The 57,408-nt window shown below is 72.5% G+C and carries 48 protein-coding genes (2 of these 48 cut by a window edge); 18 read left to right on the top strand and 30 right to left on the bottom strand.

Annotation, left to right across the window (positions count from 1 at the left end):
* On the bottom strand, nucleotides 1-91 hold the 5' portion of the coding sequence (locus tag AB0I15_RS32605; RefSeq protein ID WP_358103658.1) for a hypothetical protein. 818 nt of this gene lie to the left of the window's left edge; 91 of the gene's 909 nt are visible here — the first part of the coding sequence; its start codon is at nucleotides 89-91; its stop codon lies off the left edge, out of view.
* The gene (locus AB0I15_RS32600; RefSeq protein WP_358103656.1) at nucleotides 88-453 is read right to left on the bottom strand and encodes a YbaB/EbfC family nucleoid-associated protein; all 366 of its coding nucleotides are present in this window, start codon (nucleotides 451-453) and stop codon (nucleotides 88-90) included. Before AB0I15_RS32600 ends, AB0I15_RS32605 begins: the two co-directional genes overlap by 4 nt.
* Nucleotides 454-699: 246 nt before the next feature.
* Between AB0I15_RS32600 and AB0I15_RS32595 the strand changes: the two genes are divergently transcribed.
* Nucleotides 700-963, top strand: a complete 264-nt coding sequence (locus AB0I15_RS32595; RefSeq protein ID WP_358103654.1) for a hypothetical protein — start codon at nucleotides 700-702, stop codon at nucleotides 961-963.
* A gap of 1 nt (nucleotide 964) precedes the next feature.
* Here AB0I15_RS32595 and AB0I15_RS32590 read toward each other — a convergent pair whose 3' ends face one another.
* Nucleotides 965-3,937, bottom strand: coding sequence for a BTAD domain-containing putative transcriptional regulator (locus AB0I15_RS32590; RefSeq protein ID WP_358103652.1), 2,973 nt, complete (start codon nucleotides 3,935-3,937; stop codon nucleotides 965-967).
* 135 nt (nucleotides 3,938-4,072) lie between these two features.
* Nucleotides 4,073-7,420, bottom strand: coding sequence for a glycoside hydrolase N-terminal domain-containing protein (locus AB0I15_RS32585; protein WP_358103649.1), 3,348 nt, complete (start codon nucleotides 7,418-7,420; stop codon nucleotides 4,073-4,075).
* A gap of 124 nt (nucleotides 7,421-7,544) precedes the next feature.
* Between AB0I15_RS32585 and AB0I15_RS32580 the strand changes: the two genes are divergently transcribed.
* Nucleotides 7,545-8,948: a rhodanese-like domain-containing protein gene (locus tag AB0I15_RS32580; RefSeq protein ID WP_358103646.1), complete on the top strand. Its 1,404-nt coding sequence runs from the start codon at nucleotides 7,545-7,547 to the stop codon at nucleotides 8,946-8,948.
* Nucleotides 8,949-9,080: 132 nt separating this feature from the next.
* Nucleotides 9,081-10,010: an NlpC/P60 family protein gene (locus tag AB0I15_RS32575; protein ID WP_358103643.1), complete on the top strand. Its 930-nt coding sequence runs from the start codon at nucleotides 9,081-9,083 to the stop codon at nucleotides 10,008-10,010.
* 9 nt (nucleotides 10,011-10,019) lie between these two features.
* Here the strand turns inward: AB0I15_RS32575 and AB0I15_RS32570 are convergent, their stop codons facing one another.
* The 6 genes from AB0I15_RS32570 to AB0I15_RS32545 are packed head-to-tail and all read right to left on the bottom strand — an operon-like array spanning nucleotide 10,020 to nucleotide 16,388.
* Nucleotides 10,020-11,018, bottom strand: coding sequence for an oligopeptide/dipeptide ABC transporter ATP-binding protein (locus AB0I15_RS32570; protein WP_358103640.1), 999 nt, complete (start codon nucleotides 11,016-11,018; stop codon nucleotides 10,020-10,022).
* The gene (locus AB0I15_RS32565; RefSeq protein ID WP_358103637.1) at nucleotides 11,011-11,988 is read right to left on the bottom strand and encodes an ABC transporter ATP-binding protein; all 978 of its coding nucleotides are present in this window, start codon (nucleotides 11,986-11,988) and stop codon (nucleotides 11,011-11,013) included. The genes AB0I15_RS32570 and AB0I15_RS32565 overlap by 8 nt, the downstream gene beginning before the upstream one ends.
* Nucleotides 11,985-12,911, bottom strand: coding sequence for an ABC transporter permease (locus AB0I15_RS32560; RefSeq protein WP_358103634.1), 927 nt, complete (start codon nucleotides 12,909-12,911; stop codon nucleotides 11,985-11,987). Before AB0I15_RS32560 ends, AB0I15_RS32565 begins: the two co-directional genes overlap by 4 nt.
* Nucleotides 12,908-13,834 (bottom strand): ABC transporter permease, encoded by a 927-nt coding sequence (locus tag AB0I15_RS32555; protein WP_358103631.1) that lies wholly within the window; start codon nucleotides 13,832-13,834, stop codon nucleotides 12,908-12,910. The genes AB0I15_RS32560 and AB0I15_RS32555 overlap by 4 nt, the downstream gene beginning before the upstream one ends.
* A gap of 11 nt (nucleotides 13,835-13,845) precedes the next feature.
* Nucleotides 13,846-15,408 (bottom strand): ABC transporter substrate-binding protein, encoded by a 1,563-nt coding sequence (locus AB0I15_RS32550; protein ID WP_358103628.1) that lies wholly within the window; start codon nucleotides 15,406-15,408, stop codon nucleotides 13,846-13,848.
* Nucleotides 15,409-15,452: 44 nt separating this feature from the next.
* Complete coding sequence (locus AB0I15_RS32545) at nucleotides 15,453-16,388, bottom strand: 5-dehydro-4-deoxyglucarate dehydratase (protein WP_358103626.1); 936 nt, start codon at nucleotides 16,386-16,388, stop codon at nucleotides 15,453-15,455.
* 93 nt (nucleotides 16,389-16,481) lie between these two features.
* On the opposite strand from AB0I15_RS32545, the gene AB0I15_RS32540 reads away from it, so the two are divergent.
* Nucleotides 16,482-17,267, top strand: a complete 786-nt coding sequence (locus tag AB0I15_RS32540; RefSeq protein ID WP_358103623.1) for an IclR family transcriptional regulator — start codon at nucleotides 16,482-16,484, stop codon at nucleotides 17,265-17,267.
* A 166-nt stretch (nucleotides 17,268-17,433) separates the two neighbouring features.
* Here the strand turns inward: AB0I15_RS32540 and AB0I15_RS32535 are convergent, their stop codons facing one another.
* A complete protein-coding gene (locus AB0I15_RS32535; protein ID WP_358103620.1) occupies nucleotides 17,434-18,345 on the bottom strand; it encodes an AraC family transcriptional regulator in 912 nt (303 codons plus the stop codon).
* Nucleotides 18,346-18,501: 156 nt separating this feature from the next.
* Between AB0I15_RS32535 and AB0I15_RS32530 the strand changes: the two genes are divergently transcribed.
* Complete coding sequence (locus tag AB0I15_RS32530) at nucleotides 18,502-19,584, top strand: aldo/keto reductase (RefSeq protein WP_358103617.1); 1,083 nt, start codon at nucleotides 18,502-18,504, stop codon at nucleotides 19,582-19,584.
* A gap of 42 nt (nucleotides 19,585-19,626) precedes the next feature.
* Here the strand turns inward: AB0I15_RS32530 and AB0I15_RS32525 are convergent, their stop codons facing one another.
* Both AB0I15_RS32525 and AB0I15_RS32520 read right to left on the bottom strand, forming a co-directional pair.
* On the bottom strand, nucleotides 19,627-20,496 hold the full coding sequence (locus AB0I15_RS32525; RefSeq protein ID WP_358103614.1) for an SAM-dependent methyltransferase: 870 nt from the start codon (nucleotides 20,494-20,496) through the stop codon (nucleotides 19,627-19,629).
* Between the two features lie 178 nt (nucleotides 20,497-20,674).
* Nucleotides 20,675-22,105, bottom strand: coding sequence for an aminotransferase class V-fold PLP-dependent enzyme (locus tag AB0I15_RS32520; RefSeq protein ID WP_358103611.1), 1,431 nt, complete (start codon nucleotides 22,103-22,105; stop codon nucleotides 20,675-20,677).
* 112 nt (nucleotides 22,106-22,217) lie between these two features.
* Here AB0I15_RS32520 and AB0I15_RS32515 point away from each other — a divergent pair, with 112 nt between their 5' ends.
* From AB0I15_RS32515 to AB0I15_RS32505, 3 genes are read left to right on the top strand one after another with little or no spacing between them, the layout of a single operon-like run.
* Nucleotides 22,218-23,765: an ABC transporter substrate-binding protein gene (locus tag AB0I15_RS32515; RefSeq protein WP_358103608.1), complete on the top strand. Its 1,548-nt coding sequence runs from the start codon at nucleotides 22,218-22,220 to the stop codon at nucleotides 23,763-23,765.
* Nucleotides 23,762-24,691, top strand: coding sequence for an ABC transporter permease (locus AB0I15_RS32510; protein WP_358103605.1), 930 nt, complete (start codon nucleotides 23,762-23,764; stop codon nucleotides 24,689-24,691). Before AB0I15_RS32515 ends, AB0I15_RS32510 begins: the two co-directional genes overlap by 4 nt.
* Nucleotides 24,688-25,464, top strand: a complete 777-nt coding sequence (locus AB0I15_RS32505) for an ABC transporter permease (RefSeq protein ID WP_358103602.1) — start codon at nucleotides 24,688-24,690, stop codon at nucleotides 25,462-25,464. Before AB0I15_RS32510 ends, AB0I15_RS32505 begins: the two co-directional genes overlap by 4 nt.
* Here AB0I15_RS32505 and AB0I15_RS32500 read toward each other — a convergent pair.
* The 6 genes from AB0I15_RS32500 to AB0I15_RS32475 form a co-directional block, all read right to left on the bottom strand.
* Entirely contained in the window at nucleotides 25,448-26,800 is a 1,353-nt protein-coding gene (locus AB0I15_RS32500; protein WP_358103599.1) for a PepSY-associated TM helix domain-containing protein, read from the bottom strand. The two genes, AB0I15_RS32505 and AB0I15_RS32500, sit on opposite strands and share 17 nt — an antisense overlap.
* A 150-nt stretch (nucleotides 26,801-26,950) precedes the next feature.
* Nucleotides 26,951-27,523 carry a hypothetical protein gene (locus AB0I15_RS32495; RefSeq protein ID WP_358103597.1) on the bottom strand — a complete coding sequence of 191 codons (573 nt, stop codon included), beginning with the start codon at nucleotides 27,521-27,523 and terminating at the stop codon, nucleotides 26,951-26,953.
* Between the two features lie 50 nt (nucleotides 27,524-27,573).
* Entirely contained in the window at nucleotides 27,574-30,849 is a 3,276-nt protein-coding gene (locus AB0I15_RS32490; protein WP_358103594.1) for a tetratricopeptide repeat protein, read from the bottom strand.
* An 87-nt stretch (nucleotides 30,850-30,936) separates the two neighbouring features.
* On the bottom strand, nucleotides 30,937-31,764 hold the full coding sequence (locus AB0I15_RS32485; RefSeq protein WP_358103591.1) for a carbohydrate ABC transporter permease: 828 nt from the start codon (nucleotides 31,762-31,764) through the stop codon (nucleotides 30,937-30,939).
* The gene (locus tag AB0I15_RS32480) at nucleotides 31,761-32,711 is read right to left on the bottom strand and encodes a sugar ABC transporter permease (RefSeq protein WP_358103588.1); all 951 of its coding nucleotides are present in this window, start codon (nucleotides 32,709-32,711) and stop codon (nucleotides 31,761-31,763) included. The genes AB0I15_RS32485 and AB0I15_RS32480 overlap by 4 nt, the downstream gene beginning before the upstream one ends.
* Nucleotides 32,712-33,983, bottom strand: coding sequence for an ABC transporter substrate-binding protein (locus AB0I15_RS32475; RefSeq protein WP_358103585.1), 1,272 nt, complete (start codon nucleotides 33,981-33,983; stop codon nucleotides 32,712-32,714). It abuts the gene before it with no gap.
* Nucleotides 33,984-34,219: 236 nt separating this feature from the next.
* Between AB0I15_RS32475 and AB0I15_RS32470 the strand changes: the two genes are divergently transcribed.
* Nucleotides 34,220-35,254 (top strand): LacI family DNA-binding transcriptional regulator, encoded by a 1,035-nt coding sequence (locus tag AB0I15_RS32470; protein ID WP_358103582.1) that lies wholly within the window; start codon nucleotides 34,220-34,222, stop codon nucleotides 35,252-35,254.
* A gap of 86 nt (nucleotides 35,255-35,340) precedes the next feature.
* On the opposite strand, the gene AB0I15_RS32465 is transcribed toward AB0I15_RS32470, so the two are convergent.
* On the bottom strand, nucleotides 35,341-35,745 hold the full coding sequence (locus tag AB0I15_RS32465; protein WP_358103579.1) for a hypothetical protein: 405 nt from the start codon (nucleotides 35,743-35,745) through the stop codon (nucleotides 35,341-35,343).
* A gap of 482 nt (nucleotides 35,746-36,227) precedes the next feature.
* Entirely contained in the window at nucleotides 36,228-37,550 is a 1,323-nt protein-coding gene (locus tag AB0I15_RS32460) for an MFS transporter (RefSeq protein WP_358103576.1), read from the bottom strand.
* Nucleotides 37,551-37,709: 159 nt separating this feature from the next.
* On the opposite strand from AB0I15_RS32460, the gene AB0I15_RS32455 reads away from it, so the two are divergent.
* Nucleotides 37,710-37,868 (top strand): hypothetical protein, encoded by a 159-nt coding sequence (locus tag AB0I15_RS32455; RefSeq protein ID WP_358103573.1) that lies wholly within the window; start codon nucleotides 37,710-37,712, stop codon nucleotides 37,866-37,868.
* A gap of 8 nt (nucleotides 37,869-37,876) precedes the next feature.
* Nucleotides 37,877-38,212, top strand: a complete 336-nt coding sequence (locus AB0I15_RS32450; RefSeq protein ID WP_358103570.1) for an FAD-dependent oxidoreductase — start codon at nucleotides 37,877-37,879, stop codon at nucleotides 38,210-38,212.
* Here AB0I15_RS32450 and AB0I15_RS32445 read toward each other — a convergent pair.
* Nucleotides 38,105-38,500 carry a RidA family protein gene (locus AB0I15_RS32445; RefSeq protein WP_358103723.1) on the bottom strand — a complete coding sequence of 132 codons (396 nt, stop codon included), beginning with the start codon at nucleotides 38,498-38,500 and terminating at the stop codon, nucleotides 38,105-38,107. The two genes, AB0I15_RS32450 and AB0I15_RS32445, sit on opposite strands and share 108 nt — an antisense overlap.
* Before the next feature lie 138 nt (nucleotides 38,501-38,638).
* Here AB0I15_RS32445 and AB0I15_RS32440 point away from each other — a divergent pair, with 138 nt between their 5' ends.
* Nucleotides 38,639-39,613, top strand: coding sequence for a WYL domain-containing protein (locus AB0I15_RS32440; RefSeq protein ID WP_358103567.1), 975 nt, complete (start codon nucleotides 38,639-38,641; stop codon nucleotides 39,611-39,613).
* 159 nt (nucleotides 39,614-39,772) lie between these two features.
* Here the strand turns inward: AB0I15_RS32440 and AB0I15_RS32435 are convergent, their stop codons facing one another.
* Nucleotides 39,773-40,333, bottom strand: a complete 561-nt coding sequence (locus tag AB0I15_RS32435; protein ID WP_358103564.1) for a helix-turn-helix domain-containing protein — start codon at nucleotides 40,331-40,333, stop codon at nucleotides 39,773-39,775.
* A 73-nt stretch (nucleotides 40,334-40,406) separates the two neighbouring features.
* On the opposite strand from AB0I15_RS32435, the gene AB0I15_RS32430 reads away from it, so the two are divergent.
* Both AB0I15_RS32430 and AB0I15_RS32425 read left to right on the top strand, forming a co-directional pair.
* The gene (locus AB0I15_RS32430) at nucleotides 40,407-41,036 is read left to right on the top strand and encodes an NAD(P)H-dependent oxidoreductase (protein WP_358103560.1); all 630 of its coding nucleotides are present in this window, start codon (nucleotides 40,407-40,409) and stop codon (nucleotides 41,034-41,036) included.
* Entirely contained in the window at nucleotides 41,033-41,347 is a 315-nt protein-coding gene (locus AB0I15_RS32425) for a multidrug efflux SMR transporter (RefSeq protein WP_358103557.1), read from the top strand. Before AB0I15_RS32430 ends, AB0I15_RS32425 begins: the two co-directional genes overlap by 4 nt.
* A 300-nt stretch (nucleotides 41,348-41,647) precedes the next feature.
* On the opposite strand, the gene AB0I15_RS32420 is transcribed toward AB0I15_RS32425, so the two are convergent.
* The 5 genes from AB0I15_RS32420 to AB0I15_RS32400 form a co-directional block, all read right to left on the bottom strand.
* Nucleotides 41,648-41,950 carry a hypothetical protein gene (locus AB0I15_RS32420; protein WP_358103554.1) on the bottom strand — a complete coding sequence of 101 codons (303 nt, stop codon included), beginning with the start codon at nucleotides 41,948-41,950 and terminating at the stop codon, nucleotides 41,648-41,650.
* Between the two features lie 85 nt (nucleotides 41,951-42,035).
* Entirely contained in the window at nucleotides 42,036-43,034 is a 999-nt protein-coding gene (locus AB0I15_RS32415) for a serine hydrolase domain-containing protein (RefSeq protein WP_358103720.1), read from the bottom strand.
* A gap of 52 nt (nucleotides 43,035-43,086) precedes the next feature.
* On the bottom strand, nucleotides 43,087-44,457 hold the full coding sequence (locus AB0I15_RS32410; RefSeq protein WP_358103551.1) for a hypothetical protein: 1,371 nt from the start codon (nucleotides 44,455-44,457) through the stop codon (nucleotides 43,087-43,089).
* 67 nt (nucleotides 44,458-44,524) lie between these two features.
* Nucleotides 44,525-44,731, bottom strand: a complete 207-nt coding sequence (locus AB0I15_RS32405; RefSeq protein WP_139637865.1) for a cold-shock protein — start codon at nucleotides 44,729-44,731, stop codon at nucleotides 44,525-44,527.
* Nucleotides 44,732-45,108: 377 nt separating this feature from the next.
* Complete coding sequence (locus AB0I15_RS32400; protein ID WP_358103548.1) at nucleotides 45,109-45,714, bottom strand: TetR/AcrR family transcriptional regulator; 606 nt, start codon at nucleotides 45,712-45,714, stop codon at nucleotides 45,109-45,111.
* A gap of 114 nt (nucleotides 45,715-45,828) precedes the next feature.
* Between AB0I15_RS32400 and AB0I15_RS32395 the strand changes: the two genes are divergently transcribed.
* Nucleotides 45,829-46,854: a hypothetical protein gene (locus AB0I15_RS32395; RefSeq protein ID WP_358103544.1), complete on the top strand. Its 1,026-nt coding sequence runs from the start codon at nucleotides 45,829-45,831 to the stop codon at nucleotides 46,852-46,854.
* Between the two features lie 30 nt (nucleotides 46,855-46,884).
* Here the strand turns inward: AB0I15_RS32395 and AB0I15_RS32390 are convergent, their stop codons facing one another.
* Entirely contained in the window at nucleotides 46,885-47,487 is a 603-nt protein-coding gene (locus AB0I15_RS32390; RefSeq protein ID WP_358103541.1) for a TetR/AcrR family transcriptional regulator, read from the bottom strand.
* A 74-nt stretch (nucleotides 47,488-47,561) separates the two neighbouring features.
* Between AB0I15_RS32390 and AB0I15_RS32385 the strand changes: the two genes are divergently transcribed.
* A complete protein-coding gene (locus tag AB0I15_RS32385) occupies nucleotides 47,562-48,344 on the top strand; it encodes an NAD-dependent epimerase/dehydratase family protein (RefSeq protein ID WP_358103536.1) in 783 nt (260 codons plus the stop codon).
* A 17-nt stretch (nucleotides 48,345-48,361) separates the two neighbouring features.
* On the opposite strand, the gene AB0I15_RS32380 is transcribed toward AB0I15_RS32385, so the two are convergent.
* Nucleotides 48,362-49,228, bottom strand: a complete 867-nt coding sequence (locus tag AB0I15_RS32380) for an SDR family oxidoreductase (protein ID WP_358103533.1) — start codon at nucleotides 49,226-49,228, stop codon at nucleotides 48,362-48,364.
* Nucleotides 49,229-49,553: 325 nt separating this feature from the next.
* Between AB0I15_RS32380 and AB0I15_RS32375 the strand changes: the two genes are divergently transcribed.
* On the top strand, nucleotides 49,554-53,501 hold the full coding sequence (locus tag AB0I15_RS32375; RefSeq protein WP_358103530.1) for a hypothetical protein: 3,948 nt from the start codon (nucleotides 49,554-49,556) through the stop codon (nucleotides 53,499-53,501).
* Between the two features lie 2 nt (nucleotides 53,502-53,503).
* On the top strand, nucleotides 53,504-57,408 hold the 5' portion of the coding sequence (locus AB0I15_RS32370) for a toxin TcdB middle/N-terminal domain-containing protein (protein WP_358103528.1). Its footprint extends 2,038 nt past the window's final position; only the first 3,905 of its 5,943 coding nucleotides appear in the window; its start codon is at nucleotides 53,504-53,506; its stop codon lies beyond the right edge, outside the window.

Raw genomic sequence — 57,408 nt, 5'->3', positions numbered from 1 at the left:
GGAAGTCGACCGCCAGCATCTCGAACACGAAGGCGGCGATGCCGAGGGTGCCGAAGCCGTAGATGCTCGCGCGGCCGGGACTGATCCTCAAGGCCGCCGTGCCTCGCCGGAGCGGTCGCCGTCCAGGAGGGTGCCGGCGATGAACGGCGCCACCAGGTCGCTCGCCTCCTGCTCGGCGTCGCGCGCCGCCCGTGCGGCGGCCTCCATGATCGCCTCCGCGAGCCGCTCGGAGCCGAGCCGCATGGCGCGCGGGTCGATGGTGATCCCGGCGAGCGCGCCGGTCTGCGTCACGTTCACCACGACGCGCCCTTCGGCCGCCTCGCCCCGGCCCTTGACGGAGGCGATCGAGTCGCGCAGCTCCTCCAGCGCCGCCAGATCCTGCTGAAAGCCCTTGAGCAGCCTGCCCAGCTCCGGGTCGCCACCGGTGCTGAAGGGATCTGTCGGTGGTGTCATCCCGCCTCCTGGATCTTCATGCGAAGTCCCCAATATACATAAAACAGGGAGGAAAATGGGGTTATGAAGGGGCGCCGACCGGCCCCCTGTGCGGTCAAGGTGGCCAGAAGCGCGCGCATCCATGCACACTGCCACACATGCCCCCCGGGTCACCTTCCGGGCCGACGCGGTGAGCGTGCGGAATGCACGCCACGAGGTGACAAATCGCATCTACGCCGCGGCGACGGCCGGGCCTACCGTCGAGGCATGTCCATCAAGCGCCTGGCCGCCGTGGCCGCCCTCGCCCTGCCGGCGACGTTCGCGCTCGCCGTCCCCGCGCACGCCGACGGGTCGCACTCCTGCTTCTTCGGATCCCTGAGCGGGGAGACGCTGAACGCGAACGGCTGCAGCGGGGCGGGATACGTGAACGTGACCGTCACCGTGTTCTCGGGCGATCCCGGCAGCTACCTCTGCCGCAGCGCCTTCTCCTGGAACGGGACCATGTCGGCCTCCGGCTGCCGGCTCCAGTGACCTACGTCTCCGGCTTGGCCATGTGCTCCGCCTCGGCGGCGCCGACCTCGGTGAACAGCGCGCGGGCCCGGTCCCAGGCCGCCCGCGCGGCGGGCCGGTCACCGCGCGCCTCGTGCACGTCGCCGAGCGCCCGGTACGCCCGCGCCTGCCACAGCGGCGTGTCGATGGCGCTGAAGATCCGCGCCGCCTCGGTGAGGTAGCCGATCGCCCGGTTGAACTCCCGGTGCCGCAGGTGCAGGATGCCCAGCGCCGTCCTGATCCGGCCGTCGGTCAACGGCTCTCCCAGCGGCCGGTTCAGCGCCAGAGCCTGCCTGAACAGCCCGGCGGCGGCGCCGTACGCGCCGGTGTGCAGGCGGACCAGGCCGAGGGCGTAGCGGGCCTCGGCCTCCTCGCGGGGGTCGGCGAGCTCCTCCGCGATCACCAGCATCTCCTTGAAGGCCGCCTCTGCCTGGTCGGTCTCGCCGGTGCCGAGGTGGAGCTGGCCCAGCCAGTAGAGCACCTCGGCGTGGATGCGCCGGTCGCCGTCCCGGCCGATCGCCAGTGCCTGCACCAGGTACGGCCGGGCGTGTTCCAGCCGGCCGATCTCGACGAGGAGCTGGGCGAGCGAACGCAGCAGGAGCAGCTCCGCGCCGCGGTCGCCGGAGGCGCGATGGGCCTCCAGCGCCTCCTCGTGGAGCGCGACCGCCTCCTCGTACCGGCCGATCATGCCGTCGACGTGGGCGGCCACGCCCAGCGCGTACACCAGCCCCTGCCGGTCGCCGATCTCGCGGAAGACGCGCACCGCCTCATGGGACACCACGGCGGCGTCGGCGTAGTCGTGCCGGTAGGCGCCGAGCAGGCCGAGCCCCATGAGCATGGTCGCGGTGCCGCGGGCGTTGCCCGCCCGGCGTGTGCACACCAGCGCCGTGTCGAGCGTCTCCTCCCAGTCGTCGTTGTGGCCCCGCGTGAGGAACAGGGTGTAGGAGCTGGCGACGAGGTCCCAGCACAGCTCGTCGAGGCCGCTCTCCGCGGCCTGGCGGACCGCCATGACCAGGTTGAGCCGTTCGCTGTCATACCAGGTCAGCGGGTCGGCAGCGGTCGGCAGCGCCGTGGTCCAGCGGGGCGCCGTGCCGTGCAGCGTGGCGAAGTCGCCGCCGGACACGGCGATGTGCGCCCGCTCGGCGAGCGCCAGCCAGCCGCCGAGCGCGCGGGCGACGGCGGGCCGGGGATCCTCCGTGCCGCTCTCCCCGGCGAACAGCCGGATGAGGTCGTGCAGGCGGTATCGGAGCGGGACGGCGTCGGAGGGCTGCAGGAGCTGGGCGTTCACCAGTTCGTCGATCAGCGTGGCGGCCTCGGCGGCCGTGGTGTCCAGGAGCGCGGCGCACACCCAGGAGGCGAACTCGGGCGCGTACAGGTGGCTGAGCAGGTGGAACAGCCGCCGCGAGGGCGGGCTGAGCCGGCGATGGCTCAGGGACAGGCTGGCGCGTACCTCCAGGTCACCGTAGGTGAGCTCGTCCAGGCGGCGGCGTTCGTCGGCGAGGCGGCTCGCGAGCCGCGCCACCGTCCAGTCCGTCCTGGTCACGAGCCGGGCGCCGGCGATGCGCAGCGCCAGCGGCAGGTGACCGCACAGCCCGGCGAGCTCGCGGGCGGCCTCCGGCTCGGGAGCGATCCGGTCCGGGCCGACGATCCGGGTGAGCAGCTCGACGGCCTGCCCGCGCTCCAGGACGCCGAGCTCGACCAGGCGCACGCCGGGCAGCCCGGCCAGCCGGGTCCGGCTCGTGATCAGTACGGCGCACCCCGCCATCCCGGGGATCAAGGGCCTGACCTGCGCCTCCTCCACGGCGTTGTCCAGCACGACGAGCACCCGGCGACCGGCCAGCGCCGAGCGGTACTCCTCGGCCCGCTCCTCCAGCCCCTGGGGGACCTCCGACCCGTGCGCGCCGAGCGCCCGCAGGAACCGGGCCAGCACTTCGAGCGGCCCGGCCTGGTGCGCCGGGTCGCCGCCGCGCAGATCCACGTAGAGCTGCCCGTCCGGGAACGCGGCCGACAGGCGGTGCGCCACGTGCACGGCCAGCGTGGTCTTGCCGACCCCGGCCTGCCCGGCGATGTCCACCACCACGACGGCCGTGGCGTCGCCGCCGCCCCTCAGCAGCGTCTCGAGCCGGTCGACGAGCTCGTCCCTGCCGGTGAAGTCGGCGATGTCCGGAGGTAGCAGGCGGGGGCGGGGCGGGCGCGGCTCGCCCCCGGCCGCCTGCGCCGGAGCCGGCTCCAGCGAGCCGGTGAGAATGGCCAGCTCCAGGTCCCGCAGCTCCGCCCCCGGCTCGAGGCCCAGCTCGGACACCAGCACGGCACGTGCCTGGCGGTACTCGGCCAGCGCCTCGGCGGTCCGGCCGCAGCGGTGGAGCGCCGTCATGAGCAGCGCCCGCGGACGCTCCCGCAGCGGATGCTCCTCCACCAGCGCCGCGAGCTCGCCGACGACCTCATGGTGCCGTCCGAGCCGCAACTCCAGGGCCAGGCACTCCTCCAGCACGGCGAGGTGGTCCTCCTGCAGCCGCCGCGCCCGGCTGACCACGAAGTGGCCTTCGAGGTCGTCGAGCGGCACGCCGCGCCACAACGCGAGCGCCGCCCGCAGCCGGGCCACCGCCTCCGCCAGCCGCCGCGCGGCGCCGAGCCGGCGTCCCTCCTCCACGTACCGGCCGAAGGAGAAGGCGTCCAGCTCGTCGGGCGAGGCCCGCAGCAGGTAGCCGCCCGGCCGGGTCTCCAGGGCGGTGGCCGGGACGCCACCGCCTTCGAGCGTCCTGCGCAGCCGGCCGACGCCGTTCTGGACCTGCCTGCGTGCGGAGGCCGGCGGCCGGTCCGGCCACAGCGCCTCGACCAGGAAATCGATCGGCACGAGGCCGTTGGCGCGAAGGAGCAGCACTCCGAGCAGCTCCCGCTGGCTCCGTCCGGCGACGGTCACCGGGCGGCCCGATGCCGTGACCTCCAGCGGACCCAAGACTCCGAACCAGGCAACGCCGAACACGGTGTCCTTCCGGCCACAGCGGTCCCGAAGGTAGCGATCGTGCTTGCGAGTGTAACGTGTTCTACTTAGGGCGCCAGGGCGATCACGGCCGGTCCGCTCCGGCGGCCGTCAGCCGAAGGCCAGTGCCCGCCAGTCCTTCACCTCCTCGGCGGTCAGCGACCGGGCGAGGATGGCGGCGCGGTCCACGGCGCCGGTGAGCCGCTGGCCCCCGCCCTGGTCGGCGCCGAAGCGCAGCGGGCGTGCGGTGCAGCCGGTGATGCCGTCGGAGGTGGCCCGGCCGGTCGCCTTCCGCTCGCCGTCGACGTACACGGTGATGGCGCCGGTGCGGTCGAGGGTGACGACGAGGTCGATCCAGCGGCCGGTGGGCAGGGTGGTGTTCAGGCCGACGTTGGCGCCGGCGCCGATGAAGCGCAGCGTGCCGCCGGGCGTCACGTCGATGAGGACGCCGTCGGTGCCGGGGTCGCCGGAGGGCTGGGAGTCGAACAGCCGGCGGTGGCCGCCGCCCGCGATCTTGACCTCGGCGGCGAAGGTGGCCTCCCTGATCAGGCCGAGCGTGGTGCCGGCGGTGCTCAGATAGGTGGCGCCGTCGAGCACGAGCCCGCTGCCGGTCGGGGCGGTGGCGTCGTAGGCGGCGGTGCCGGCGCCGGTGATGGTGACGGTGGCGTCGCGGCCGTTGCCGGAGGCGTCGGCGACCGTGCCGCCCTCCTTCGGGTCCCAGGCCACCAGGACCGAGCCGGGCGCGGCCGGGGCGCAGGGGTCCACCGTGAGGACGGCGCTCGCCGCGCCCGTCCAGGACGCGCCGGTGACGCTCGCGGCGAGCACCGCCCGCCGCGAGCCGTCGGCCGGTCCCGGCGTGACGGTGAAGGCGGCGGTACGCGACCTGCCGGGCGCCACGGCCGCCAGGTGGCGGGCGGCCGGCTCGACGGTCCAGCCCCTGGGAACGGTCAGCGACACGTCGGCGGCGGGCACCGAGCGGCGGCGGGTCGCGGTGACCGTGACCCGCGCCTCGAAGGGCGTGCCGGGCGTGGCCGTGGCGGGCGCCCGCAGGGCGACGGCCGCCTCGTTCTGGATCGTGTACGCCGTGCCCGCCCGCGCGTTCCAGCTCAGCGTGTCGCCGTCGCGGCGCGGGCCGACCTCGTGGCCCCGCTCGTCGTGGACGCGGTAGCGGCCGGCGATGAACGGCGACCTGACCTTGATCGGCCCGCTCTTCCCCGGGTGCACGGTGAGGGTGTCGGGGGCGCCGTCCTTCCAGGTGGCGTCCACGGTGACGGCACCGCGGGCGCGCAGGCCCGACACCGAGCCGTCCCGCCATGCGGAGGGCAGCGCGGGCAGCACGTGCACCACGTCGTTCCGGCTCTGCACCAGCATCTCGGCTATGCCGGAGGTGGCGCCGAAGTTGCCGTCGATCTGGAACGGCGGGTGGGTGTCCCACAGGTTGTCCAGCGTGGAGCCCTTGAGCTGCTCGGCCAGCATCTTGTGGGCGTGGTCGCCGTCGAGCAGCCGCGCCCAGAAGTTGATCTTCCAGGCCTTGGACCAGCCGGTGCCGCCGTCGCCGCGCGCGGTGAGCGAGACCTTGGCCGCCTCGGCCTCGCGGGTGCCGGGGGCGATCTGGTCGCCGGGGTGCAGGGCGTACAGGTGGGAGACGTGCCGGTGGGTGTCGGCCGGGGAGTCCCAGTCGCTCTTCCACTCCTGGAGCTGGCCCCAGGAGCCGATCCGCAGGCCCGGGTCGAGCCTGGCCAGGGCGGCGCCCAGCTCGGCCTGGAGGTCCTCGTCCGTCCTCAGCCTCTTCGCGGCCTCCAGGGCGTTGGTGAACACCTCGCGGACGATCTGCTGGGACATCGACGCGCCCGCCGAGAAGTCGCCGTGCTCCGGCGAATAGCTCGGGGAGACGACGAGCGTGCCGTCGCGTGGGTCGGTGTGCAGGAAGTCCAGCCAGAACTCCGCCGCGCCCTTGATCACCGGGTACGCGGTCTCCCGCAGGTAACCGATGTCGCCGGTGAAGCGGTAGGTGTCGTACAGGTGCTGGGTGGTCCAGGCGGCGGCCTCGGGGAACCAGAAGGACTGGGCGTAGTCGTGCACGCCGGTGAAGCCGAAGGGGTTGGTCTCGTTGTTGACGACCCAGCCGCGGGCGCCGTACATGTCCCGGGCGGTCCTGCGGCCGGGCGCGACCAGCGACGTGATGTAGCGGTCGTAGGGCCGGGTGGTCTCGTGCAGGTCGGTCTGCTCGGCGAGCCAGTAGTTCATCTGCAGGTTGATGTTGACGTGGTAGTCGGCCGACCAGGGCGGGCTGGTGGACTCGTTCCACACGCCCTGGAGATTGGCGGGCAGCAGGTCGTTCTCGCGGGAGGAGGAGATCAGCAGGTAGCGGCCGTAGGCGAAGAACAGCGCCTCCAGTGCCCGGTCGTCGGCGGACGCGCCGCCGGTGTAGCTCCTGCGCAGCCGGTCGGTGGGGATCTCGGGCGCGGTCTGACCGAGGTTCAGCTTCACCCGGTCGAACAGCTCGCGGTAGTCGGCGACGTGCGCCTTCCTGAGGGCGTCGTAGCCCTTGGCGGCGGCGGCGTCCACGGCGGCGGTGACCTTCGCGTGCGGGTCCGCGCCCCGGTAGCCGGGGTAGGTGCCGGCGTAGTCGGTGGCGGCCGAGAGCACGAACACGGCGCTGTCGGCGCCGGTGACGGTGATCCGGTCCCCGGCGTCGGTACGCGTCCCGCCCTCGACGATCACCTGCACCTGGGCCTCGAACACCATCCTGTTGCCGCTCAGCGCGCCCCGGATGGTGAGCCGGCCGCCGGCGGCCGTGACCGTCTTGTCGTCGCGCGGCGAGGTGTGGCGCAGCGTGAACGACACCTTGCCGCCCTGGTCGGCCGAGAGGCGGCCGACGATCACGTTGCCGGGGTTGCTCGCGAAGTATTCGCGCGTGTGGCGGACGCCGTCCGCGGTGTACCCGACCCGGGCCACCGCCTCGCGCAGGCTCAGCCCACGCCGGTACCCGGCCGGGACAGCGGGCCCGCCGGGGAAGTCGAGGTGCAGGTCGCCGAAGGTCTGGTACGCGCCGAACCCCGTCTTGGGCTGTCCCAGCACGGCGGCCACGTCGTCCGGCGTCATCCTGCCGTCGCGGTCGATCCGCCGCCGCACGTCGGCGATGGCGTCCGGCCGCGGGCTCTTCCAGTTGCCGAAGTCGTAGCCCGGCGTGCCCGGCCCGCCGGTCCACAGGGTCTTCTCGTTGAACTGGAGTCGCTCGGACGCCACCCCGCCGAAGACCATGGCGCCCAGGGGGCCGTTGCCGATGGGCAGGGCCTGGGTCTCCCAGTCGGTGGCGGGCTGGTCGTACCAGAGGGTCAAGTCATCGGGTGTCTCTTCCGTGCTGACTTGCGCGTACGCGGGGGCCGTCAGCCCGGCGGCGAGGGAGAAGGCGACGATCAGGGTGGCGCTGAACCGTCGCCTTGGGGGGTGGGCCACTGATTCCTCCGATCACGGGCAATCTCCACAAGGAGATAGCACCGAAACCGGGGCTCAACAAGGCGTAACGCGCCGGACCCGGCCTGGCCGGGGCGGGGCCGGGTCCCGGCATAGATTGGAGATCATGACCCGAACGCATGTCATCGAGACCTCCACGCTGGGCGACCGCAGCTACCTGGCGGACGACGGCGACGTGGCGGTGGTGGTGGATCCGCAGCGGGACGTGGATCGGGTGCTCGCCCTGGCGGGCCGCCTCGGCGTGCGGATCGCACAGGTGGTGGAGACCCATCTGCACAACGACTACGTGTCGGGAGGGCTGGAGCTGGCCCGGTTGACGGGGGCGCGCCACGCGGTCCCGGCCGGGGACGGCTACGCGTTCGAGCACGTGGCGCTGGCGGGCGGCGAGGTGCTGGAGGTCGCGCCCGGTCTCCGGCTGCGGGCCCTGGCGACGCCCGGTCACACCTTCCACCACCTGTCGTACGCGCTGGAGGGCGACGCGGGCGTGGAAGGGGTGTTCACCGGCGGGTCCCTGCTGTTCGGCACGACGGGCCGTACCGACCTGCTCGGGGACGAGCACGCCGGCGAGCTGGCCCGCCGCCAGTACGCCTCGGCCCACGCCCTCGCCGGCACGCTGCCAGGCGGCACCGTCGTCTGGCCCACGCACGGCTTCGGCAGTTTCTGCTCGGCCTCGCAGGCGTCCGGCGACCGGTCCACCCTCGACCACGAACGCGCGGTCAACCCGGTGCTGCGGCTGGCCGAGGACGAGTTCGTCACCCGGACGCTGGCCGGGCTCGACGCCTACCCCGCCTACTACGCGCACATGGGCGCGATCAACGCGGCCGGGCCCGCTCCCGTCGATCTGCGCCCGGTGCCGGTGGCCGGCCCGGAGGAGGTGCGTAGCCGGCTGGAGGCGGGCGAGTGGGTGGTGGACCTGCGGCACCGCACCGCCTACGCCGCCGGGCACCTGGCCGGGACGATCAGCCTCGGCCTCGACGGCTCCATGGCGACGTGGCTCGGCTGGCTGCTCGGCCAGGGCAGGCCGGTGACGCTCCTCGGGGAGAGCCCCGGGCAGGTGGCACAGGCCCAGCGCGAGCTGACGCGGATCGGCATCGACCGGGTGGCCGCGGGCGCCACCGGCTCGCCCGACCGGCTCGCCACGGCCGCCGATCAGGTACGACGGCTGCCGGCGGCCTCGTTCGCGGACCTGGCCGCCGCCCTGGGCGGTGAAGGGCCGGTGATCCTGGACGTCAGGCTGGCGGGCGAGTGGCGGGAGTCCCACATCGAGGGGGCGGTCCACGTGCCCTTGCCCGAATTGACCGCCAGGATCGGTGAGATCCCGCCCGGCACGGTCTGGGCGCACTGCGGCAGCGGTTACCGCGCCGCTGCCGCCGCCTCGCTCCTGGCCAGGGCCGGGCGCGACGTGGTGCTCATCGACGACGCCTTCACCGAGGCCGGGCCCGCCGGGCTGCCCATGACCGCCGGGGAGCCTCACCCTATCACAGATAGTACGTATCGCCGACCACCGTAAGTTGGGCGGATCTGGGAGAGAGCGCCCGGATCTTCTGTACTATTTCGCCCCAGGCTTGGTGACTTACGAGGAGGCATCGTAGTGGTCGTGTCGGCAGGACTCGGGCGAGCGGCGATGGTGTCAACGTTAGCCTTGATCACAGTCGTCGCGAACGCCGGCACGGCCGTCGCGGAGCCGAACCCGGCCAAGGTCAGGGCCAAGCTGGTGAAGCTGAACGAGCAGGCCGACCAACTGGTCGAGCGCTACAACCAGGCCACCGAGACGCACAAGAGCGCCAAGAAGAAGTACGACGCCCTCAACGCCGAGGTCGGCCGCAAGAACGCCGAGGCCGACGCCCTGCGCGAGGACCTCGTCACGGTGGCGGTGGACACCTATCAGACCGGCCTCGTGGCGGGCTGGCAGCGTTTCGCGTTCGAGGGCGATCCGAGGTCGGCGCTGGGCGGCATGGCCTCCCTGGAGCAGATGACCCAGGACAGGGCCGCCAAGGTGCACGCCTTCGAGGCGGCCACCAAGGACCTGCGCGAGCGCCGCGCCGAGGCCAAGCAGGTGCTGGCCGAGGCCGACGACGCCCGCGACAAGGTCCGCGGCGAGAAGGCGAAGGTGGACAAACTGGTCCGCGAGCAGACCAAGCTCCTGCGCCGCCTGAACGCCTTCAAGTCGGGCGACCCCAACAGCCCCGGCATCACCTACACCGGCCCGGCCTCCGGCAACGCCCGCAGCGCGCTCCAGTTCGCCTTCGCCCAGGTCGGCAAGCCCTACCGGTACGGCGGCACCGGCCCGGGCTCCTACGACTGCTCCGGCCTGACCCAGGCCGCCTGGCGCGCCGCCGGCGTCTCGCTCCCCCGCACCACCTGGACCCAGTGGGCGTGGGGGTCGAGCCGCCGCGTGCCGCTGACCGCCTTACAGCCGGGCGACCTGCTGTTCAGCAAGGGGCTCGGCCACATGGGCATGTACGCCGGCAACGGCAAGATGGTGCACGCCCCTCAGACCGGCGACATCATCAAGGTCGTCAGCCTCGACGACTACTGGCGCACCCGGCTGCTCGGCGCCATCCGCCCCTGACCGCCGGCGTCACCGCGGCCCGGCCACCTCCTGGAGCGGGAAGTGGCAGGCCGCGGCGTGCAGCGGCGCGCCGTCGGACGGCTCCAGGGGCGGCACCCCGTGGGCGCACGTGTCCTCCGCCTTCCAGCAGCGGGTACGGAACCGGCAGCCCGACGGCGGGTCCAGCGGCGAGGGCACCTCGCCCTTGAGCAGGATCCGCTCCCGCCGCGGCCCCGGGGTGACGTCCAGCACGGGCGCCGCGGACATCAGCGCCGCGGTGTACGGATGCCGCGGATGGTCGAACACCTGCCGCGTCGGCCCGGTCTCGACGATCTTGCCGAGGTACATGACCGAGACCCGGTCGGCGACGTGGCGGACCACGGACAGGTCGTGGGAGATGAACACGTACGACACGCCGAGCCTGGCCTGCAGGTCGGTGAGCAGGTTGAGCACCTGAGCCTGGACGGACAGGTCGAGCGCCGACACGGGCTCGTCGCACACGATGACGTCGGGTTCGAGGGCGAGCGCGCGGGCGATCCCCAGCCGCTGCCGCTGCCCGCCGGAGAACTCCTGCGGGTACCGGCGGGCGTCCCCCGCCCGCAGCCCGACCATCTCCAGGAGCTCGGCGACCCGCTTGCCACGCTCCTTCACCGGCACGAGGTCGCGGTGCGTCCGCCACGGCTCGGCGACGATGTCCTCGGCGCACAGCCGGGCGTTCAGCGACGCGAATGGGTCCTGGAACACCATCTGGACCCGGCGGCGCCATCTGAGCAGCTCCTTGCCGCGCAGCCCGAACGGGTCGGTGCCCTCGAACCTGACGTGGCCCTGGTCCGGGCGCTCCAGCATGAGCAGCACCCGGGCGAGCGTCGACTTGCCGCAGCCGGACTCCCCCACCAGGCCGAGCGTCTCACCGTGCCCCAGGCGCAGGTCGACGCCGTCCAGCGCGCGCAGGCGGCCCCGGCCGGACACGTGGAAGGTCTTGCTCACCCCCGCCACGTCGAGCAGCGGAACCGTGGCGGGCTCAGTCATCGGCCAGCTCCTTCCAGTGGTGGCAGGCGGACAGGCGTCCGGGTCCGGACTCGGTGAGGGCCGGGCTCCGCTCCGCGCACACGTCGGTGGCCATCGGGCAGCGCGCCCGGAAGGCGCACCCCGAGGGCACCGAGTGCAGGTCGGGCGGGCTGCCCGGGATGGACTTCAGGGTGGCGCCGCGCTCGACCTCGGCGGGCACCGAGTCCAGCAGCCCCCGCGTGTACGGATGGCGGGGCCGCGCGAACACGTCCGCCACCCGGCCCGTCTCGACGATGCCGCCCGCGTACATGACGGCCACGTGGTCGGCCTCCTCGGCCACGACCGCGAGGTCATGGGTGATGAGGATCAGCGCGGTCTGCTGCTCGGTCCGCAGCTCGCGCAGCAGCTCCATGATCTGGGCCTGCACGGTGACGTCGAGCGCGGTGGTGGGCTCGTCCGCGAGCAGCACCTTCGGCCGCAGGGCCATCGCCAGCGCGATGAGCAGCCGCTGGCGCATGCCGCCGGAGAACTGGTGCGGGTAGGCCCCGACGCGGGCGCGCGGCTCGGGGATGCCGACCCGCTCCATCAGCTCGACGGCCCGCTCCCGCGCGGCGCGGCGCGAGAGCCGCTCGTGGATCCGGAACGGCTCGGCGAGCTGGGCCCCGACCGTCTGGACGGGGTTCAGCGCGGTGAGCGCGTCCTGGAACACGATGGCCAGGCCCGGACCGGCGAGCTTGCGGCGCTGCGCCGGCGACAGGGTCAGGAGGTCGGTCCCCTCGAGGCGTACGGCGCCGCCCGCCACGTGGGCCACCGGGTCGAGGAGCCCGACGATGGCCTGCGCCGTCATGCTCTTGCCGCAGCCCGACTCGCCCAGGAGCGCCAGGGTCTCGCCCGACTGGACGGAGAAGCTGACCTCGCGCACGGCGCGGACCGTTCCCGAGGGGGTGCGGATGTCGACCGCCAGCCGATCCACCTCCAGCGCGGGGGTCACGGCTTCACCTCCTTGTTCTTGCGTTGCGAGCGGGGCAGGGTGAGCCGCCACCGCTGGCCGGGATCCATGGCCAGGCGCGCCCACGACGCGAGCACGGTCGCCGAGACCGTGGTCACCACGATGGCGAGCCCCGGGAAGACCGCGATCCACCAGGCGCTCTGCAGGACCTGCCGCCCTTGGGCGACCATCAGGCCCCAGCTCATGTCCGGCGGCTGGATGCCGATGCCGAGGAAGCTCAGCGACGACTCGGTCAGCATCACGAAGCAGAAGTCCAGGGTCGCGACGGTGAACAGCGTGGGCAGCACCGTCGGCGCCACGTGCCGGCCGATGATCGCCCAGCTCTTGGCCCCGAACGTGCGGGCCGCGTCCACGAACAGCCGGCTCTGCAGCTCGGCCGACTCCGCCCGCGCGGCGCGCAGGTAGATGGGGATCCGCGCGATCGCCAGGACCAGGATGATGTTCCCGGCGCTGGGCGAGAAGACGTACAGCACGACGACGGCCAGCAGCAGCGACGGGAAGCTGAGGATGACGTCGGCGACGCGCATGGAGAGGTTCTCGCGCCAGCCCCGGTGATACCCGGCCCACATCCCCCAGACCGAGCCGACGACCAGGGAGATCACCACGGCCGGTACGGCGACGGAGAGCGTCGTGCGGCTGGCCACGATGAGCCGGGCGAGCACGCTGCGGCCGAGCGAGTCGCTGCCGAGCAGGAACGCCACGCCGTCGTCGAGGCTGAACGGCGGCCGGTTGACCGCGCGCAGGTTCTGCTTGGTGGCCAGCTCGCCGAGCAGCATCGGCCCGATGACGGCGGAGGCGGCCACGACGACCAGGATCACGACCGCCAGGCAGGCGAACTTGTCCCGCAGCAGCAGGTGCCACCAGGTGACGCGCCGGGCGGGGGCGGGGGTCTCTACAAGGGTCATGCGGTCACCCCCTGGCGTACGCGGGAGTCCAGGAGCGCGTAACAGGCGTCGATGATGATGTTGAGCGCGAAGATGGTGATCGCGGTCACCAGGACCGCGGCCTGCAGCACCGCGAAGTCGCGCTGCAGGATCGAGGTGATCATCAGCTTGCCGATGCCCGGCCAGCCGAAGATGGTCTCGACGACCACCGCGCCGTTGACCAGCCCGACCGTGAGGTCGCCGGCCACGGTGAGCGCCGGGGGCGCGGCGTTGCGCAGCGCGTGGCCGAAGACCACCCGCAGCTCCCCCGCCCCCTTGCTCCTGGCGACCTTGATGTACGGCGCCGACAGCGCCGTGACCATCGCCCCGCGCACCACCTGCACGAGCACGCCGAACGGCCGGATCAGCAGCGTGAGCACCGGCAGCACCCACGCCGCCGCGCCCTCGGTGCCCGAGGTGGGCAGCCAGCCGAGGGCGACGGCGAAGACCAGCACGCCCATGATGGCGAACCAGAAGTCCGGCATGCTGGCGGCGGTCGTCGAGGTGAAGCTGGCGACCCGGTCGGCCAGGGAGTTCGGGCGGTAGGCCGCCCAGCTCCCGACGACGATCGCGCCGAGGATCGCCAGGATCATCGTGGCGCCCGCCAGTTGCAGCGTGGCCGGGAAGGCCCGCAGCACCGCGTCGGCGGCCGGTTCGGCGGTGCGCAGCGACTCGCCGAAGTCCAGCCGGAACACCTGGGCCAGGTAGTCGCCGAACTGGACCAGCAGCGGCTGGTCGAACCCGTGCCGGGCGGCGAACTCCGCCCGCATCTCCGGGGTGGCGCTGAGCGGAAGGTAGAGATTCGCCGGATCGCCGGTGAGGCGTGCCAGGTAGAACACGCCCAGGATCACGACGACCAGCGGGATCGCACTCGAGGTGATGCGACGCCGCAGGAAGGTCAGCACGCTCGCCCCTCTCAGCCGGCCGGGTGGATGTCGACGAGACGCATCTCGTCGTTCGTGGCGGCGTCGGGCTTGTAGGAGACCTTCTTCGACAGCGCGAGGATGCCGGTCATGTGCGCGAGGACCGCGTCACGGACGACCTCCTTGTTCTGGTACTCCAGGGCCTTGGCGAACGCCGTCTGGCGCTCCTCTCCCGAGGCCTGCTCGGCGGCGGAGATCAGCTCGTCCAGCTCCTTGGTGCCGTAGCTGCTCTGCGCGCCCTTGCTGCCGTAGATCTGGCCCATCGTGAAGGCTGCGTCACCGGCCTGGTTGCCGTGCTGGGCCTGCAGCAGGGTGGGGCCGGCGTCCTTGGGGAACGGGGCCAGCAGGTATTCCAGCCACGCGTTCACGTCGAGCATCTGGATCTTGACCGAGAGCCCGGCCTCCATCAGCGAGTTCTGCACGACCTCCATCGACTCGGCGGCCTTGGGGTAGATGCCGTTGCGGCCGATGATCGTGATGGCGGTGCCGGTGGCAACGCCGTCGGCCTTGGCCTCCGCGATCAGCTTCTTGGCCTGCGCCATGTCGTACGGCCAGGGCTGGATGGCCGAGCTGTGACCGGTCACGCCGGCCGGGACGATCTGCCCCGCCGACTTGCCGAGCCCGGCGAACACCGACGCGACGAGCCCTTCCTTGTCGATGGCGTAGTTGATCGCCTGGCGGACGCGCACGTCGTCGAGCGGCGGCTTGGTGGCGTCGATGCGCAGGTAGGAGGTCTCGTTGTTGGGGAACTGCACGGCGGAGTCGCCGGCGCCGTCCTCGGGGGCCAGACCCACCGCGATGTCGGCCTCGTCGCTCTTGACCATGGCCGCGCGGATGCTGCCCTCGGCGCGCCAGACGTACTCGGCCGCCGCGAACTCCGGCGCCTTGCCCCAGTAGCCGGCGAACTTCTCCAGGCGCAGGCTGCGGCCGGCGTCCCACTTGGCGATCTTGTACGGGCCGGTGCCGACGGGCTCGCGTACCTTGGCGGTCGCGTTCGTCGTGGTCGGCACGATCTCGACGAACGACAGCCGCAGCGGCAGGATCGGGTCCGGCTTGGCCGTCTCCACCTTGAGGGTCGTGGCGTCCGGGGCCGTCACGGTGAGCTTGGTGCCGCCGAAGACGTAGCCGTTGACGTTGCAGTCGATCTTGGAGCCGACGGTGCGCTCGATGGAGAAGGCGGCCGCCTTGGCGTCGAACGCGGTGCCGTCGTGGAACTTCACGTCCTTGCGCAGAGTGAAGGTCCACTCGGTCGGCGAGTCCTGCTTCCACTCCGTGGCCAGCGCCGGCTGGAGCTGACCGCTGCTCGGGTCCCGCTCCGTGAGCGCCTCGGTGATGTTGGCCCGGGTGACACGCCCGGTCGCGGTGAGAGAGGCGTCGCACGGCTCCAGCGTCGGAGGCTCCTCCGGCAGCACGATGCGTACGGTGCTCGCGGCGCTCGATCCGCCCGACGAGGGCTCCGGGCCGCTGTTGGCGACCGAGCAGGCGCCGGCCGACAGCATGGCGCCGAGCGCCAGGAGGGCGGAGGCCGCCTGCCGGCGGCGGGGGGTGGTCATCATGATTCCTCCGAAATCGCCTGCCCCGGGAGCGGGCAGGCAAGGTGCTATGCGACAGGCGTCGCGTTGAGCGCGGCCAGGCCGCGGTCGATGATGCGGGAGAGTTGCTCGCGGTGCTCGGGGGTGAGCTCCGCCAGCGGTGATCGGACGGGCCCGGCGGAGCGTCCGCGCAGGTCCAGGCCGGCCTTGACGAGGGAGACGGCGTACCCGGGGGTCGACGTGCGCAGGTCGGCGAGCGGCGCGTAGAACTCGCGCAGCAGGAGTTCCTGCGTCGCCTCGTCTCCGCTCTCGAACGCCTGGAAGAACGCGACGGCGACCTCCGGGACGAAGGCCAGCGCCGCCGACGAGTAGGCGCGGGCGCCGAGCCCGGCGTAGGCGCGGGCGAAGACCTCGGCCGTCGGCATGCCGTTCAGCAGCGGGAGCCGTCCCGCGGTGGCGGTGTTGATGAGCTGGAGCAGCTCCATGTCGCCGTGTCCGTCCTTCAGCGCGACGATGTTGTCCACCTCGGCCAGCTCGGCGACCGCCGCCGGGGAGAAGATCGCCGTGCCGCGCTGGTAGAGGATCACGCCCAGGTCGGTGGCGGCGGCCACCTGCCGGTAGTGCTCGACCAGCCCGGCCGGCGGCCCGACCTGGAGGTACGGCGGGAGCGCCAGCAGGCCGTCGGCGCCCGCGGCCTGCGCGGCACGGGCGAACTCCGCGGCGGTCCGGGTGCCGCCGCCGACCCCCGCCAGCACCGGAACGGCCCCGGCCACCTGCTCGACCGCGGCCCCGACCACCGCCTGGTGCTCGGTGGCGGTCAGCGAGGCCAGCTCGCCGGTGCCGCACGCGATGAAGATCGCGCTGGGCTTCGCCGTAAGGACGTCGGAGAGGTGGGTCCTGAGCCGGGGCAGGTTCACGTCCCCGGACTCCGTGAACGGAGTGACGGGGAAGGCGAGCAGACCAGACAGGGAACCGGTGAGGCGGGATATTGCGGGGGGTACCAAGAACAACAACCTCTTGTCTACATATGGAGACAGTGTCTATATTTGTAGCCGAGACATTAAGTCGGGGTTTCAACAAACGTCAAGAGGTGGTCGATGACGCACCATGGCCCGGACCCATCGCCCGAGCCCACGGAGGCCGGAGGGGGCGTACGCAGCGTCAAGTCGGCCGAGCGCACCATCGCCGTGCTCGAATACCTCAGCTCCGCCGATCACGCGTGCTCGCTGCGGGAGGTGAGCGCCGATCTGAAACTGCCCCGCGCCAGCGCGTACGCGCTGCTCACCACGCTGGTGAACACGGGCTGGATCGACGCCGACAACGCCGGCCGCTACCGGATCGGCCTGCGCGCGCTGCGCGCCGGGGCTTCGTACGTCGAGCATGACGACGTCGTCCAGCGGGCACAGCCGGTGATGAACGAACTGAACATCGAGCTGGGCGAGACCGTGCACCTGGCCCGCCTCGACGGCGCGGAGATCGTCTACCTCGCCACGAACATCTCCCGGCACTCCCTCGCCGTCGTCTCCCGGCCCGGCCGGCGGCTGCCCTCATGGGCGACGGGCCTCGGCAAGGCGATCCTCGCCGGGCATCCCTGGGACGAGGTCGACCAGCTCCTGCCCGAGACGCTGACGCCGCGTACGGTCCACACCTTCACCGACCGGGCGGCGCTGCGCGCCGAACTGGAGGAGATCCGGCGTCGCGGCCACGCCGTCGACGAACAGGAGTCGACCATCGGCCTGCGCTGCTTCGCCGTCGCCCTCGACTTCAGCTCGCCGCCGACCGAGGCGCTGAGCTGCTCGATCCCCGTCGTCCGCCTCGACGCCGACCGCGAACGCCACATCGTGACCGCCCTCCTCCGAGCCCGCACCCGCATCGTCCACTGACCCCCACCCCTCCCACACCCCGGACGGACCGCGCCGGTCAAGCCCCCCTTCCCCACTTCCCCGGGTTCCCGGGTTCCCGCCCAACCGTCGCCCCGGGCCAATCGCGGAGGCGCGGGGCCTCTCCATGCAACCGTCGGGGTGGCCGCCCTCGGGCGATGAAGGGTGGTCAGGGGAGGTGGCGGTCGGGGGGTGGGGTGGGGGTGGTGCGGAGGCGGGCGGCGTCCTGGCCGGGTGGGGCGCCGAAGAGGCGGCGGTATTCGCGGTTGAACTGCGAAGGGCTGTCGTAGCCGACCAGATGCCCGGCCCCGGCGACGTCGTCGGGACGGGCGATGAGCAGCGCGCGGGCCTCCTGGAGCCGGAGGCGTTTCTGGAACTGCAGCGGGCTCATCGCCGTGACCGCGCGGAAGTGCCGGTGGAACGCCGACGGGCTCATGCCCGCCAGCCGGGCCAGATCCTCGATCCGCATCGGCTCGGCGTAGTGGTCGCGGATCCAGCCGATCACCCGGCTGACGTGCGTCAGGCTGCTGTCGGCCAGGCCGATCTGGCGGATCATGCCGCCGTGCGGTCCGGTGAGCAGCCGCCAGAGGATCTCCCGCTCGGCCAGCGGGGCGAGCACGGGCGCGTCGGCGGGATGGTCGAGCAGCCGCACAAGCCGTACGACAGGATCGAGCAACTCGGGCCCGGCCGCGCCGGTGGCGATCGCGGGCGGCCCGGCCGTGGTCCGGGACCATCGCTCGACCGGCGTCTCCAGCAGGAGCGGGGCGATGGCGGCCGGGCGCAGCACCAGCCCCACGCCCAGGGCCGGGACCTTCGGGGTGGCGCCGACGAAGTGGCCGGTGACGGGCAGGTCGGCGGTGACCACGAGGCACTCCCCCGCCCGGTACTCGTACACCCGGTCGCCGAGCAGCAGCCGTTTGCCGCCCTGCGCCATGACGACCAGCAGCGGCTCGGTCAGCGAGTAGTCCGGCTCCGACGTCGGCACCCGTGACAGCAGCAGCGAGCCGATCGACGTCCGCAGGTCGGGCCGGGCATGGGCGGCGATCAGGCCGCGGAGCTCTTCGAGGTACGAGGTGCGCACCCTTCACGAAACCATCGGCGACCTCGCCGTGGCAAGCCCGATCCAGGCGAAGTCGGCAGGATCGTGCAAGCCTGCGGGCGGATCGGTCTACCCTCGGGCACCCGGCTCGCGGTTGCATGGTGGAGACCATTCCGGCACCACACCAAAGGGGCGATCATGCCGCTCGATCACTACGTCACGCTCGGCCGGTCGGGGCTGCGGGTCAGCCCGTTCGCGCTCGGCGCCATGACCTTCGGGCAGGACCCGGGAGGCGCGGGCTGCAGCGTGGCGGAGTCGGAGAAGATCCTGGCGACGTACCTCGACCTGGGCGGGAACTTCGTCGACACCGCGAACTTCTACACCAACGGCCACTCCGAGAAGATCCTCGGCGACTGGTTCGCCGCCCGCCCCGGCCGGCGGCAGCGCGTCGTGCTGGCGTCGAAGTTCTTCGGCAACCTCTTCCCCGGCGACCCGAACGGCGGCGGCGCGGGCCGCTCGTCGATCATCGCCCAGTTGGACGAGACGCTGCGCCGCCTGCGTACCGACTATCTGGACCTGTACTGGCTGCACAACTGGGACCGGCACACCCCGATCGAGGAGACGATGCGCACTCTCGACGACCTGGTCCGGGCCGGCAAGATCCGTTACGTCGGGTTCTCCAACACCCCGGCCTGGGTGACCGCCCAGGCGCAGACGATGGCGCTGCTGAAGGGCTGGACGCCGCTGATCGCGCTGCAGGTCGAGTATTCGCTGCTGGCCCGCACCGTCGAGGGCGAGCTGGCGCCGCTCGCGCTCGACCAGGGTCTGGCCCTGGTTCCCTGGAGCCCGCTGAGAAACGGTTTCCTGTCGGGCAAGTACCGGCGCGGCGCCCAGGTCACCGACTCCGCCCGTACGGCCTTCGTCGGCGGCCCCGACGAGGACGAGTTCACGGTCATCGACGCCGTCGCCACGGTCGCCGAGCAGCTCGGCACCACGTCCGCGGCGGTGGCGCTGGCCTGGCTGCGCGCCCGCGCGGGCACCGTCGTGCCCATCCTCGGCGCCAGGCGCGTCGAGCACCTGGAGGACAACCTCTCCGCCCTGGACGTCGTCCTCGGCCCGGAGCACCTCCGGCTGCTGGACGAGGTGTCGGCCCCGGCGCTGAACTACCCGGCGCCGATGCACGGCGCGCAGCGCGCGATGCTGCAGTTCGCCGGAGCCACGGTGGACGGTGAGCCGTCCACCGTCTACCCGCCGCTGACGCAGAGCCCGGTCCGCTACTGAGGGCCGCCAAAGGACCGCGAAAGGGCCGTGAAAAGGGCCGGGCTACGCCTTCTCGGCCTCGACGAACCGCTCGATCTCCATCACGCGCATCGGGCGGCCGAGAGGTTCGAGATAGCGGGCGCGATATTCGGCGGCGCCGACCTGTTCGCGCTCACGCCAGCCGTATTCCGCCAGCAAAGGGCCGACGTCGCCGTCGGCGAGCCCGAAACGCCAGATGCGCTGGATCACGTAGCGCCGGTAGACCTGCTGGCCCATGCCGTACCGCGCGGAGCCGTCGATGAAGTCCTGCCGGATGTAGGTGAAGAGCAGGCGGCTGCCGGTGGCCGTCTTGGCCAGGAACGCGAGGATCCTACGGACGCCGTCCTCGGTCAGATAGGGGGTCACGCCTTCCAGGAGCACCAGGACCGGCTGGTCCAGCCGGAACCCGGCCGCCGTCAGGGCGGCGCCGAGGTCGTCCGCCTGGAGGTCGGCCGCCACCAGCCGGACGTGGCCGGGCACCCCGCCGTACAGTTCCTCGAGGCGGCGGCGCTTGTAGGCGGAGTTGACCGGCAGATCCACCTCGAACGCGGCGGCCCCCGGCGTCCGGCAGGCGAGGGTGTCGAGGCCGGCGCCGAGGACGACGAGTTGCTCGACGCCGGCGGCCATGGCGTCGGCCACCTTCTCGTCGACGTAGCGCTTGCGGCACAGGATCCCGCCCCACACGCCCGGCCCCTGCCGGTCGCTCATGGAGACGAGCCACTCGCGCACGGGCCGCCACGCGGCCGCGTGCACGATCGGGCGCACGGAGCCCGGCAGCATGCGGAAGGCCATGTCGTCGCTGACGATGCGCCGCTCGCCGGGAACCTTCTGCTCCACCGCCACGATGGCGATGGGCCCGAAGGCGGTGCTCGCCGCAGGAGACCGTCGGGTCATGGTCAACCTCTCATGAAGGAGAAGACGCCGCGGCGCCGCAGAACGGTCGCGGTTCCGTAAGGTGAGAATATGTTCTTCAAGCCTCCTTCAGAGCAGGAAGAATCGGGCTGAGCGTCACCGACTCGACGGCGCGGCCATCGTGGCCGCCGCCCGCCGGTCGGGTCCGTACTGGCCGGAGTCATGAGGGTCTCGTGACGCCGTCCAGGCAGTCGTGGAGGGCGACCCGGATGGCCGCGACGGCCTCCTCCACCCGGTCCCGGTGGGTCCGGTGACTGACGACGCACAACCGGAGCATGTACGCGCCGCCGATCATCGTGCTGGACAGCAGCACGCGGCCCCCGGCGTTGACGTGCCGCAGCAGCCGGGCGTTGAAGGCGTCCGCGTCGCCGTCCTCCGGGATCCAGCGGAACGCCACGGTGGTGAGCTGGGGCCGCCAGGGGACGTCGAAGCCGGATTCCACCAGCTCCGCGTGGGCCAGGCGGGCCAGATCCAGTTTCTCGTCGAGTGCCTGGCGGAAGGCTTCGAGGCCGTGCAGTTTCACGGGCAGCCACAGGCGCAGGCCGCGGAAGTCGCGTGTCAGCTCCGGGGAGTATTCGGTGAAGTTGGGGATCTCCTCCTCCGCCCCCAGATCCTGTAGGTAGTGGGCGTCGAAGTGGTGCGCCTGGCGCAGCAGCGGCCCGTCGCGGACGAGCAGCGCGCCGGTCCCGTACGGCAGGAACATCGCCTTGTGCGGGTCGAGCGTGATCGAGTCGGCCCGCTCGATGCCGCGCAGCAGGTCCCGGCCGCGCTCGGTGAGCTGGAACGGGCCGCCGTAGGCGGCGTCGACGTGGAACCAGAGCCCTTCCACGCGGGCCAGGTCGGCCAGCACGGTCAGCGGGTCCACGATGCCGGTGTTCGTCGTCCCGGCGCTGCCGATGACCAGGAACGGCCGCAGTCCGGCCGCGCGGTCGTCCTCGATCATGCGGGCCAGCGCGCGCGGATCCATGGCGAGGTCCGCGAGCGTCGGCACCGTCCGTACGTTGGCGCGCGGGAACCCGGCCAGGAGGGCGGCCTTGGCCGAGGAGGCGTGGGTCTGGTCGGTGACGTAGAGGATGCCGTCGAGGAACCGCTCCCCCAGCAGCGCGGTACGGGCGGTGACGATGGCCGAGAAGTTGGCCAGTGAGCCGCCGGAGGTGAGAATGCCCCTTGCCCGCGGCGGATAGCCGAACAGGTCGCAGAGCCAGCGAATCGCGGTCGCCTCGATCTGGGCGCAGGCGGGCGCGAGATTCCACACCGACACGTATTTGTTCAGCGCCGCGGCCAGGAGATCAGCGAGCGCGGCGGCGTACAGACCGCCGCCGGGGACGTAGGCGAGGTAGCCCGGCCCCGCGCTGGCGGCGCCGGCGGCGGCCGCCGCGGCCACCGTCCGCAGCAGGTCGGGCCAGGGGGTGCCGTGCTCGGGAGCCGGCTCGCGGAGCCGGGCGGCCAGGTCGAGGGCGCCGTCGAGGTCGAAGGCCGGCCGCTGGGGAAGGTCGCGGACATAGCCCTCGACCAGGGAGAGCGCCGCCAGGCCCATCGCGTGCATCTGATCGTCGTCCGGCTCCAGGGCATATCGGAATATCTCAGGCATGTCCGCATCTTAGGAACCGGATCAGCAACCGGAACGACGGCCCATCTCCTCAAGCACTTTGAACACGGTTACCGTTTGCGGCAGAGTGCCGGGACATCGACGGGAGACCGGGTTGCGAAGACGAGCGACGATCCTGCTGGCCGTGCTCCTGGGCACGATCCTCACGGGCTGCGGAGGCCGGGAACCGGCCGGACGGGAGGACGGACGGCTCATCCTGGCGGCTCCGCGTGACCTCGTCGCCGGCCCGCGGGACCCGTACTACACGCACCAGACCTTAGGGGTGTGGGAGCCGCTGGTGACCGTGGACGACCGGTTACGGCCCGTGCCCGCGCTGGCCGTCTCCTGGGCGAGCGCCGAGCGCGGGCGGCGGTGGACGTTCGCCCTGCGCGACGGCGTGCGCTTCAGCGACGGCACGGCCCTGACCGCCGAGTCGGTGGTCGCCGGCATCAAGCGGTTCCTGCGGATCGCGCCGCGCCAGTCGGCGTTCTTCAGCCTCGACGCCGGTATGGAGGGGGCGTACGGGAAGGTCGCGGACGTGCGCGCCGAGGGCGGCAAGGTGACGTTCGTGCTGGACGAGCCCGTGGCCGACCTGCCGGGCAGGCTGGCGGGCTTCTCCAGCATGGTGCAGTCGCCGGCGGCCTTCACCGCCTCGGGCGACTTCGCCGGCAAGCCGGTGGGCACGGGGCCGTACACGCTGGTGGACTGGGTCAAGGGGCAGCGGGCGGTGCTCGCCGCCAACCCGCACCACCACGGCGGCGCGCCCGCGTACGAGACGGTCGAGGTCAGGGTGATCCCGGACGCCAACGCCCGGGTGGCGGCGTTGCGGGCCGGCGAGGTCGACGGGCTGATCGACAAGGGCGCGCTGCTGCCGGGACAGGTCGCCGCGGTGGCCGGTGACGGCGGCTTCCGGGTGGTGCGCAGCCCCTCGGTGCTGACGCACTACCTGACCTTCAACGCCTCTCGCGGGCCGTTCTCCGACGCCCGGCTGCGTGAGGCGGCCGACCTGGCGATCGACCGGCGGAGCATCGCCGGCACGCTGCTGGCCGGGACGGCGACGGCGGGCGCGGGGTTCCTGTCGCCGGTCTTCGGCGACCTCGCCGTTCCCGGCCTGGCCACGGCGTACGACCCGGTCAGGGCCCGCGAGCTGGTCGCCGCGGCGGGGGCGCCCGCCGAGCCGGTCACCATCCTGATCTCCTCGGCCGAGACCGGCCAGTTCCCCTACACCGACATCGCCGAGGTGCTGCGCGCGGCCCTGGAGCAGGCGGGCCTGCCCGCGAAGGTGACCGTGGCCGAGGCGACCAAGGCGGTGATGGAGGCCGGGGACTACGACCTCTTCCTGAGCGCGTACAGCGTGCCCAACGGTGACGCCGACTACCTGTTCCGGCGGTTCCTGCGCTCCGACGCCTCGTGGAACGTCGAACGCGGGCTCGGTTACCGCAATCCCGCGTTCGACGAGTTGGTCGACCGGGCGGCGGCGGAGACGGACCGGGCCGCCCGCCGCGACCTGTACCACCGGATCCAGCGGCTGCTCGCCGCCGATCGCCCGATGATCCCGCTGGCGTACCAGGACAATCCCATTGTGACGACCGGCAAGGTCGGCGGGGTGCGCCAGAACGCGGCGTACGTGGTCGACCTGGGCAAGCTCGCACCGGTGCGATGACGGGCGTCGTCCTGCGGCGGGGCACGGAGCTGCTGTTCACGCTGCTGACCCTGTCGGTGCTGGTCTTCCTGCTGACCTCGCTCGCCCCCGGCGACCCGGCCGAGGAGATCCTGCGCCGGGGCGGCGTCCAGCCGACGGCGGCCGGCGTCGTGGCGCTGCGCGCCGAGTTCGGCCTCGACCAGCCGCTGTTCACCCGCTACCTGCGCTGGCTGTCCGGCGTCCTGCGGGGCGACCTCGGCCGCTCCTGGGCCGACAGGTCGCCGGTGATCGGCGAGCTCCTCGCGCGGCTCCCCGCGACGCTGCGGCTGGCGGGGGCGGCGGCACTGGTGGCGGTGGTGCTCTCCGGGGTCGCCGCCGTCCGGGTCGCGCTCAGGCCGCGCGCGCCCGGCAGCCGCGCCATCGCGCTCGTGACGGTGGCGATGGCGGGCGTCCCGCCGTACGTGGTCGGCATCGTGCTGATCGGCGTGGTGGCGGTGGGCCTGCGCGCGCTGCCCACGGGCGGCGACGTCGGTCCCGGCGCGGTGGTGCTGCCCGCCCTCACCCTCGGCCTGGCCGGCGCCGCGACGCTGCTGCGGCTGCTGCGGGCCGACCTCGCCGGCTCCTCGCGGCTGCCCTTCGTCAAGCTCGCCACCGCCAAGGGGCTGCGCCGCCGCCGCACGGTCATGGTGCACGCCCTGCGGCTGGCCGCGCCGAACGCCCTCACGGCGGCGGGCATGGTGCTCGCCGAACTGCTGGCGGGGGCGGTGGTGGTGGAGACGCTGTTCTCCTGGCCGGGGGTGGGGCAGCTCGCGGTGACGGCGATCAGGCAGCGGGACCTGCCGATCGTGCAGGCGTACGTGCTGGTCGCCGGGGTCGCGACCGTCCTGGTCCTGGCTCTGACCGAGCTCTGCCTGGCGGCCTGCGATCCCCGGGTGCGCCGCCGATGAGGAGCCGCGCGGCACTGGCCGCGATCGTGCTGTTCTGCCTGGTCACGCCGCTGCTGTCGGGGCACGATCCGGTCGTGCCCGACCTGGGGCGCGCCCTGTTGCCGCCCGGCGGGGCGCACTGGCTCGGGACCGACCAGCTCGGGCGCGACCTGCTCACCAGGACGGCGGCGGCCGGGCGCACGTCCCTGCTGGTCGCGCTCGCCGTCACCGCGGCCACGACGGCGCTCGGCACGGTGCTGGGCGCCGCCGCCGGGCTGGCCGGGGAGACGGCCGACCGGCTGCTGCGCTTCGCCGCCACGGTCGCGCTCGCCCTGCCCGGTCTCACGCTGGCGCTCGCGCTGGCCGGTGTGCTGCGGCCCGGGTACGTCACCGTCCTGGCCGCCCTGGTGCCGCTCGGCTGGGTGAACTGCGCTCTCGTCGCCCGTACGGCGACCCGGCGGGTGGCCGGCTCGGATCACGTCCTGGCCGTGCGGGCCATCGGCGCGTCCCGGCTCTACCTGCTCCGGCGGACGATCGGCCCGCACATCGCGGGCGCCGTCCTGACCGTCGCCACCGCGGACTTCGCCAGGGCGCTGGTCACGGTCACCTCCCTCAGCTTCCTCGGTGTCGGGCTGCCACCGCCCGACACCGACTGGGGCGGGATGGTGAGCGAGGCGACGCCGCTGCTGGTCGCGGAGCCCCGCCTCGCCGTCGTGCCCGCGCTCGCCCTGGCCGCCACCGGCCTGGCCGTCGCGCTCGTGGTCGACGCCCGCCGGCCTACCGGGCTCTCATGACGAGGACGTCCACCAGGAGGAACGCCACCAGGGAGATCCCCAGCAGCGGCAGGAAGACACCCACGCCGACGGCGGCCAGCGCCAGAACGGCCAGCGACACCCGGTTCACCTGCCGCCACCCGCCGCGCGCCGGCCCGCCGGTGGGGCGGCGCCGCCACCACATCCGGTAGCCGAGCACGATCAGCGTGATGAGCCCGGCGGCCACCGCCATGAGCACGATCTGGTTCGCCAGGCCGAACAGCAGCCCCATGTGGGCGTCGATGCCCCAGCGGGTCAGCTTGGCGGCCATCGGGTAGTCGGCGAAGCGCAGCTCGGCGGCCACCTGGCCGGTGGTGGCGTCGACCGTCACCTGGTCCAGGCGCGCCGGCCACTGCTTGTCGATCTCCTTGATCACGTAGGGCGCGCCGGCCTCCGCCGGCCAGGCGATCTCCAGCGGGCCGGACAGCCCCTTGCCCGCCGCCGCCTGGGCGACTCGGTCCACACTCAGCGCGGAGGCGGCCTCCTGCCGGGGCCCGCCGGGGGTGTGGGCGGCGTGGTCGCCGGCCGACGTGGCGATCGACGGGGTCGACCAGCCCAGGGCGGAGCGCAGCTCATCGACGTTCGCCCCGGCGTACTTCGACCAGGTCAGGCCGGTGGCCGACAGGAAGAACAGGCCCAGCACCACCCACAGCCCGACCGAGCCGTGCCAGGACAGGGTGCGCCGCCCGCCCGCGGCGCCGCGCTCGGGCAGGATCAGCCGGCGCTTCTGGCGGCGGCGCCTGGTGACCCAGAGCAGCAGGCCGCCGAGGGCCACCACCCACAGCCAGCTCGCCGCCAGCTCGCTGTAGATCCGGCCGGGCTCCCCCAGGTGGAGGTGGCGGTGCAGGTGGGAGATCCAGGCCCGTACGGGCAGCGCGCCGGAGCTGCCGTAACTCTCCAGCGAGCCGCGCACCTGGGCGGTGTACGGGTCGACGAAGACGGCCATCTTGGTGCTCTCGGCCAGTCCGGGCACGTCGAGCAGCACCCTCGTGGTCTGGCCGGCCTCCGCGCCGGGCTGTACGGCGCTGACCTTGCCCTCGGGCTGCGCCGCCTGGGCAGCCGCGACCTGCTGGGCGAGAGGGATCCGGGACTGCCCGGCGGGCGCGGTCAGCTCGTGCCGGTAGACGATCTTCTCGATCGGGAACGAGGCCGCGTACAGCAGGCCGGTGGCCGCGGCGACCAGGAGGAAGGGCGCCACGAGGAGCCCGGCGTAGAAGTGCAGCCGCAGCACGAGGGGGCGCAGAGCCGCCCAGTTCGACCGGCGCGATCCGGCCGGGTCCGTCACCGGCTGGGGCGGGACGTCGAGGGAGGAGGTCATGAAGCGTCTCTCCGTTCTGCGAGAGCGCGCGCCGGCAGGCACACGACGTCTCGCGAGACAGTTCGAAAAAGCGTGCGGCCACGGAGGGCACGGGCACGCGAGGAAGACCGCGGAACCGGCCACGGCCCGACGGCGGGCGTGAACGCCCGGTCAGTGAACGGAGGAGAGGACCGGCGGGCCACGCCGGGAGACGCTCGCCGCCACCAGCAGTCGCCGGCGCGGCACGGGGCCGTCCCAGGAAGCCGGACGGCAGGCGGTGCCCGGCTCGATCGGCACGCCCGCCACGATGAGCAACGCGGCCCAGAACTCACCGACCGACGCGACGGCCAGGTGCAGCAGCGTCGCCAGGGCCGAGTCGCCCCGCGCCAGCCACCAGGCCGACCCGAACGCCGCCAGCGCGTGCACCAGCAGCATTCCCAGCCCGGCGCCATGCGGGTGCGAGCTCTGCGGCGTCACGGAGGGCAGGTCCGGCATGGTGGCGCCGAACAGGTGGTGCATGCCGTACTGGGCGGTGAAGCACGCGCCCAGCAGCACGTTCACGCCGCGTCCGCGCCCGCCGAGCACGTACGCGCCCGCCCAGGCCACCGCCAGGGCGACCGCCATGCTCCCGAGGTGCACGACCGTGCCGCCGGCCAGCACGTGCATCGCCGCCGACACCAGCACGCACGCCACCGCGAACGCGGCGGCACGCAACGCGCGCCAGAACGGTCGGCCGACATGCACCCGGCAATAGTGCCATAAGCCCGCGATCCGCCCCAGGCTGTTGCGATCAATCAGTCCGCCGCCAGCGCGGCGCGGACCTCCTCCGCCTCCGGGGCGCCGATCTCCGTGTAGAGGGCGAGCGCCTGCCGCCGGTGCCCGGTGCTCGCGTTCTTCAGCCCGAGGCGCCGGTAGGCGTGGCCGAGCGCGGTGTGCGCGTGCGCCTCGCCAAGGCGATGACCGGTCTCCCGGTGGATCTCCAGCGCCTGCCGGGCGTGCTCGACGGCCTCGCCGTACCGGCCCCGGAGGTGCTCGATCCGGGCGATGGCGGTGAGCGCCCTGCCTTCGAGCATCCGGTAGCCGTCCTGCCGGGCGAGGGCGAGCCCCTCGTGAGCGGACTCGACGGAGGACTCGTCGAGGCGGCCCAGGAGCGCCCGGCCCACGGCCAGGCCGATGAGCGCGAGCACCTCGGGGGCACGGGCCCGCGTCTCCCTGGCGATGCCGAGGGCCAGCTCGTAGTGCCGGACCGCGTCGTGGGACAGGCCGAGCCGCTGGTGGACGGCGGCCACGCTGTTGTGGGCCTCGGCCTCGAAGCGGCGGTTACCGGTGTCGTACGCCAGGGTCAGCGCGGATCGGGCGTACCCCAGGGCCTGCTCGTCACGGCCGATGTCACAGTGCAGGTCGGCCAGGATGCGCAGCGTCTCGCACTCGGTGTCGCGGTCGCCGAGTTTGCGCTGCGTGTCCAGGGCCTGGGAGAGCAGCGGCAGAGCCCGGTCCATCCGCCCGAGCAGTTGCCAGGCCTCCCCGAGGTTGCTGAGATCGATGGCCTCGGCCCCGGCGAACCCGAGCTTGCGGTCAAGGGCGAGCGCCTGCTCGATGAACTCGACCGCCTGCTCCAGCCGCCCCAGAGCCCCGTGGATCAGCCCGAGGTTGCCGAGACTGGCGGCCTGCCCGGCCAGCCGGTCCGTCCGCCTGTTGACCGCCAGCGCCTGGGTGAGGGTGGCGGCGGCCTCGACAAGGCGTCCCGAGTCGAAGTGCACGCTGCTGAGGTTGCCCAGCGCGGCGGCCTGACCGTCCGGCCACTCGGCCTGCTGGAAGAGCTCTGCCGCGCTCGTGTAGTGCTCGACGGCGTCCTCGAAGCGGGCCAGATGCCGGTAGGCGTCGGCAAGGCTGAGCTCGGCGGTCGCCTGGGCGGCCAGGGCGTCGTCGGCGCGGGCGGCGGCGAGGCCGGTGAGGCCCAGGGCCAGCCAGTCGGCGGCGTACATGCGTAACCAGAAGTAGCCGCGCAGTGTGTCGGTGAGCAGCCAGGCGACGCGATGCGGCCCGTGCTCGGCGGTGTGCTGGGCGATGGCGATCAGGTTGCCGCGCTCGGCTTCCAGCCAGGCCATGGCCTGGGTGTCGTCGGTGAAGCGCGGGGGCTGCGGCGGGCGGGGCTCGGTCGCGGACGGCAGGCGGAGCTTCTCCGGGTAGAGGAGCCGGGCGGCGGCGTCGGCGGTGCGCAGGTAGTGGTCGTGCAGGCGGCGGGAGGCGGCGGGCTCGTCCTCCTCGTCGCGGGCGTGTTCGCGGGCGTAGAGGCGCAGGAGGTCGTGGAAGGCGTACCGGCCGCCGGCCCGCTGCTCGATCAGGCTCGCGCCGGCGAGCTCTCCGAGCAGGCGCGCGGCCCGGGCGGAGTCGACGTCGGCGAGGGCGGCGGCGGCCTCGGCGTCGAAGTCGGGGCCGGGGTGCAGGCCCAGCAGCCGGAACGCCCTGGCCGTGCCGTCGGGTAAGCGCTGGTAGGACCAGGAGAACACGGCTCGCACCGCCGCTCGCGGGTCTCCCCCGGCGTTCAGCAGGTCCAGCCGCCGCTGCTGGTCGGCGAGCTCACCGGCCAGCTCCGCCAGGGTGGCGGCGGGGCGGGCGGTGGCCAGCTCGGCCGCCACGCGCAGGGCCAGCGGCAGGCGTGCGCACTGGGCGGCGAGCACGGCGGCGGCGCCGGGTTCGGCGTCGACCCGCGGGCCGATGAGGGTACGCAGGAGCGCGATCGCGTCGCCGGCGGAGAGCAGGTCGAGATCCAGGCGGGAGGCACCGTGCAGGACCACCAGCCCGGCCAGGGAGTCCCGGCTGGTCACCACCACGACGCAGGTCGCGGAGCCGGGCAGCAGGGGGCGGACCTGCTCGACCGACGAGGCGTTGTCCAGGATGATCAGCATGCGGCGTCCGCTGACCTCGGTCCGGTAGCGGGCGGCGCGCTGGTCGGTCTCCAGGGGGAGGTCAGGGCCCGGCACACCCATGGCGACGAGCAGCCCGGCCAGCGCCTCGCCGGCGGTCATCGGCGCCGCGAGGTCGTAGCCGCGCAGGTTCAGGTAGAGCTGGCCGTCGGGGAACGCGGAGCTGACCCGGTGCGCCCAGTGCACGGCGAGCGCGGTCTTCCCGACGCCCGCGCTGCCGGAGACCGCCGAGATGATCAGCGCGGTGGGGTGGTCGGCGGCCTCGGCCAGCATCCCGTCCAGCCGGGCCAGCTCGGCGGTACGCGCGGTGAACCCCCGTACGTCGAGGGGCAGTTGCTCGGGCACGACCCGCGGCGGCGCGGCGGCGGCCGGCGGCGGCGTTGACGGGGCCGGCTGGACGAGTTCGTCGCGCAGGATCGCCTGATGCAGCCCCTGCAGCTCGCCGCCCGGACCGGTGCCGAGCTGGTCGATCAGCTCCTCGCGGAAGGCGGCGTAGCAGGCCAGCGCCTCGGCCGCGTTCCCGGTGGCGTGCAGGGCGCGCATCAGGGCCGCGACCAGCGGCTCGGACAGCGGATGCTCGGACAGCAGATCGCGCAGCCGCTGGGCGACGAGCTCGCGCCGGCCGTGCAGCAGCTCCATCTCCGCCCAGTCCACGGCCACGTCGAGGCGCTGCCGGGACCAGCCCTCCCGCACGCGCGCCGCCCACGCCCCGGGGATCCCGGCCAGCGGGGTCCCCCGCCACAGCTCCAGCGCGCCGCGCAGCAGCTCCAGCCGCTGCTGGACGGCCCGGCCCGGGTCACGGGCCTGTTCGGCCATGCTCCGGAAGCGGTGCAGGTCGACGCGTCCGGGCTCGATCTGCAGCACGTAGCCGTTCGCCCGGCGCGGCACGGCCACCGCCTCGCCGCCCTCGGCGGCCTGGTGGAGCAGCCGCCGGAGCCGGGTGATGTGCGACTGCAGCGCCCGGCGCGCCCCTTCCGGCGGCCGTTCACCCCACACCCGGTCGATCAGCGTCTCGATCGACACCTGCCGCCCGGCGTCCACCGCCAGGGCGGCGAGCACGCTCTGCCGCTGGGGTGGCCCGACCTCGATCGGACCGGCGGTCGTTTCCACTTCTACCGGCCCGAAAAGCCGGAATGAGACCATGCTTTCGTCACCCCACGGGAGAGAGCGTTCGTCGTGGACGAGTATTTCGCCCAATCCCGTTCAGGGGCACATCCGCGGGCCGGCCGCTCAGCCCTTGAAGGCGCCGTCCATGATCCCGGCGACCATCCGCCTGCCCACGAAGACGAACAGCACGAGCAGCGGCAGGGTGGCCAGGAACGACCCCGACATGGCCAGGCCCAGATCGATGGTGAAGCTGTTCTGCAGCGCCTTGATGGCGATCTGCGCGGTGTACATCTCCGGCGACTTCAGCACGATGAACGGCCACAGGAAGTCGTTCCACGCGGTGACGAAGCCGAGCAGCCCGAGGACGAACGCGGCCGGCCGTACCAGGGGGAACGCGATGCGCCAGAAGATCTGCCAGGTGGTGGCGCCGTCGATGCGGGCGGCCTGGAGGATCTCGTCGCTGATCGTGGTGGACAGGTGCTGGCGCATCCAGAAGATGCCGAACGCGCTGGCCAGCCCCGGCACGATGAGCGCCTGCAGGGTGTCGACCCAGCCCAGTGAGGAGATGATCATGTACTGCGGGATGACGGCGAGCTGCGTCGGCACGGTCATCGTCAGCACGACGATCAGGAAGAGCACGTTACGGCCGGGGAAGCGCAGCTTGGCGAAGGCGAACCCGGCCAGCGAGCAGAGCACGGCGTGCCCGATACCGATCGTCCCGGCCACGATGAGGCTGTTGACGATCGAGCGGGCGAACGGCACGGTCGTCAACACCAGCCCGGCCAGGTGGAAGAAGTTGCCGCCGGGAACGACCTCGGGCGGCAGCCGCGTGGCGGTCGCGGTGTCGGTGGTGGCGACCACGAACATCCAGTAGAGCGGGAACAGGCAGGCGAAGGTGGCCAGGGCGAGCATGAGGTAGGTCCACCAGCGGACCCGGCTGGACTTGTTCACGATCGCTCCGGGCGGATGCGGGTGGACAGGACGTAGTTGAGCGTGGCGATGGCGATGATCAGGACGAACAGGGCCACGCCGATGGCGGAGCCGTAGCCGAACTGGAACTGGCCGAAGCCCTGCTCGTACAGGAAGAGCGTGAGGGTCTGGCACTGGCGGACCGGGCCGCAGGTGAGCGGGGCGGCGCGGGAGATCAGCAGCGGCTCGGTGAAGATCTGCAGGCCGCCGATGGTCGAGGTGACGATCGTGAACACGATGACCGGCCGCAGCGAGGGGACGGAGATGTGGCGGAACTGCTTCCAGGGGCCGGCGCCGTCCACGGCCGCGGCCTCGTAGATCGCGCGCGGGATGGCCTGCAGTGAGGCCAGGTAGAGCAGGGTGGTGTAGCCGAACCAGCGCCAGGTGACCATGACCGCGATCATCAGGTGGCTGCCCCACACCGACTGCAGAAAGTCGGTCGGCGCCACGCCGACCAGCCCGAGCAGCCAGTTGAGCAGGCCGTAGTCGCGGTCGAACATCTGGGCGAAGACGATCGTGGTGGCCGCGACCGAGGTGATGTACGGCACCACCATCGACATCCGCAGGAACACCGCGAACCGCAGCCGGGCGTGGTTGAGCAGGTGCGCCAGGCCGAGCGCGACCAGGAGTTGCGGCACGGTGGACAGCAGCCAGATGCTGACCGTGTTCCAGGCGGCGTTCCAGAACCGGGTGTCGCCGGCCAGCCGGGTGAAGTTGTCCAGCCCGATGAAGACGTGCTCACCGATCGGGTTCCAGTCGAACAGCGCCACGTAGAACGTGAACAGCAGCGGCACCAGCCCGAACACCGCGAAGATCACGAAGAACGGCGCGATGTACGCGTACGGGGCGAGGCGTTCGGACAGGCCCTGCCGCACCCGCGCCGGCGCGTCCGGCACCACGGTCCGCGCCGGTTCGAGAGTCGTCGTCATCTACTTGCCGATGGCCGTCTTGATGTTGGCCAGCGCCGTCTCCCACGCCTTGGCGGGGTCGCCCTTGCCCTGTTCGACGTTGGTGATGGCGTTGAGGAACTCCTGGCCGATGGCGGAGCTGTCCGGGCCGATGCGGAACGGCTTGAGCCCGAGCAGCGACTTGGTGTAGATGGTCCCGGCCGGCGCGTCGGAGAAGAACGGATCCTTCAGCCCGGTGAGCTTCGGGTCCTGGTAGACCGACGGGGTGGTGGGCAGCGAGCCGGAGTCGGTGAAGTGCTCGAGCTGGCCCTGCGGCGACTGGGTCTTGGTGATGTAGTCCCAGGCTGCCTTGGGGTTGGCCGCGCCGTTGGGAATGGCCAGGTAGCTGCCGCCCCAGTTGCCGGACCCGCCCGGGATCGTGGCGATGTCCCACTTGCCCTTGGTGCCGGGCGCGTTGCTGCGGATCGCGCCCAGCATCCACGACGGCGCGGAGATCACCGCGAACCGGTCCTTGCCCATGCCCGCGCTCCACCCGTCGGTGAACGAGCTCTGCTTGGCCGTGATCCCGGCCTGGATCGCCTTGAGCCCGAGGTCGAACGCGGTCTTGACCTGAGGGCTCGTGCCGTAGACGACGTTGCCCGACGGGTCGTAGTACTTCTCCGGCCCCTGGTTGACCGCCTGGTAGAAGATGCTGGTGCCGGCGTTGTCCACGAACGCGTCGCCGGTCGCGGCGGTGTACTTCTTGCCGGTCTCGATGAAGGCGTCCCAGGTGGGCCAGAGTTCGCCCACCTCCTCGCGGCCGGTGGGCAGCCCGGCCTTCTCGAACAGGTCGGTGCGGTAGGCCACGGCCATGCCGCCGACGTCGGTCGGGATCCCGATGATCTCGCCGGTCCCGGCCGTGGACTGGCTCATCACCCAGTCCAGGTAGTCGCCCTTGATCTTGTCCGCGCCGAGCCCGCGCAGGTCGTGGAAGTTCTGCGGCTGCTGGACGAACTTGGGCAGGTCGTCCCCCTGGATCAGCACCAGGTCGGGCACCTTGCCGCCGGCCAGCGCCGTGGTGAGCGCCTGCGCCGTCTCCACCGAGGAGCCCACCTCGGTCAGCTTCACCGAAACGCCCGGGTTCTTCTTCTGGTAGTCCTCGACGGAGGACTTCTGGTCGATCCCGGTGAACGACCAGAACTCGAACGACTTGCCGTCTCCTGACGGCTGGGCCGAGGTGCCGCCGCCACAGGCGGAGACGGCCAGGATGATGGCCGCGGTGAGCGCGACCGGTGTGGCGATACGGAGCTTCACGGTGATCTCTTCCGGTGTTCAGGAGCGAAGTGCGGTGGCGGTGGTGGGGGTGGCCCGACTTCTCACGGGGGGCGCTCCTTCAGATCGGCGCCTCACAGGTAGTAAGTTTCGGATTTGTTTCCGATCGTTAATTCGGGACTCTAGGTCTGTGTCTAGAAATCCGTCAAGAACCACGCCCCAGAACGAGCGAAACGACCGGAGCCGAAGGCCGAGCGCACGCCGTTAGACTGCGGGCCATGACCGCGACCGAAGAGCCGTCCGCCGGCGGGGCCCCGTCACCGCCGCTCACCATCGCGCAGCTCGCCGAGCTGGCCGGGGTCTCCACGGCGACCGTCTCCAAGGTCGTGAACGGTCGCACCGAGGTCGCTCCCGAGACCCGCGCGCTCATCGAACGTCTCATCCGCGAGCACGGCTACCGCCCGCAGCGGCGCGTCAACCCGGCCGCCCTGGTGGAGCTGGTCTTCCACGCCCTGGAGGGCGACTACCCGATCGAGATCGCCAAGGGGGTCGAGCAGGTGGCCCGTGACCACCAGCTCGCCGTGGTGCTGTCGGAGCTGCAGCACCGCCACATCCCCGGCAAGGGCTGGATCGAGGGCGTGCTGAGCCGCCGTCCCACCGGCGTGATCGCGGTGTTCTCCGGCCTGACCGAGGACCAGCGCGACCAGCTCGCCACCCGCGGCGTGCCGCTCGTCCTGCTCGACCCGCTCGACGACCCGGGCACGCAGGCCTCGGTGGGCGCGAGCAACTGGAACGGCGGGCTGGCGGCCACCCGCCACCTCCTGGAGCTGGGGCACCGGCGCATCGCCGTCATCACCGGCCCCGACTTCGCGCTGTCCAGCCGGGCCCGCCTCGACGGCTACCGCACCGCCCTCGACATGGCCGGCGTGCCCGCCGACCCGGCGCTGATCGGCCGGGGCGACTTCCTCACCGAGGGCGGCCTGGCCCAGGCCCATCGCCTGCTGCGCCTGCCCGACCCGCCCACCGCCATCTTCACCTGCAACGACGGGCAGGCCATGGGCGTCTACCGCGCCGCGCACCAACTGGGCCTGCGCGTCCCCGCCGACCTGAGCGTGGTGGGCTTCGACGACCTGCCCCCGGCCCGGTGGATGACGCCGCCGCTGACCACGATCCGCCAGCCGCTCGCCGAGATGGCGGCGGCGGCCACCACCATGCTCCTCCAGCTCGCGCAGGGCGAGCCGCTGACGCGGCCCCGCATCGAGCTGGGCGTCGAACTCGTCGTCCGGGAGAGCACCGCGCCCCCGGCACGGTGACCGAAACTTTCGGTTAAGTTGCCGAACGTTCTGCCGAGTCTGGTCGCTGTCAGATGCCGAAGGCGTGGCGCAGGTACAGGCCGGGGTCAGTACGGCCGCTGGAGGAAGCGGCCCAGCGACGGGTCGTACAGGCGGCCCGACACCAGCACCGTGCCGTCCAGCGTGGTCGGCTGGAGCGCGCCGCCCAGCCAGCCGTAGCGGACGGGCTGGGAGGGCACGCCGAACTCGTCGTACCCGACCACGGTGGCCAGGCCGCTGCCGAGCTCCAGGTCGACGCCCACGTGGCCGCCGACGGTGAGCAACTGCACACGTACCGCCCCGGTCGCGCCGGTGAGGGCGGCCAGGTCGCCGCCGACGCCCGGCACGTTGCGGACGACCGTCCCGTTCCCGGCGGCCCAGGAGGGCCGGTCGCCGTCGGAGCCGTAGTGGTGGACGGTGGCCGCGCCCGCCTCGGTGGTCTCCGACCGGATCCGGCCCGCCGGGTCGCGCACGTCCGGGTGGTGTACGTCTTGCCGTGGGCGAGCTTGCCCGCGGGCACGTTGGCGCCGGAGAAGCCGTTGCTGGCCACGTACGCGCCGTAGAGGTTGTCGATCAGCAGCGTCGAGCCGGCGTACACGTCGAACAGGCCGCGCACGTTCCCGCCGTCGGGGTCGCGCACGTGGTTGCGCAGTTGCGGGGTGAGCGAGTTGGTCCAGTGGACGCCGTCGTAGGCGCTGTGCGGCGAGAGCCAGGCCGAGACCGGGGTGCTCGGGTAGGAGTTGTACGTCACCGAGATGACCGGCACCTTCGACGCGGCGTTGCCCGAGTGGAACCGCTTCCAGGCGTACTCGTCCGACTCGCTGGAGGCCCGCAGGCCCATGCCGCAAACGTAAAGATCATCGGCGTCCACTCGGATGATCTTGGGTGGAGGTGCCGTAAACGTTTGCTGTCCAGCCGGGGCGGCGCCCCGGCCGGACAGCGCCCGCACGTCCCGCTACACCCCCACCGCCACCGGGGCCGCCGCGGGCGAGCTCTTGACCGAGCGGGGCGCGATGGCCAGCCCGATCACCGCCATGGCCAGCGTCGCCGCGAAGACCACCCAGTAGCCGGACCCCGCCGCCGTGAACAGCGCCGCCGTGACGGCGACCGCCACCACCGAGAACACCGACTCCCCCACCTGCAGCGCCGAGCTGTTCTCCCCCTGCTCCCCGGCCGCCGACAGCTCCAGCGTCAGCACGGACAGCGTCGGGTACACCAGCCCCATGCCGAACCCGGTGATGATCCACGACGGGTACGCCAGCGCCACCGGCACCCCCGCGAACGTCACCGCGCCCATGAGCAGGATGCCGAGCGCGATCATGGCCGAGCCGAGCCGCAGGTTCGTCAGCCGCCCGAACACCTCGCGCCCCTGCAGCCAGGAGGCGAGCGACCAGGTCACCGCGCCGCCGGTGATGGCGAACCCGGCGGCCAGGGTGGACATCTGGCGCTGGTCCACCAGCATGAGCGGCACGATGACCTCGGCGGCGAAGAACGCGCCCGCCGCCAGGCCGCGCAGCGCCACCACAGTGGGCAGCCCGCGGGCGGCCCGCAGCGTCCCGGCGGGCAGCAGCCTGGGCAGGGCCACCGCCAGCACCACCAGCCCGGCGATCAGCAGGGGGAGGCGGCCGCTGCTGCCGTACTGCATGAGCCCGGCGCCCACCGCCGTCAGCGTCCCCCACGCGACCTTCTTCAGCAGGCCGGGCGACGGCGCGCGCTGACCGCCGCGCACCGGCTGGCCGGCCAGCCCGCGCAGCAGCACCAGGCCGCTCAGCACGGTCAGGATCGGCACCAGCAGGAACACCCACCGCCAGCCCAGCGTGTCGGTCACCACGCCGACGATGGCCGGGCCCACCATCGAGGGCACCACCCACGCCGTCGCGAACAACGAGAAGACCTTGGGATGCAGGTCCTCGGGATAGACCCTGGCCACCACGACATAAAGGGCCACGCTCACCAGCGCCCCGCCGAACCCCTGCAGGAACCGCCCGGCGATCAGCACCTCCATGCTGGGCGCGAGCCCCGCCACCATCAACCCGGCCACGAACCCCGCCATGCCGGTCCACAGCGGCGCCCGCGGTCCGCGCAGGTCGGCCCACCGTCCGCCGAGCACCGTGCCCACCACCGCCGCCGCCATCGCCCCGCTGAAGGCCAGCCCGTAGAGTTCGAGCCCGCCGAGCTCCTTGGCCACGACCGGCATGGCGATCGCGACTGCGATGTACTCGAAGGCCACCAGCGACATCATTGCCACCAGGCCCGCTGTCAGTGCTTTACGTGTCATATTCGCGAATTTACGGATCTTCGCGGCGCAGCACCTCCAGCGGGAGTCCTACCTCGTACCGGTAAATGGGCCTAAGACCGTCGCGCGGGCCGCTCAGCCAGCAGACCGGCGTCGGCGCGGGCGGCGGCATCCACGTGCGCCCGCCTGACGATGAGCGGCGTGGCGGCCCTGCCCGGTCCCCGGTTCCGGGTGCTGGGCTCGCGGGCCGGGTACGTCGCCACCGCGCTGCGCGACGGCACCGGCCTGCCCGTCGACCCGTACGACGCCGTCGAGGTCCTGGACGTCATCGAGCGCGCGCACGGCCGCGCCACGAAGTGAGGAGTCACATGACAGCACACACCCCTGCCCAGGGCGGTGCCCGGCGCGGCGTCGTCCTGGGGGGCGGCATCCTCGGGGTGTCCACGGCCGTGCACCTCGTACGCGGCGGGGCCGAGGTCGTCCTGGTCACCGAGGCGGACCTGGCCGGCGGGGCGTCGGGGCGTTCGCTGTCCTGGAATGGGCGCGCAGCCCTATTCGCCGCCTCCGGCAGGGTTGCCGGAGGCGGCGAGGTCGCATCACGCGACGGCGGTCCCCTCAAGCTCGACCATCAGGTCGGGGATCGCCAGCCGCGTCACCCCGAGCATCGTGGTGGACGGCGCCACCCTGGCGGCGCCCAACCGTGACGCCAGCACGCCGTAGTGCTCGAAGAGCCGATCGACGTCGGTGGTGTAGACGTTGAGCCGGACGAGGTTCGCGAGGGACATGCCGGCCTCGCCGAGCACGGCCTCCAGGTTGTCGAGGCTCAGCGCCAACTGCGCCGCCATGTCGTCGCTATGCTGGGGCTTGCCGTCGGCGCTCATCGCGGTCTGCCCGGAACAGTACAAGGTCCGGGTGTGCCCGGAGACGATCTCCCCCTGGTTGTAGCCCATCTCCACCGACCACGCCCACGGGTTGACCGCCGTTCGCTCCATTGCCACATCAGCTCCATTCGATTCGTCGACATCACGTACGTCCATCGGCTCGGTGGCCGTCATCTCTCTGGTCGCGGTGATCAGCCTCGCAGCGAATACACGACATCCTGTGTCGTGTATTTCGATTAAAGTTCTCGGATGCGTGCCGACCGGCTGGTCTCCCTGGTGCTGCTGCTGCGGCAGCACGGCCGGCTGTCCGCGACCGCGCTGGCCCGCGAGCTGGAGGTGTCCACCCGCACCGTGCTGCGCGACATCGAGGCGCTGTCCGCGGCCGGCGTCCCGGTCTACGCCGAACGCGGCCGGCACGGCGGGTTCGCGCTGCTGCCCGGTTTCCGGACCGAGCTCACCGGGCTGAGCCCCGACGAGGCCCTTGCCCTGCTGGTCGCCGGATCGCGGCGCGGCGCGCAGGCCTTCGGTCTCGGCTCGGCGCTCGCTTCGGCGATGCTCAAGGTGGTCGACGCGCTGCCCGAAAGCTATCGGGACACCGCCGCCGGCGCGGCCGAGCGACTGCTCATCGACCCGGAGACCGACCTCCTCTCGCGCCGGCTGGTGGCCGAGGAGGTGCCCGACGCCATAGCGGCCGAGGTCCTGCGCGCGGTGTTCGCCGGACACAAGCTGCAGATCCACTACGCGGCCGTGGACCAGGCCCCGAAGTGGCGCACGGTGGACCCGATCGGCCTGGTCACCGTACGCGACCAGGGCTACCTGCTGGCCACGAGGTCCGGCGCGGACCGTACCTACCGGCTGTCCCGGGTCCTGGCCGCCAAGGAACTCGCCGAACCCGCGCAGCGACCGGACCGGGTCGATCTGGACCGGGCCTGGCAGGAACGCAGCACGCGGTTCCGGACCGGCGGCGACCAGGTCACCGTGGTCGTACGGGTGCACCCGGCGCGGCGGGAGGAACTCGTGGGCACCGCGCTGGCCGTACTCGCCGAAGAAGCCGACGCGGACGGCCGGCTGCGGCTGGAGGTGACCTTCCAAGATCCCAGACACGCCGTGTGGGCGCTGTGGCAGCTCGCCACGAGCGCGGAGGCCCTGGCCCCGCAGTGGCTACGCGACTCCCTGCGCGACCGCGCCACCGCCATCGCCACCCGCTACGGCGCGCCATCCTGAGAGTCCCCCGAGGACTCGGCGGGCGAGCTGTGTGAGCGTGCCTTCCGGGCCCTCGCCGACGCGCTCGCGCTCCGCCCGGCCATGTTCCCGGGCGGGCGGAGCGGCTTCGCCGAACGCTTGCGGGCGTTCCCGCCGAGGTGACGCGCTGAGCGTCGTCGGTCAGGATGGCGCCGGCCCGAGTGCCGCCGTGAGCACGGTCAGGGCGTCGGTGATCTGGCCGGGGGTCAGGCCGAGCACCGAGCGCTGGTAGCCGTACACCTCCGGGGCCAGGGGCGCCAGCAGCACGTCCACCAGGGCGTCGGGTCCGGATACGCGGGCGGCCACCAGCAGCGCGCGCACATGCGCCCGCCAGAACCCGTACGCCCCCGTCTCGAACCGGGACCGGCCCACTTCCGAGCCCAGCACCAGGTGGGAGTGGTCCTCCAGCAGGCGCACCATGGCGGCGTAGAAGGCGGCCAGCCGTTCGGCGGGTGGGGCTCCGGGACCCAGGGGCGGGTCGCCGCGGATCAGCCGTTCCTGGAGGGCCCGTTCGTGCTCGTCGAGCAGCGCGACGGCGATCGACGCCCGGTCGGGGTAGCGGCGGTAGAGGGTGCCCCGGCCCACCCCGGCCTTCCTGGCGATGTCGTCCATCGTCACGTCCTGCGGTGGGCGCTCCGCGAACAGCAGGGCGGCCGCCTCCAGGATCCGGGCGCGGTTGCGGGCCGCGTCGGCTCTCTCCATGCCGCCGATTGTATATGGACACGATGTCCGGTTACCGTGAAATGGACATCGTGTCCACATAGGAGGAGAGATCATGCTGCTACATCTGGACGCCAGCGCGCGGCGCGCCGCGTCGTTCTCCCGCAGGCTGTCCGCCCGGTACGCCGAGACCTGGCGCGCCTCGCACCCCGGCCGCCGCTACGTCTACCGCGACCTCGCCGCCCACCCCGTGCCGCACATCAGCGAAGCCTGGACCGAAGTGTGCGATTACCTCCTCGAACACGAAATAACCGAAATTTCGCGCTATCAGGAGGCGGTACGCACCCCCGCCCAGCGCCAGGCCTGGGCCGTCGTCCGGCCGCTGCTCGACGAGGTGGTGGCGGCCGAGGTGATCCTGATCGGCACGCCGATGTACAACTACTCGATCCCGTCGTCCCTGAAAGCCTGGCTCGACCAGATCACGTTCCCGAAGATGTCGCTCGAGGGCCGCTCCTTCGTGGTGACCGGGGCGCGCGGCGGCGCGTACGGCCCCGGCACGCCTCGCGAGCCGTACGACCACCAGGAGCGCTACCTCCGCGACTTCTTCGCCGGCCACTTCAGGGTCTCGGACGTGACCTTCGTCCACGCGGAGCTGGTCAACGCCCGGCTCGACCCCGCCCTGGCCCACCTGCGCGGACAGCACGAGGCCTCGCTGGCGGCGGCCCTCAAGGAGGTGGCCCGGTGAGCTGGCTGGTCCTGGCCCTGGCCGGGCCGGTGGAGGTGGCCTGGTCGCAGAGCATCAAGCCGACCCACAACTTCACCAGGCCCTGGCCCACGCTCGTCTGCCTGCTCCTGATGGCCGCCGCGGTCTGGCTGCTGTCGCAGGCGATGAACACCCTGCCCGTCGGCACCGCGTACGCGGTCTTCACCGGCATCGGCGCCGCCGGCGCGATCACCCTGGGCATCGTCCTCAACGACGACCCCGTCTCGGTGGGCAGGATGGCGGCGCTCGCGCTGATCGTCGCAGGGATCGTCCTGGCCCGGGTCACGACCTGAAACCCGGGCGGGGCGACAGGAGACGGACGGCCGTGGCCGGCGGCTTCGGGACGACCGTCGTCACACGGCCGCGGCGGCAGAGCCCGGGCCGAATTCCGGGGGCATTGGGCAATGCGCGCCATATGACCCGCAGCACAGCGATCCAGCGGAATTCCGCGTCGAACGCCCTCGCCGAACGGGCGCGTTCGGCATGACCACGGAATTCCCCTTCGTCGCCATGCGCCCGCGAAATGCGGCCCGTGGCCGGCACGCGGCGAATCCAGCCATTCCGACAATGGGTCACGGCCCTTCGAGGCCGGTTCAGAGCGGCACGCAGCGGGATCCGCCGAGATTGCCGGTGACCACCCAGAAGAAGACGAACTCGCAGAGGTAGTCGCCCGCCGAGGGCCCCGTCCTGAGGTGGACCTCGGCGTCGGTCGCCCCGGTGCCGCCGCACCTGGTGCCGGACAGGCCGTACCAGTCGCCCACCGGATGGAACGAGCCGGTCTCGCACCAGAAGGACCCGAGGGCCTGCGCGGGCGCGGCCATCAGGGAGGACGCCAGCAGGGCCGCGATGAGGGCCGTGGCGATACGTCTGCCGAACATGCCGCGAAGACCGACCATGCCTCGACGATAGGCACGGGCGACCGGAGGGCACAGATGCGGTCTGTCACCGGCCTGTGTGCGTTTCACACACCGCGCGCGCCCCTCAGCGTGCGGACCCCAGGCGGCGGAGCAGGTCCAGGGCGGGCCTGTCCACCGGCTGCCGGGTGTTGCCGAGCACGACGACGCCCACCTCCTTCTCCGGGTCGAACCCCACGAACGAGGAGAACCCGCCGGTCCTCCCGTTGTGCCAGATCTGGAGGCCGCCGCCTTGCCGCTCGTGCGACCGTTGCCCCATCCAGCCCAGATGGATCCAGGCGAAGGAGTTGATCCGGTGCTCGCTCTGACGGCTGAGCCGGATCGCCTCGCCGATCGCGCTGGAATCGGGGGCCAGGTGGGCGCGGACGAAGGTGACCAGGTCCGCGGCCGTCGAGCGCAACCCGCCCGCTCCGGCCAGGCCGGCCAGATGCCAGGGCGGGACGGGCCGCCGGCGCCGGTCGTGCCCTCGGACGAGCCGGGCCCGCCCGTCGGCGACGCCGGTGTCGGTCATCCCCAGCGGCGTGCAGATCTCCCGGACGACCAGCGTCTCGTAGTCGGTGCCGGCCCGGTGGGCGAGCGCCAGTCCCAGGAGACCCGCGCCGAGGTTGGAGTAGCGGAACCGGTGGCCGGGCGTGGCGCCCAGCCGGGTGGCGGCCAGGCCGGTCAGCAGGAACTCGGCGGTGCAGCCGGCGTACGGGTCCGGTTTCGACGGACGCAGCAGTGCCTGGAGGAGCATGCCCTTGGGCAGGCGCGGCAGGCCGGAGGTGTGGCTCGCCAACTGCCGGAGAGTGATCTCCTTACCGTCGCGCGACGGCACGCGCGTCCCCTCGGGCAGCAGGGCGGCCAGCGGCTCGTCGAGACCGACCACGCCCTGCCCGGCCAGTCGCGCCAGCGTGAGCGCCGTGAACACCTTGGTCACCGAGCCGATCTCGAACAGCGTGCCGGGGGCGGTTCCCGCCTGCCCGGCGCCCCTGATCTCCGTCGAGCCGCCCGCCACCGCCGCGACCACCACGCTCACGTGCAGTGGCGTGAGCCGGTCGACGGTCTCCTCCACCAGGCTGCCCATATCTGTCACAACCGGACAATCTACCGATAGGTCCCGGCTCGTGGACGGGCGTTCAGGCGGGATCGGTGTCGGCCGCCCTGACGGAGAAGACGACCCGTTCCTCCTCGCCCTCGGTGAGCCCCCACAGCTCGCCGGTGGCGTACCACAGGGACAGGTCCTCCGGCCGGTAGGACCAGCTCGTGTGCGCGTTGATCGTCCAGGTGGAGGCGGCGCCGCCGACGTCCACCGTGGCGAAGCGCCGTCTCGGGTCGGGGCCGGGGTGGGAGCCGGCCGCCATGTTGAGGTAGAGGCGGTCGCCGTCGGCCTGGACGCCCTGCACGTCGCTGATGGCGTTGGCCCGGTCGGCGGGCACGGTGGACGCGTAGGCCCCCACCGGCGCGGCGAGGAGCCGGTAGTCGCCGTCCGGGGGCGGCTGGAAGCGGTAGCGGACCAAGGTGGTGCCGGTCAGGGAGGCGGCCGTGCCGTCGGAACGCTGGTAGGTGCCGGCGACCAGCGTCGCGCCGCCGGAGCTGTTGCGGTCGAGGGAGACGTAGTCGAAGCGGATGGGGGTGACGTAGTGGCGCACCTCGGGCATGACGTACCGGTAGTCGCCGCCCCCTCCGTCGCGCTTGCGGTAGATCTTGCGGGTGTCGAACACCCGGATCGTGTGCTTGGTGGAGCTGGGGCCCGAGTAGCCGTTCCAGTTGGAGCTGGAGGTCATGAAGAGGTACGGGCCGTACCAGGCCAGGCCGCCGCCGTGCCCGTAGACGCGCCTCAGCCCGCCCTGCCCGTCCACCCACACCGGCAGCACGTTGCGGTAGCGGCGCTCGTCGAGGTCGGCGACCGAGAGGATCACGGAGTTGGTGCGATAGTCGGGGGCGTTCGGATCGGGGGAGTTGAGCCAGGTCCAGCTCGTGATGAGCGCCCTGTGCTCACTGCCGATCGGGGTGCCGTCGAGCTGCGCCTCACCCGAGGTGGCCAGTCCTTGCGGCACCCAGGGAGAGTGCGGGAGGTCCTCCCGGTCGCCCTGGGCCTTGGTGTCCCAGCAGAACCAGGAGCGGACCGGCAGCCGCGGCAGATAGGCCGCCCGCGCGGCGCAGGCCGGATCCTCCGGGCCCGGTAACGCGACGCGATCGCTCCCGCTCAGGACTCCGCCGATGCCCACCTGCTCGAACTCGGCCGCGAGCGGGGCCGTGTAAGGGTCGGAGCCCGTTTTCAGCCCGAGCCCCGTGAGGCTCAGCGCTCGCAGCGGCGCCGCCGCGGGGGTGCCGGCCGCCGCCACGCCCACGCCCACCGGCGCCGGCAGGGCGATGATCGACGCCACCCCCGCGCGTACGAGCCGCCTGCCCCACCGTCCGTAACCGAACAAGGCCACGTTGCTCCCCTCCCGGAAGATCGACAACACCCTGACAGGATGCGGCACGAACCCGAAGGTTTCCAGCAAGGGGGAGAGGACATGAATCGGGGCCGCACCCACAGGTGGGTACGGCCCCGGTTCGGACGCGCTTGGATCAGGCGGCGACGATGTTCTCCGCCTGCGGGCCCTTCTGGCCCTGAACGACGTCGAAGGACACCTTCTGGCCCTCGGTCAGCTCGCGGTAGCCACCGTTGGCGACGATGTTGGAGTAGTGGGCGAAGACGTCGGCGCCGCCGCCGTCCTGCGCGATGAAGCCGAAGCCCTTTTCAGAGTTGAACCACTTCACGGTGCCAGTAGCCATGTCAATCTCTTTCAGATACCTGCAGACCAGACAGAATTCGCACTGTGCGAAATCCCGTGTCGCCGCGATGAGCCCATCCGGAAATGACCGGCAAACAAAAAAAGCGCCCGAAAATTGCACTTCGTCAGGCGCCGAAAGTCTTTATGGGTACCACAACTGCAACGCCCAACAGGCTAGCACACCCTTCCCCCGCGTCCCATCCCCCGGCGGCACGTCTAATCCCGTCGCGCAGAACATGAGGGCTTTGGGCGGCCTTCTGTCGATGACAAAAGGGGCAAACCGGGCCCGATTTCGGGGCTCACCGTGAAAGTCCTCCGCGGGCACGCGCGCAGGTCCCGGCAGGTCAGCTCAGCAGGTCAGCAGGTCAGCTCGGCAGGTCAGCTCGGCAGCGGCGCGCGCCGCCGGACGAGTGGCAGGTAGACCTCGTCGACGATCTCGACGATGACCTCGTCGGGGGCGGCGGGGACCCCGCGTACGACGAACTCGTTGCGCAGCAGGACGATGGCCACGGTGGCGACCCGGGGATGCAGGGCCTCGGGGGACGCCTCGCCGCGGGCGACGGCCCGGCCCAGGATGATCAGCCAGGGGGCGGCCGTGGCGTCGCCGGACTGCTCCTGCGTCTGCGCCAGGAGCTCCGACGCGCCGCCGCTCGCGGCGAGCAGGTCGCGCAGGATCACGCCGTAGGGCGAGCTCCAGTTGCGGTTCGCCTGGCGGAGCAGCTCCAGGACGTCGCCGCGCAGCTCCCCGGTGTCGGGGAGCGGGGCCGTCGTGGCCAGTCGCCGGTAGGCGGCGATGCCGAGCGCGAGACGGTTCGGCCAGCGGCGGTAGATGGCGTTCTTGTTGGTGCCGGCGCGGGCGGCGACCTTGTCCATGGTCAGCCCGGCGTAGCCGGACTCGGTGAGCTCGTCGACGGCGGCCCGCAGGATCGCCTCCTCCAGCGCGGCTCCGCGCCGCCGCGTCCCCCCGGCACCTGGCCGCTCCATCGGCTCCCTCACCCCTCATCGGTACGGCACGTACCTTCCGCATTCTGGTTTTCATCCAGCGAAAACCACAACTAAGGTACGGCCAGTACCGTAAAGAGAGTGAGATGGCCTGACATGCGAGCCAAAGGCATCAGCTACGACACCGGCTTCGTCCACAACGGGGCGATCGGCCACGAGGGCTTCGACTCCGAGGTGGTCGAGCGCGAGCTGCGCATCATCCGCGACGACCTGCACTGCACCGCGGTCCGCGTCATGGGCGGCGACCCGGAACGGATCGAGCTCGCCGCCGCACACGCCGCCGACCTGGGCCTCGAGGTCTGGTTCTCCCCCTACCCGCTGGAGCTGACCGAGGACGAGACGCTGGCGCTGTTCGCCGACTGCGCCGTGCGCGCGGAGCGGATCAGGCGGCGCGGGGCCGAGGTCGTGTTCGTCACCGGCGCCGAGCTGAGCCTGATGAACAAGGGGTATCTGCCCGGCGACAGCACCGACGAGCGGGTCGCGCTGCTGCGCCGGCCGGAGCTCGTGCGGGAGCGGCTCGGCGAGATCGGCGCGCGCGTCAACGACTTCCTCGGCAGGGCCGTGGCCCTCGTCCGCGAGCACTTCGGCGGCCGGGTGACCTATGCCTCCGTGCCGCTCGAACGCGTCGACTGGGCGCCCTTCGACATCATGTCGGTGGATCTCTACCGGTCGGCCGAGATCGCCGGCCGGTTCGCCGAGGGCGTACGCGGTCTCGTGGCGCAGGGCAAGCCGGTCGCGATCACCGAGTTCGGCGCGGCCGGCTACCGGGGCGCGGGCGACAGGGGCGCCCTCGGCCTGGAGATCGTCGAGTACGACGACAAGACCCGTGCGCCCGTCCGGCTGAACGGCGAGTACGCCCGCGACGAGGCCGGCCAGGCCGCGTACGTGCGCGAGCTCCTGGAGATCTTCGACGCGGGAGGCGTCGACAGCGCGTTCGTGTTCACCTTCGCCCTGTACGACCACCCCCACCGCCCCGACGGCGACCCCCGCGACGACCTGGACCTGGCCAGCTACGGCATCGTCAAGGTCTACGAGGACCGTCTCGGCGCCACCTACCCCGGCCTGCCGTGGGAGCCCAAGGCCGCGTTCGCCGCCGTCGCCGACCACTACCGGCGGCACTGACCCCGCCCGGGGCCGCCGGGCCCGGGGACGTCACGGCGCCGTGGCGCGGTGGCCCCGGAACGTGGCCTCCAGGGCGACGCGCCAATGGTGGCCGGCCTGGTCGGCGTCGCCCAGGGAGCCCTTGAGCTCCAGGCTCGCCAGCCCGTGCACCAGGGCGTTGAGGTGGACCGCGACGTCGTAGGGGTCGGCCGGGGCGAACCGTCCGGTGTCGACACACCGGGCGACGGCGTGGACGAGGGTGTCGAAGGTCCCCTGGATCTGCGCGAGCGCTGCGTCGTCGGGCCGGAAGTCGGCGATGGGGCGGCCGAACATCAGCTCGTACAGGTGCGGGTTGGCCAGGGCGGCGGCCCGGTAGGCGTGGCCGAGTGCCATCAGGTCGGCCTCCGGGTCGCCGCCGCTCGGCACCGTGGCGAACTCCTGGGCGAGCCGGGCGAACCCTTCCAGGAACATCGCGCGCAGCAGGCCGCCCTTGTCGCCGTACAGGTTGTAGACGGCCTTGGTGGAGGTGCCGACCTCCTGGGCCACCCGTCGGGTGCTCAGCGCCTGCGGGCCCTCCTGGGCGAGCAGTCGCCCGGCGGCGTCCAGGAGGTCTCGGCGCAACTCGTCGTAGTCGCGTACGCGTGGGCGGGGCATTTGACAACCATATCGCAACGCTGTTTCATAACAGCGTTACCAAACACTTCCAGGACCACTTCGGGAGGCCCCCTGTGCCCGCTGCATCCGACCTGCACGTCGTCCTCGGCGCGGGAGGGGCCGTCGGCGCCTCCGTGGTCCGCGAGCTCGCCGCCCGGGGGCACCGCGTCCGCGCGGTCAACCGCGGCGGCCGGCTCCCCGAGGTCCCCGGTGTCGAGGTCCCCGGTGTCGAGATCCACCGGGGCGACATCACCACCGTCGCCGGCGCCAAGGCCGCCTGCGACGGCGCCCAGGTCGTCTACCACTGCGCCGCCCCCGCCTACGAGCGCTGGACGCAGGAGTTCCCGCCCATGACCGACGCGGTGCGCCAGGGCGCGGCCACCGCGGGCGCCAAACTGGTCCTCGCCGACAACCTGTACATGTACGGCCCCGTCACCGGCCCCATGACCGAGGACCTGCCGTACGCCGCCGCCAACCCCCAGGGCCGCGTCCGCGCCGAGATGGCCGAGTCCCTGCTGGCCGCACACCGCTCCGGCGAGCTGCGCGTCGCCCTCGGCCGGGCCTCCGACTACTACGGTCCCGGCGGCGTCAACACGGGCCGGCAGTTCCTCGACCTGGTGTTCGCCGAGCTGGGCCGCCCCGGCAGGACCGCGGCGCTCGGCCGCCCCGTGCAGCGGCTCATCGGCCTGTTCAACCCGACCGTCCGCGCCCTGGGCGAGACGTGGTACCAGCGCGACCGCCCGTTCGTGAGCGACACCACGAAGTTCACGCGCACGTTCGGCCCGTTCGCCGCGACACCCCACTCCGAGGCCATCGCCGCCACCCTCGCCTGGTACCGCGCGAACCCCACCCCGTAACCCGTCCGGCGGTGGGGTCAGGCCGGCGCGGGCGGGTTCGCGGCGCGTACGACGTCGGCCAGCGGCGTGGCGGCGCGGCCCGTCAGCTTCTCGACGTCGCCGCTCACCCCGTCGAGCTCCCCCGCCGCGATGGCCGTGTACGTCGACACCCACGCGTCGACCTGCCAGCCCGGCGCGCCGTAGGAGGCACGCGACCGATAGGCCTCCGCCACGGACTCCGGCCGGTAGGTGATCGTCCGGCCGGTGGCCTCCGACAGGATCACGGCGACGTCCGCCATGGAGTGCGCGCGCGGCCCCGTCAGGTCATAGGTACGGCCGGCGTGCCCGGCCGCGTCCAGCAGCACGGCGGTGGCGGCGCGGGCGATGTCGTCCTGGGCCACGACGGCGGCCCGGCCCTCCCCCGCCGGCCCGCGGATGACGCCGTCCTCGCCCACGAGAGCGGGCATGAAGTCGGCGTAGAAGTTGTCGCGCAGGAACGTGTAGGTGAGCCCGCCGCCGCGGATGTGCTGTTCGGTCGCCCAGTGGTCGCGGGCGAGGGTGAAGACGGCGTCGGGGGCGGCGCCGAAGAACGACAGGTACACCACGTGCCGCACCCCCGCCCGCGCGGCGGCGTCCGCGAACGCCAGGTGCCGGCTCAGGCGGTCGGGCGACTCCGAGGCCGAGACCATGAAGAGCACCTCGATGCCCTCCAGCGCCCGCGCGGCGTCGTGGTCGCCGTACGCGCAGCGGACCGCCGTCGCGCCGGGCAGCCGCGGGGCCCGCTCGGGACGGGGCACGACCAGGCGCTGCGCCGCGCCGGCCGCCGCCAGGCCGCGGGCGATCCGGCCGCCGACGCGGCCGGTGGCTCCCGTCACGGCGATCTTCGCGTCGTCAGGCAGGGTCACTGGCGCTCTCCTCCGAGGTGTCCTCTTCCGGACATGGTAGAGAGCGACCTGGCGTGTAAGGATTTAGCCACTCGCGCGAGCGAAGTCCGAGGCCGGGAGCAGCACGTTCGATGCTGCCGCGCACCTGATCTCCAACCCGGGCACAGAGGGTCGGCCCATGGCGCGACGAACCTGACGTGTGCGCCATCAAGCAGGCTCCGGTCTCGGACACCGAAGCGGATCGGCCGGTGTCCGGAGGCGCACGATGCAGCATCTGTCCAATGTCTATACGTACAAAACGATCCGCGATGTCGCGTCCGCCGGCCTCTCTTCGGCGACGAGACCGGTGGGAACGGATCACCGGGCCGACCTACGGCAATCGCTCGAGGGGCGCATCAGGTCGGTGGTCGCGGCGGGCAACGACCACTTCTTCTCCGGGAACTACACCGCCGCCCTGGACGCCTACCTGCAGGCCTACGCGTTGCTGCACGGCTACCTCGAGCCCGATGTCCCCGTCGACGCCGTCATCCGGGTGATCGACCGGGTTCGCGGCCTCGACCTGCTGCAGCCGTTGCTCTCCGCCAGCGCCGAGGTGGCCCGGCTCCGTGGCACCGTCGGGGCGGGCACGCCCATCGTGGCGCCCAAGGATCCGCCGGCGAAGTTCACCGAGGTGGTCCGCGAGCTGCGCCGGGCCGGCGCCCACAGCAGGCCGTCGCCCGCGCGGATGTTCTACGACGCGGCGGTGCGGCACCTGCGGGCCGGCGCCGTCGAGCAGGCGGAGCAGTTGCTGAACCGGGCCGGACAGCAGGGGAAGGACGACGACGACCCCCGGCTGGACGCCGACGTCAGCCTGGCGCACGCCGCGGTGCTGGTGCAGCGCGGCAACGCCGAGGGCGCCCTGGGGCTGCTGCGCGAGGCCGGACGGAGGTACGAGGAGCTGGGCGCGCCGGTCGCCGCCGCGGCCGCGAACAACAACCTCGGCGTCGCCAGCACGGTGCTCGGCGACCTGAAGACGGCGGGAGCCGCCTTCAACGCGGCCGGGGCGCGGGCGCCGGTCACGGCCGGGCACAGCCTGACCCAGCAGTTCGAGATGGGGGCGATCACCGCGATGCAGCGTCCCACGGGCGCCGACGGGTTGCGGCTGATGCTGCCCGCCAACGACCCGGCGGAGGCGTGGGTCACGGTGCGCTCGCTCAGGTCGGCCGGCGAGGTCAGGCGCTGGGGCGTGCTCGCCGGCGGCAAGGTCGTGGATCTCGACCTGAGGGCCGATCCGGTCACGGAGCTGACGAACCGGATCTACCAGGAGCGCGTCGGCGCGCGCACGCTCGAGGCCCTGCGCACGCACGACGACCTGGAAGGCAACTTCGTCGCCTACCTGGGCCACCTGTACGGCTTCGTGCTGCCCATGTCGATCGGCGACTGCCACGTCCGGCTCAAGGACTTCACCGAGGCGCTCACCTGGTACGGCACGGCGCAGTCGTACCGGTTCCTCAACCTGGCCGTCGAGGCGCCCGTGCTCTGGCAGAAGACGGCCGAGACCGTGATGAGCCTGGCCCACGATCGCTATGCCGCAGGCGACATCGACGCGGCCCGCGCGCAGTACCGGAAGATCATCCGGCTGGAGGCCCCGCAGGTCGACCCCGCCTCGCCGCTCTACGCGCCCACCGTGTTCGCCGGGATGCGGACGCAGGTCGAGGCCATCGTGGCGGCGCCGGAGCCGCTGGACCCGGAGGTCCACAACCCCGCGGTCGCCGCGCTGGTGCTGCTGGCCCGGGTGAACCTGCAGAACATCGCCGCCGGCATCGACCTGCCGCTGCTGTCGATGCAGCGTGAACAGGTCCCGGTCTTCAGCTTCCAGTACCTCCAGAACGTCGCCAGGTATTTCGCCGAGCACGCGATCCAGGCCGAGCGCACCTACATCGGCTTCCAGACCAGCGCCGAGCAGGAGGAGTTCACCAGGAGCATGCTCGAGAACGCCATCGCGCTGGAACAGGCGAACGAGCTCCTGGAGCAGAAGAAGGTCAGGGTGGCGACCGAGCAGCGCAAGGCGATCCAGGCCAACCTCGACTACGCCACCCTCCAGCTCGCCAACGCGCAGAGCACGCGCACGGACTACGCGAACGTCAGCCTCCAGGAGATCGCGCTCGACGCCGAGGCCACCTATGTCGGCGCGCCCACGACCGAGTACGACTTCTCCGGCTACGAGCAGTACGGCATCTCCGACGGCACCCACCGCGTCGACGAGGTGCTGCGCACGCTGACCCGGCGCCGCCGCGAGATCAGCCGCGACTTCGAGCTGCGCAACCTCGACCGGCGGATCAACGAGCTGCGGGCCGCCCAGCGGGTGGCGCAGGCGCAGGTGGGCATCGCCGACGCCCAGGTCGCCGCGGCGCAGGCCCAGGCGCAGATCGCCACGTTACGCCGGCAGCAGGCGCAGCAGCAGCTCGCGCTGTTCGACTCGCAGGTGTTCACCCCCGAGTTGTGGCACCGGCTGGCCCTGGAGATGCGGGCCATCTCCGAGGGGTACCTGGCCGAGGCGATCGTCATCGCCCGCCTGATGGAGCAGGCGTTCGAGTTCGAGACGGGCGAGCAGGCCGATGTGATCAAGCCGGGCTACACCCGCAACGACCTGTCGGGGCTGCTCGGCGGGGACTTCCTGCTGCGCGACATCGACTCGTTCACCTACCTGCGGATCGTGCTCGGCCAGAAGAAGCAGCCGATGAAGGAGATCATCTCCCTCGCCGACCGCTATCCCCTGCAGTTCCTGCGCGACTTCCAGCGCACGGGCGAGCTCGTGTTCCGCACCGAGCTGGCCGATTTCGACCGCGCCTTCCCGGGCAGCTACCAGCAGCGCGTCAAGCGGGTCGAGGTGGTGGTCGAAGGTCTCATCAGCAGCGAGGGCGTGCACGGCAGCCTGACCAACACCGGCCTGTGCCTGACCCGCCGCCGCGACGGGCGCGTGCAGATGCGCCTGCTCCAGCCCGAGACGCTGCTGCTGTCGCGCTACCGGGTCGCGCCGGACGCCGTGGTGTTCGGGGGCGACGCCGAGATGCTGGCCGTCTTCGAGCACAGCCCGGTCGCCACCTCGTGGCTGCTCCGGGTCCGGCCGAACGCCAACGACCTGGTGTTCAACTTCCTCACCGACGTCAAGCTCGTCATCTACTACGAGACGTTCTTCGACCCCGACCTGGAGCGCCCGGTGCTGGAGGAGCTGGCCGAGACCCAGCCGCTGACGGGCCGGCGCACGGTGGCTCTGCGCTACGAGCTCTTCGACGAGTTCTTCGCCTTCCAGGACACCGGCTCGGTGACCTTCCGGCTGCGTACGACGATGGTGCCCTTCCAGCACGTCGACCCCAGGATCACCGCGCTGACCCTGCTCGTGCGGACCGACGACGAGACCTCGCCGGCGGGCCTGACGGTGCTGGTGGAGGCCGGCGCCGTGAGCGCCACCCAGGTCACGACCGCCGACGGAGCCCTGTCGACCGGGCCGGGCGCGCCGCTGAACGCCGTGCTCGGGAGCCCGCTGCTGTCCGAGTGGACGATCTCCATCCCCGAGCAGGGCAACGAGGCCGCGTTCGCGGCCGGGTTCTCCTGGGAGCACGTGAGCGACATCGTCCTCGTCGCCGAGTACGCGTTCACGCCGCGGCGCGTCGGCGGCGACCCCTACCTGGTGCTGCGCGACGGGTTCGAGACGAACCCACTGGCGGCCTTCGACGTGGCCGACGACCCGCTCGCCGGCCAGGGCGGCCCGTCGGCCTGGGCGCACGTGTCGCCGGACGGCGTCGTCACGCAGACCGCCAACATTCGCGGCCTGCCGCCGGGACCGCCGGCCGGTCCCGCGAAGCCGGGCACCTACCTGGTGCGCAGGACCGGGACGGGAGCCGGTGACCTGCCGGAGCTCGCCGACGTGATCGTCACCGCCACGCTGCGCTCGACGACCGCCGGCGTCATCGGGCTGGTGTTCCGCTACCAGGATCCCGGCAATTTCTACTTCTTCGCCATGGACGCCACGAACGGCGTGCGCCGCATCGGCAAGAAGACCGGCGGCGTGTTCGCCGAGCTGGCGACCGCGGCGGTGGACACGACCGAGGGCTACACGCCGGGGACGTCGTACCACGTCCGGATCCGGGCGAGCGGCACCTCGTTGCGGGCCTTCGTGGACGGGGAGCCGGCGGTCTCCGGCAGCGACCCGTCGATCGCCGACCCCGGCCGCGTGGGCTTCTACTGCCACGCGAACCCGGGCGCCCGGTTCGACGACCTGCACCTCATCGACCTGGCGACCGGCGGGAGCTGACGGTGGCGGACAAGTCTGGGGCCTCGCCGCAGGCGGTGGCCCTGCCGACCGGCGGCGGCGCCGTACGGGGGCTGGGCGAGTCGTTCGAGGCCGACCTGAACTCGGGCACCGGCAACTACCGGGTGCCGCTGGACCTGCCGCCCGGGGTCCGGAACCTGCAGCCGCCGCTGTCGCTGGTGTACAGCACGGGGGTGGGCAACGGGCCGCTCGGCCTGGGCTGGGTGCTGGCGCAGGGCGCCGTCAGCCGGCGCACGTTCCGCGGGGTGCCCGCCTACGACGACGAGCGGGACACCTTCCTCTACAACGGGACGACCGAGCTGGCGCGTACGGCGGGCGGCGGCTTCCGCGCGCTGACCGAGCACGCCTTCGAGCGGTTCGAGCGCTCCGGGGATCAGTGGCAGGTCACCGACAAGTCGGGCGTCCGGCACTCCTTCGGCGCCACCGACGCCAGTCGCGTCATCTTCGACGACGCCGGGACCGCCCGCGTGTTCGCCTGGCTGCTCGACCGGACGGAAGACCCGTGGGGCAACACGATCACCTACCACTACCGCAAGGACGGCGCCCAGGCCTACCTGGAGGAGGTCCGGTACGCGGCGTACGCCGTCCGCCTGGCCTACGAGCCGCGGCCCGACGTGGTCACGGACTTCCACGCGGGCTTCGAGCTGCACACCGCGCTGCGCTGCACGGGGATCGACCTGATCGCGGTGCCGGCCGGACCGGAGCCGGTGCGGAGCTGGCGTTTCGGCTACGCGCAGGCGCCGTACTCGGGGACGTCGATGCTGGCCGCCATCACGCTGCGCGGCCATGACGTGTCCGGAGCGGTGACGACCACGCTGCCGCCGCTGGAGCTGACCTACAGCGGCTTCGAGCCCGAGCGCCGCCGCTGCCGGCGGTTCTCGGCCGCCGGCGTCGCCCCGCCCGGCCTGGGCGACGGCCTGGCCGAGCTGGTCGACCTCGACGGGGTCGGGCTGCCGGGGATGGTCCGGATCGAGAACGGCGCCGCCCGCTACTGGCCGAACGGCGGCGGGCTGCGCTGGGAGGCGCCCCGGCCGCTGCCGCGCTTCCCCGTCCCGCTCTCGCTCGCCGAGGACCGGGTCCGCATGGCCGACATGAACGGGGACGGCAGCGTCGACGTGCTCGTGGGCGCGGGGCCGTTCAGCGCGTACTACGAGAACGGCGGCCGGGCGTGGGACCAGGTCGTCCGCTACGCGCGCAGCCCTGAGCTGCTCCCCGACGAGGCGGACCTGCACCTGATGGACATCGACGGAGACGGCGTCATCGACGCGGTGCACGCCGGCCGGACCGGGCTGCGGGTGTACCGGAACCGGGGCCGGGCCGGCTGGGACCCGCCGGCGCTCGTGCCCCTCGACGGCCCCTCGCCCCCGCCGCCGCTCGACGGCCGCGATCCCCGGATCCGGCTCGCGGACCTCAACGGGGACGGGCTGCTCGACATCGTGCACCTCGCCTCCGGCCGGGTCGAGTACTGGCCGGCACGGGGCAACGGCCGGTTCGGGGCGGGCCGGGTGATGGCGTCGCCGCCGCGCTTCCCGTACCCGTTCGACCCTGGGCGTGTCCTGCTCGCCGACATCAACGGCGACGGGCTCGCCGACATCGTGTACGTCGGCTACGACGAGGTCACCTTCTGGGTGAACCGGTCCGGCCAGGGCTTCTCCGCCCCGCAGACCGTGCGTCTCACCCCGCTCACGCCCGGCATGGCGGCGGTGCGGGCCGTGGACATGACCGGCGCCGGCGTCACCGGGCTGCTGTGGACCGGGCCGTCACCGGACCATCGCTACCTCCAGTTCACCGGCGAACCCAAGCCGGGGCTCCTGACCAGGGTCGACAACCATCTCGGTCAGGTCATCGAGATCGGCTACACGACGAGCGCGGCGCAGGCCCTCGCCGACCGCCGGCCGGACGGGACCGACGGCGTGGCCCGGCCCTGGGCCTCGGTGCTCCCGTTCTCGCTGCCGGTGGTGGCCTCGGTCACGATGCGCGACACCGTCCGCGGCAGCGCCGTCGAGACCCGCTACCGCTATCACGACGGTCACTACGACGGGCATCGGCGCGAGTTCGACGGGTTCGGGCGTGCCGAGCAGATCGAGACCGGCGACGCGAGCCAGCCGTCCGCGCGTACCGTGTTCCACTTCCACACCGAGCAGTCCGCCCGCGCCGCCGAGCCCGATCCCGAGCTGAGGCGCTCGCTCAAGCGCAAGACCCACCGCATCGAGGTGTACGGGCTCGACGGCTCGGCGGCCGAGCAGGTGCCCTACCGGGTCGAGCAGAGCCGATGGGCGGTCCGCGTCGAGGAGAGCCTTCCCGACGGCCGGCGGGTGGTCTTCCCGCACGTCGCGGAGACCGTCACGACCGTCTCCGAGCGGTCGGCGAGCGCGCGGGTGGAGCGGCGGCTCTACTCCTACGACGCGGCCGGGAACGTCGTCCGCGAGGACCGCGTGGGGCAGGGGGGCGCCGCGCCCGGCCTGTTCACGCGGACCGACGTCTCCTACGCCGAGAACCGCCCGGCCTGGGTGCTCGACCGGGTGGCGCGGATCGTCATGCGCGACGCGGCCGGCACGATCCTCGGTGAGACCCGTCACCACTACGACGGGGCCCCTTTCGAGGGCCTGCCCCTGGGGCAGGTCGTGCGGGGGCATCTGGCGCGTACCGAGCGGGTGGCGATCTCCGCGGCCGACGCGGCCGCGCTCTACGGGGCCCAGGGTCCCGACCTGGCGGCCCTCGGTCACTTCCTGAGCACCGACGCCGACGGGAACCCGGTCTGGGTCGTGCGGCACGAGCGCCGCGCGGCGGACGGCCGGGGCAACATCGTGGCCAAGATGTCGCCCCTCGGCGCCGTCACCGGCTTCGTCTTCTCTGATGACGGGCTCTTCCCCACGTCGGTCACCGAGCCGAACGGCCGCGCCGCCACCATCGAGCACGACGTGCGCGTGGGCCGGCCGAGCCGCCTCGTGGACGCCAACGGCGCCGTGACCTCGGTGACGTACGACCCGCTCGGCAGGGTGCTCTCCATCGCCTCGCCCGGCGACACGCAGGCCCAGCCCACGGTCGCGTTCACCTACGACACCACGGTCCGGCCGGCCCGGCGGCACACCCGTCAGCGGATCACCGCCGGGGCGCCGGCCACGCTCTCGGTGGTGGAGTATCTCGACGGCGCCGGAGAGGTCCACCAGCGCCGCACCCAGCACGACTCCGCCCTCTTCGTCGTCTCGGGCCAGGAGGTGCGCAACGCGCGCGGCAAGACGGCGCGGAAGTCGGCGCCCTTCCACGAGCCCGGCGAGGACTACAGCGCCTACCCGGGCGGCTTCCCGGCGGCGATGGAGATCGACTACGACGCCCTCGGCCGCCCGAGCTGTACCCGGCTGCCCACCGGCGGGGAGTCACGGGTCGAGCATCAGCCGTTCCGCGCGGTCTTCCACGAGGCCGGGGACGCCGACCCCGCGGCGCCGTCGTTCGGCACGCCCCGGGTCGAGCACTACGACGCCTGGCAGCGCCTGGTCGCCGTCGAGGACGGCCCGGCCACGGCGCGCCAGGTCACGCGGTACGACCTCGACGGGCTCGGCCGCCTGCGCCGGGTGACCGACGCCCGCGGAACGCCGCTCACCACGCTGCGCCAGGACCTGCTGGGCCGGCGCGTCAGCATCGCCCACGCCGACGCCGGCCTGCGGCTGCTGGCCTACGACGCCTCGGGCAACCTGGCCTGGACCCGGGACGCCGCCGGCCAGGAGGTGACCAACGAGTACGACGGTCTCGAACGGCTGCTCCGCGTGCGCCACGGAGGCGTCGTGGTCGAAGACCACACCTACGACACCGGCGCGGGGCTCAACCTGGCCGGCCGGCTCGCCCACGTCACCGACCAGGCCGGCGAGGTCGGCTACTCCTATGACGCGCG

The sequence above is a fragment of the Nonomuraea sp. NPDC050643 genome (genome assembly GCF_040654715.1).
Lineage (GTDB): Bacteria > Actinomycetota > Actinomycetes > Streptosporangiales > Streptosporangiaceae > Nonomuraea.
Note: the sequence above shows the minus strand (reverse complement) of the source record. Positions and strands in the feature narration are given on the sequence as shown.

Coding starts and splice junctions, on each gene's coding strand:
- AB0I15_RS32600 (WP_358103656.1), bottom strand. CDS start 453: ATGACACCACCGACAGATCCCTTCAGCACCGGTGGCGACCCGGAGCTG.
- AB0I15_RS32570 (WP_358103640.1), bottom strand. CDS start 11,018: ATGACTGAGCCCGCCACGGTTCCGCTGCTCGACGTGGCGGGGGTGAGC.
- AB0I15_RS32480 (WP_358103588.1), bottom strand. CDS start 32,711: ATGACGACGACTCTCGAACCGGCGCGGACCGTGGTGCCGGACGCGCCG.
- AB0I15_RS32470 (WP_358103582.1), top strand. CDS start 34,220: ATGACCGCGACCGAAGAGCCGTCCGCCGGCGGGGCCCCGTCACCGCCG.
- AB0I15_RS32550 (WP_358103628.1), bottom strand. CDS start 15,408: ATGATGACCACCCCCCGCCGCCGGCAGGCGGCCTCCGCCCTCCTGGCG.
- AB0I15_RS32405 (WP_139637865.1), bottom strand. CDS start 44,731: ATGGCTACTGGCACCGTGAAGTGGTTCAACTCTGAAAAGGGCTTCGGC.
- AB0I15_RS32520 (WP_358103611.1), bottom strand. CDS start 22,105: ATGCCTGAGATATTCCGATATGCCCTGGAGCCGGACGACGATCAGATG.
- AB0I15_RS32530 (WP_358103617.1), top strand. CDS start 18,502: ATGCCGCTCGATCACTACGTCACGCTCGGCCGGTCGGGGCTGCGGGTC.
- AB0I15_RS32560 (WP_358103634.1), bottom strand. CDS start 12,911: ATGACCCTTGTAGAGACCCCCGCCCCCGCCCGGCGCGTCACCTGGTGG.
- AB0I15_RS32450 (WP_358103570.1), top strand. CDS start 37,877: ATGACAGCACACACCCCTGCCCAGGGCGGTGCCCGGCGCGGCGTCGTC.
- AB0I15_RS32400 (WP_358103548.1), bottom strand. CDS start 45,714: ATGGAGCGGCCAGGTGCCGGGGGGACGCGGCGGCGCGGAGCCGCGCTG.
- AB0I15_RS32445 (WP_358103723.1), bottom strand. CDS start 38,500: ATGGAGCGAACGGCGGTCAACCCGTGGGCGTGGTCGGTGGAGATGGGC.
- AB0I15_RS32490 (WP_358103594.1), bottom strand. CDS start 30,849: ATGGTCTCATTCCGGCTTTTCGGGCCGGTAGAAGTGGAAACGACCGCC.
- AB0I15_RS32415 (WP_358103720.1), bottom strand. CDS start 43,034: ATGGGCAGCCTGGTGGAGGAGACCGTCGACCGGCTCACGCCACTGCAC.
- AB0I15_RS32580 (WP_358103646.1), top strand. CDS start 7,545: ATGACCCGAACGCATGTCATCGAGACCTCCACGCTGGGCGACCGCAGC.
- AB0I15_RS32540 (WP_358103623.1), top strand. CDS start 16,482: ATGACGCACCATGGCCCGGACCCATCGCCCGAGCCCACGGAGGCCGGA.
- AB0I15_RS32460 (WP_358103576.1), bottom strand. CDS start 37,550: ATGACACGTAAAGCACTGACAGCGGGCCTGGTGGCAATGATGTCGCTG.
- AB0I15_RS32430 (WP_358103560.1), top strand. CDS start 40,407: ATGCTGCTACATCTGGACGCCAGCGCGCGGCGCGCCGCGTCGTTCTCC.
- AB0I15_RS32595 (WP_358103654.1), top strand. CDS start 700: ATGTCCATCAAGCGCCTGGCCGCCGTGGCCGCCCTCGCCCTGCCGGCG.
- AB0I15_RS32435 (WP_358103564.1), bottom strand. CDS start 40,333: ATGGAGAGAGCCGACGCGGCCCGCAACCGCGCCCGGATCCTGGAGGCG.
- AB0I15_RS32500 (WP_358103599.1), bottom strand. CDS start 26,800: ATGACCTCCTCCCTCGACGTCCCGCCCCAGCCGGTGACGGACCCGGCC.
- AB0I15_RS32510 (WP_358103605.1), top strand. CDS start 23,762: ATGACGGGCGTCGTCCTGCGGCGGGGCACGGAGCTGCTGTTCACGCTG.
- AB0I15_RS32420 (WP_358103554.1), bottom strand. CDS start 41,950: ATGGTCGGTCTTCGCGGCATGTTCGGCAGACGTATCGCCACGGCCCTC.
- AB0I15_RS32525 (WP_358103614.1), bottom strand. CDS start 20,496: ATGACCCGACGGTCTCCTGCGGCGAGCACCGCCTTCGGGCCCATCGCC.
- AB0I15_RS32440 (WP_358103567.1), top strand. CDS start 38,639: ATGCGTGCCGACCGGCTGGTCTCCCTGGTGCTGCTGCTGCGGCAGCAC.
- AB0I15_RS32390 (WP_358103541.1), bottom strand. CDS start 47,487: ATGCCCCGCCCACGCGTACGCGACTACGACGAGTTGCGCCGAGACCTC.
- AB0I15_RS32505 (WP_358103602.1), top strand. CDS start 24,688: ATGAGGAGCCGCGCGGCACTGGCCGCGATCGTGCTGTTCTGCCTGGTC.
- AB0I15_RS32395 (WP_358103544.1), top strand. CDS start 45,829: ATGCGAGCCAAAGGCATCAGCTACGACACCGGCTTCGTCCACAACGGG.